This window comes from Herbaspirillum sp. 1173, from assembly GCF_031455335.1.
In the GTDB taxonomy this organism is placed as follows: Bacteria; Pseudomonadota; Gammaproteobacteria; order Burkholderiales; family Burkholderiaceae_D; genus Herbaspirillum; species Herbaspirillum huttiense.
Genome location: NZ_JAVDSP010000006.1, coordinates 57672 through 114627, shown reverse-complemented (window position 1 = coordinate 114627; position 56956 = coordinate 57672). Strand labels below are relative to the sequence as shown.

The window sequence follows — 56956 nt, the reverse complement described above, 5'->3', positions numbered from 1 at the left end:
CCGGCACGCAGGTACCCGGACCACGTAAGCGAACAACAAGACGAAAAGGAACCCCTGAAGCAGATGCGCGCGGACACCGATATTCCACTTCTTGAAGGAGGGATCAATCGCGTCCGGCAGCGACGTTGCCTTGCCAGGCAACATCACTCTTGATGCTTGTAAAGTATACTGACTAGTCCTGACCGCGTCGACAAGAATCGCTGAAAAACCGCTTCCAGCGGGCGTTTGCGGCTGATTGCACAGCACTTGATTGCCGCTCGGAAATAATTTGCGGTTTCAACATGCAAAGATTTTCGTGAAGTGCCAGCGGATGAGAACGTTTGTGCAAAACACGTCACGCGGCGATCACACCATGCTGATTTCCCCAAGGAAAATGCGGCGGACTGACCGGGTCTCTTTATTTGGTATCGAAGGTCGTCACGCCATCCCAATCGGCCGGCGGCGGCGACTGGCGATAGTGCGCAATACGCTCCAGGTAGAGCGCATAAAGTCCCCGCGCGTGCGCGGCCTGCAGCGCTTCGATGGCGGCCTGCGCCTCCTCCCAGCGCAGCGCGCGCACCAGCGCCAGCGCCGCATGCCATTGCTCGACTTCCGCGCGCAACCCGGCATCGAGTTCGCTCTCGACGGCCAGCGGCTCGAAGATCGGCACGGGTTCGTTCTTGCCCTTCACCCGCACCCGGTCCAATTCGCGATAGGCAAACTGCGGCGCGGCCTGGCGCGTGGCATCACCGACCAGCACCCCCACCCCGTAGACCTTGGTGATCGACTCCAGGCGCGAGGACAAATTGACCGCATCGCCCATCACCGTATAGGCCTTGCGGATGCGCGAGCCCATGTCGCCCACGCGCATCTGGCCGCTGTTCAAGCCGATGCCGATCTTCAGCGGCGGCCAGTTGCGGCGCGTGAATTCCTCGTTGAGCAGCAGCGTGGTCTGCTGCATCTTCAATGCCGTGGCCACTGCGCGGGCGGCGTGATCGGGCACATCCAGGGGCGCGCCCCAGAAGGCCATCACGGCGTCGCCGATGTACTTGTCGAGCGTGCCGCGATTGCCACGGATATCTTCGGACATGGCCGTGAGATACATGTTGATGTATTCACGCAGCTCGTTGGGCTGCAAGCTTTCGGAGATGGTAGTAAATCCGCGCACGTCGGAGAACATCACGGTCAGTTCGCGGATCTCGCCTTCCATGTTGTAGCTGGCCGGATTGGCCGCCATTTCGGCCACCAGTTCGGGAGCCACGTATTCGCCGAACAGGTTGACGATGGCCTTGCGGTTGCGATATTCGAACAGGTAGCCCCAGGCCAGATTGCTGATGAACAGCAGCGCCACCAGCAGCAAAGAGGACGCCAGCGGCAGCACCAGGCCGGCGCTGTCATAGAGCCAGTAGTTGAGTCCACCCAAGGCGGCCGCCGTCCCCAGCGACAGCAGCACCGAGGCCAGCGGCCCCAGCGCGGGCAACAGCAGGCCCAGCAGCAGGCCGGCCAGCGCCACCTGCAGGCCGTCATAGCCCGCCGCGAAATCGGGGCGGGTCTTGAAGTCGTCATCGATGATGGACGCGATCAGATTGGCGTGGATCTCCACCCCGGGATAGACCGGACTCACCGGCGTGGCCCGCAGGTCGTTCAGGCCCGGCACGGTGGTCCCGACCAGCATGATGCGGCCATCCAGCTGGTCGTGCGGATAGGTGCCACGGATCACGTCCACTGCCGGTACATAGCGATAGGCACCGCCCTGCGGACCGCCACGCCCGCGATAGGTCACCAGCGTGGTCAGCCCGCGCTCCACCGGAATGATCAGCGGCTGCGGACGCGCTTCCACGGCGATGGCGGCGAGCGCATCGTAGGTCTCCTTCTGGTTCCCCAGCAGTCCATCCGCGCCGGTCAGGAAGACCGGCTTGATGCGCTTGCCATCGACCGCCACCCGGGCCGTCGCCAGGGCCAGCGACTCGTAGAAGTTGTCGCCATGCCGCGCCAGCAGCGAGACCGTGCGAATCAGCCCGTCGTCATCGGGTACCGGATTGAAGAAGCCGCCGGCACGCGCCGCCGCTTGCAGCTGCGGCAGGTTGGCACCATAGGCGCGCCAGCGCACCACCTCCACGTCGCGCCCGCCCAACGCGGCCACGCTGAAGGCGGGCGGCGGCAACTGCCCCTTGATCACGGCCCCGCCCTCATTGGAGAAGGCATAGCCCATCACCACCGGCTGGCCCTGCAGGGCGGCGGCCAGGCGTGCGTCGTAATCCATCTGCGGCTTGAGCAGGCGCAATTGCTGTGCCAGTTGCGGCACGTCCTTCAACGGTCCGCGCGCCAGGTCTTCCAGACGGCCATAGCCGGAGGTGGTGTCGGGCTCGGCGAAGACCACGTCGAAACCGACCGACTGCGCCTGGTAAGCCTGCGTCATCTGCTCCACCAGCTTGGCCACCAGGTCGCGGCTCCAGGGCCAGCGGCCCAGCTCGTTGATGCTGCGTTCGTCAATGTCGACGATGACGATGCGCGGATCCAGCGCCGGCTTGGCCACACGCATGCGCAAGTCATAGAAGAACAGGTCCATGCGCTCGACCACGCGATTGGGCAGCACCCCCACCACCACCGCCTCGGCCAGGCCGATGAGCACCAGCGCCAGCAGCCAGCGCGCCCAGTACTTGGCGAAGACGATACGCAAACGACGCAACATGGACTTTCCCCCGATTCCTTTTTTGATTGGCTGCGATCATGCCACCAGTTGCCGGTGCCCACAATCGGCGCGGCACGCCGGACGTTGCCACGCAGCATGACTGCATGAATAGCTGAAATAAGCCAGACGCGATGAACCGATGCGCAAAATGGGTTCTAATGATTTCCCGCCACCGATGAAGGAGCCCCGCATGCAGCCCATTCCAATGATCACCCTGCGCAATGGCGCGCAAGTCCCGGCACTTGGCCAGGGCACCTGGAACATGGGCGAGTCCGCCGCGGCCGCCAGCGCCGAGGTACGCGCCCTGCAGGCCGGCATCGACCTGGGCATGACGCTGATCGATACCGCCGAGATGTATGCCGATGGCCAGTCCGAACGCGTGGTCGGCAAAGCCATCGCCGGCCGCCGCGAACAGGTCTATCTGGTCAGCAAGGTGTTGCCGCACAACGCCAGCGAGCGCGGCACCATCGCCGCCTGCGAGGCCAGCCTCAAGCGCCTGGGCACCGATCATCTGGATCTCTACCTGCTGCACTGGCGCGGATCGCATCCGCTTTCGGCCACCATCGCGGGCATGGAGACCCTGATGGCGCAGGGAAAAATTCGCGGATGGGGCGTCAGCAATCTCGACACCGACGACATGGACGAGCTGGCCGATGCACCCGGTGGCGAGCAGGTGCTGTGCAATCAGGTGCTGTACAACCTCTCGCGCCGGGGGATCGAATATGACCTGCTGCCGCAGGCCGAACAAAGCGGCGTGGCCGTGATGGCCTATTCGCCCATCGAGCAGGGGCGCATTCTCAAGCAGCCGGCCCTGAAGGCGGTCGCGCAGCGCCACGGCGTGACACCGGCGCAGGTGGCGCTGGCGTGGGTGTTGCGACGTCCCGGGGTGATCGCCATTCCCAAGGCCGCCGATGTCGCGCACGTGGAGGCCAACCGGGCCTGCCTGGCGCTGCATCTGAACGAAAATGACTACAGTGAGCTGGACGCGGCCTTTCCACCGCCACGGCGCAAGCAGCCGCTGGCGATGTTGTGAAGCAATGGGCCTTCAGGCCGCTGCCTCCAACGCTTGCAAGGCCTTGAGCAAGTAGCGCACGGCCGCCGGAATCGGCGCGATCACCGGCACCGAAAACCGCTGCGCCAGTGCCGTCGCCGCCTGCCCCAAAGGACCGCCGCCAATCACCACCGCCTCGGCACCATCGCGCTCCACGCAAGCGCGCACCGCTTGCGCCAGTGCCTCTACCAGTGCCTGCGGATCGGCCGCCAGCGCGCGCGGATCACCGGCGGTCAGACGAATGCCGGTGTAGAGCGCACCGACACCTGCCTGCTGCGCTTTTTCACCAATCACATCAGCCAGCTCCGGCGTGACGGTGGCCACACCGAAGCGGCGTCCACCCTCGGCTGCTTCCAGCATCGACGCTTCACACAGCCCGGCGACGGGCCGGCCATCGAGCGCACGCAGGCGCTCAATGCCAGGATCGCCAAAGGCGCTGATGATGCACCCGACGCTGTGCCGCCCGCCTTCGCGCCAGTTGCGCTCGACCTCCGCCCCCGCTGCCGCCAGTTCCACGGCATTGACGATCATCTCCGGCCCCTGCCGCGCACTCACGCCGCTGAGGGCATATCCCGCTGGCAGCGAAGTGCGGGCAATGGCCACCATCATCTCGGTGGTGGCCTGGGAGGAATTGGGATTGATCAACAGGATATGCGGCATGCCAGACTCATGAAAAAGAAAATCAACTACGTGCAGCGACCGCCGGCACCACTGCCTCCGGCGCGGTCTCCTCCAGCGGTGCATCGGGCGACTTGCCATAGGTCTCGGGCACGGTGCGGATGGCCACGGTGAAGATGCCGTACATGGCGGCGATCATGCCGAACACGCCCGCCAGCCCGAAGGCATCGAACAACCGGCCAGCGACCAGCGGCATCAGAGCACCCGCCGCCGTACCGGTGGCGAGGATGAAGGCGGTGCCGAAGGCGCGCACGCGGGTCGGATACAGCTCGGGCGCGAAGATCCAGATGGTGGTGTTGAGCAGCAGCACGAAGAACTGGAACACCGCACCCGCCGCCAGGATCAGCACGATGCTCTTGGCCAGGAAGCCGATCGCCAGCGCCGCCAGGCAGGCGCAGATCGCACCGGCGGTCAGCACGCGCTTGCGCGGCAGATGGAATCCGAACACCGACGCGGCAATCGCCCCCAGCAGGCTGCCGCTCTGCATGACCATGGTAAACAGCAGGCTCTTGGAGATGGTGTAGCCCAGGCTCACCAGAATGGTCGGCATGAGCGTGAGCACCGAAATCTGCGCGCCATAGGTCATCCAGATGGCGATGCACAGCGGCAGCGTGCGCCGCGCCAGCGCGCCCTGGAAGATTTCCATGGAGCGCACCTTGGCCGGTGCGGCCTGCTGGCGGCTGCCATCGTCGCTGATCCAGTCACGGCCTTGCGGCGCCGGGCCGGAGAGCTTGCCGCTGGCCAATCGCGCCAGCACCTGATTGGCTTCGGCGATCTTGTTGCGGGAGAGCAGGAAACGCGGCGTCTCCGGAATGTAGCGGCGATAGAAGGCCCCCAGCAGTGCCGGCAGCATCAGGCAGAAGAACAGCCAGCGCCAGCTGTTTTCACCGGGAAAGAGCGTAAACACCAGCAGGCCGAACGCCGGTGCCAGGAAATTGCCCATGCCGCCCGCGCCCACATTGACCAGGCCCACGGCAGTGCCGCGGAACTTGCTGGAACAGAACTCGGCCAGCATGGTGACCGCAATGGCGATTTCACCGCCGAGACCGAAACCGACGATGGCACGGCCCACGGCCATCACCGTCAGGTCCGGTGCCAGCGCGCAGATGCCGGCCCCCAGCGTGAACAGCAGCAGGTCCAGGCTCAGCATGACGCGCCGCCCATAGCGGTCGGCCACCAGACCCGAGACGATGCGGCCGATGGCGGCGCTGGCGAAGGTGACCGTATTGAGCAGGCCGATGTCGGTCGCCGTCAGGCCCCACTGCTGCTTGAGCAGCGGGCCGACCAGGCCGATGGCGTTCTGTTCGAAGGCGTCGAACAGGCAGCCGATCAGGATCAGGAAGATGATGGTGTGATGCGAACGGGTCACCCCGATCTTGTCCAGCGCGCCGTCCAGTTCGGCCACGCGTGGCGAGTGCGGCAGGTCGGGCGATGAAAGTGTGGGTCCGGCCATGGTCTGCTCCTCTTGCGTTGGAAGGTCCAATGAGTGCTGCTCGGTATGTGCATCGGGTGATGCGAGGCTGGGAGACCACGGCGACCTGACCTTGCGGCCGTGAAACTACTGTAGTCCAGCATGCCCAGAAATGAAAGCCAGATTTCAATATATATTGTTTATTGAAATTGAGATTTCACTCATGCAGCTGCATTAGCAATCTGCGTGCCAGCCATTTTGGAGGGATGAAATCAGGATTTCAGGAGGAAATGACCGGCCGGGAACGCCCGGCATGCGCCGCAAGAGGGCAGGCAGCACGGTCGCCGCACCGGCGCGGGGCGGCACGCATGAAAATCGGGAGTCAGAAAATTGAGACACCTGAAATCAGGATTTCAATATTGAAGGAGGGCAATTGTCCAGCATTCCGCCCCGGCAACTCACTCGAAGTCGCCCAGTTCCTCATGCTCCTGCTCCACTGCCGCCAGCCGCTTGCGTCCGGCTGCACCACTGGCTTCGATCACCAGGGTGGACAAGAGATCACACAGCGCCATCACGCCGACATGATTGTCCAGCGAGCCGGGACCGCGGCAATGTGCCTGCAGCGACCAGGTGGCCAAAGCATAGTCGGCCGAGGCCTGGTCGCTGATGTAGAGAAGATAAGATCCGGCGCGCGTAGCGGCCTCCAGCAGGCGGTCCATCTGCCCGGTCTGGCGGCGCGTGCCGAAGACGATCACGCAATCGCGCTCGGACAGACCGGCAGTGTATTCCGCGAGGGTCTCGCCCGGCCCCGGCAGGCAGGTCACGCGCGGCAAGACCTGGATGATCTGCCAGCGCAGGTAGAGCGCAAAGGCCTGGCTGCTGCGGCTGCCGAAGATCAGCACCTGGGGTGCGTTGACGATGGCGCGGGCGATCTCGGCCAGGGTGGCGTCGGAGAGGCGCTCGAAGGTGGCCGCCAGGTTCTGCTGGGATTGCTGGAAGTGCGCCGCCACCGAACGCACCTGGCGCGCAGCGCCGGGGCTGCTGGCATGGAACAGCGGGGAGCCGGTCTCCTGTTCCTCGCGCACGTGGCGGCGCGCTTCCTCGTAGCTCTCGTAACCGACGCGGCGGATGAAGCGGCTCACGGTCGACGGCGACACGCCTGCCAGTTGCGCCAGCTCGTTGCCGGCATAGCTGGCCAGCTCGCCCGGGAACTCCAGCAGGAAGTCGGCCAGCTGGCGTTCGGTACTGGACAGTTCGTCGAGTTTGCTGCGCACGCGGCGCACGAAGGATTCGGCAGAAGGTTTCATGTCGGTGCGGGGCAGATCCGCGAGGCAGTTCAATGCGGGCGGTCGCGAAGCCGTGGCGGGCGATTTGCTTCATATCGCCTCAAACCCACGCGATCCGGACCGGGTCGCCGCATTGTATAGCAGCCAGGCCCTGCTGCGGCGTCAGCCGAACTTGCGTGCAGCGTCGATGGCCAGGCCGCTGCCGATGCTGCCGAACAGGTCGCCCTCCACATGCCGCGCCTGCGGTGCCAGCGCACTGATGCGTTCGCGCAGCAGGCGCACGCCGCTGGAACCGCCGGTGAAGAACACGCTGTCGATATCGTCGGCGCGCAGGCCGGCCTGCTGCAACAGCGCCAGCACGGTCTGCTCCACCGATTGCACCAGGTGATCGACGGCACCGTTGAAGTCGCTGCGCAGGAGCGGCAATTGCTCCGGCTGGCGCAGGCGGTCCAGGTCCAGCAGGGTCTGCTCGGCGCTGGAGAGCGCGATCTTGCCCGCCTCCACCTGCAGCGCCAGCCAGTGGCCGCAACGCTGCTCGACCACGTCCAGCAGGCGCGCAAAGCGCTCGCGGTCGGCCACTTCGCGCGCCACGTCCTGCAGTTGCTGCCAGGCCTTGCGGGTGTAGAGCTGGTTGATGGTGTGCCAGGTGGCCAGGTTGAAGTAATAGCTGGAGGGGATCTCGGCATTGCCCTGCAGGCGGCCGCCCAGGCCCAGCAACGGCATCACGCAGGCCAGGCTGAAATACTTGTCGAAGTCGGTGCCGCCGATGTGCACGCCGCCATTGGCCAGGATGTCCTCGCGCCGCTCGCTGCGCGCCGCGCGCTCGGGCGAGAGGCGCACCAGCGAGAAGTCGGAGGTACCGCCGCCGATGTCGACGATGAGTACCAGCTCTTCCTTGTCGATGCGCGACTCGTAATCGAAGGCTGCCGCAATCGGTTCAAACTGGAAGGCGATGTCCTTGAAACCGACATCGCGCGCGATCTCTTCGAGCGTATCCTGGGCCAGCTGGTCGGCGGCCGCATCCTCATCGACGAAGTGCACCGGACGGCCCAGCACCACCTTGGAGAACGAGGTCCCGGCGGCACGTTCGGCGCGTTGCTTGAGTTCACCGATGAACTGCGAAAGCAGGCCACGATAGGGCAGCGCCCGGCCGCCCACTTCCGTCTGGCCATCGATGGCGCCGGAACCGAGCAAGCTCTTCAGCGAGCGCATCAGGCGGCCTTCGTAGCCGGCCAGGTATTCGCCCAGGCCGGCGCGGCCATAGCTGAAGCTGTTCTCGTCGGCATTGAAGAACACCACCGAAGGCAGCGTGGCCTTGCCGTCTTCCAGCGGCAGCAGCAGGGAATCCCCGGCCTGCGGGCGCTGCCAGCCGACCGTGGAATTGGAGGTGCCGAAATCCACACCGCACGCGTTCGCCATCGATCACTCCTTCTTTTTGGGTCGGCAATCATATAGAAAAGGACGGTGCTTGTCTGCACGGCGTCATGGCGGCGTTTGAAGCAAACAACATGCCGCCGTGAAACCATTACCGATTCGGCAATGGCAGGATGGCAATCCAACGAAAAAAGGCACCGCCGGGCAGGGCTGCCCGGCGGTGCCGTCAGATCGAACCGGCTGAAAACGGCTGTGGAAAACTTAGAATTCCTGCGCCACCGGACGCAGCACCACTTCGCTGATATCCACATTGGCCGGCTGCTCGATGGCATAGGCAATGGCGCGCGCCACCGAATCGGCCGGAATCTGGTTGGCCTCATACCAGGCCAGCAGGGCTTCCGAGGTCTCCTTGTCGCTGCTGTGCGTCTTCAGTTCGGAATCCACCGCCCCCGGGGAGATGATGGTAGTGCGCACACCGTCCGGTGCTTCAGCGCGCAGGCCTTCGGTCAGGGCACGCACCGCGAACTTGGTGGCGCTGTAGACCGTGCCCATGCCGGCGAAGACCTTGATGCCCGCCACCGACGACACATTGATGATGTGGCCCGAGCCCTGCGCAGCGAAGCGCGGCAGCGCGGCGGCCACGCCACAGAGCACGCCCTTGACGTTGACGTCGATCATGCGGTCCCACTCTTCGACCTTGAGCTTGGCCATCGGAGCCAGCGGCATGATGCCGGCATTGTTGACCAGCACGTCGATGCGGCCGAAGTGCTGCTCACCCTTGGCGACCAGGGCTTCCACGTCGTCGCGGCGCGCCACGTCAGTGGTCACGGCGATGGCCTGGCCACCGGCGGCGGTGATGTCGGCCACCAGCTTTTCCAGAAGCTCGGTGCGGCGCGCACCCAGTACCAGCCTGGCGCCCAGGGAAGCCAGGTGGCGTGCGGTGGTTTCGCCCAGGCCGCTGCTGGCACCGGTGATGACGACGACTTTGTCCTTGATGTTGTTGCTCATGATGAATCCTTTCCAGTGATGGGGTTGGCTTGCGGTTGCTGCGTGTCGATGGAAGGATTATGGGTGCCGCCACTATGCCAAACAATGGAAATGATAAGATTACAGAATTCCATTTTCAGGAATCATCATGCTCAACCGACTGGAGATGCTGCGCATCTTCTGCGCTGCCGCCGACACTGGCAGCTTCAAGGAAGCCGCGATCCGGCTCGGCATTTCACCGCAAGCCGTCACCCGCGCCATCCAGGAACTGGAGCGCCTGCAGGGCGAGATGCTGTTCCATCGCAATACGCGCCAGGTGCGCATCACCAGTTTCGGCGAAGCGCTCGCCGAACGCGCACGCGAAAGCCTGCGTGATCTGGATGGACTCTTCGAAACGGAGGCCGCCAGCCCGGCCGACGAGATGAGCGGACTGGTGCGCCTGGCCGCACCGTCGGCACTGGGTCGCAGCCGCCTGCTGCCCATCGTGGAGCGATTGGCGCAGGCGCATCCCGGCTTGCGCTTCGACCTGCGCCTGACCGATCAGCGCGCCGACGTGGTAGGAGAAAAGATCGACATCGGCATCCGCGTCGGCACCGTGCCGGACAACCGCTTCGTGGTGCGGCGTCTGGGCAAGGTGCGCTTTTACGTGGTGGCCACGCCGCGCTTCCTGCGCCGCCATGGGGCCCCGGAGGACACCGAAGCCCTGCGCGCCCTGCCCTGCACCGCCATGCTGGACCGGGGCACGGGCCGCCCCTGGCCCTGGCTGTTCGCGCAGGAGAACCAATGGATGGCCGATCATGCCCGCTTCCTCTGCGATGATTCCGAGGGCGAATATTTATTGGTAAGAAGTGGGGTGGCCATCGGCCAGATTGCCGGTTTCCTGTGCGAGGACGATATCGCGGCAGGACGGCTGGTCCCCGTCATGACTGATCACGAACCCGATCCCTGGGACATGTACCTCTACCGTCCGCAACGCGGACCGGTGCCGCCGCGCCTGCGGCTGGTGTTCGATACGCTGGTGCGCGAATTCGCCGAGTGAATGTGCTGGCTTACCAGCGGCAGTCGTGATCCATCAGCACTTCGGCACTGCCCTGTTCCTCGCGGTCGAAGTTGACCGGCATGTTGACCAGGAAGAAGCCGGTGCTGCCATCGGCAAAACGCGCCCCGGTCAGCAGCAGTGACTGCGAGGCCATGTTGTCGGCCGCATAGGCGCTGCGGGCAGCGGCCAGCTTGAAGGGGTCGTGCAGTGCCAGCGCATCGGCGGGCAGGCGCATGACCCAGTAGCGATGGCCTTCGAAATACCACGGCAGCCATTGCTGCAAAGGGTCACCCCGGTGATCGTCGAGGCTGGCCGCCACATCGCGGCGCATGCAATCGATGTGCAGATGCAGGTGCAATTGCGAACGGCCGGCCGCCGAATTGATTTCAATGCCCAGCTGTTCATCGGAGAGCGGACGGCCCAGGGCCTGCGCCACACGCCCGCGCTGCTCCCATGCATAAGCCCAGTAGTTGGGCGCATCCGGTGCCAGCAACTCCGGACTTTCGATGCCGGTCAGGCGACGGGTCGGCATGAGCAGGTATTGCGCGGGACCGACCAGATCCTTGAGCACCACGAAGCCGCGCGCCAGATCGACCATCACGCATGGCTGCGGCTGGCCGGTGGACTGCATGTTGGGCAGGCATTGCTGGCTGGTGATTTCCCACAGCTTGTGGGGATCGGCGGCCCGGGCCGGACTGGCCGACAAGACGCAGGCGGCCAGCAACAGCGAACACAGGAAGGCGGCGCGGGAAGAAAAAAGGGAAAGCAGTCGCATCGAAACCATCCGGGACAATGAGCTGCAAGGCGGCAGGCAGCGCCACAGCGAGGCCGTGAGATTAACGGCCCGGTATGTCCGCAGCATGACAGCCCTATGACGGGGGAGATTACTTGTCGCGCGTGGCCTGCACCAGGCACTTGGAGAGCTTGTCGAAATGCAGCCAGGCAGCCTGGCTCAGCTCGACCTGCTTGCGGCGCGGATCTTCGGTATCGGCCAGCACGATCCAGCCCTTCTCGCGCATGGATTTCAGGCGCGCATGCAGCATCGCGGGCGAGCCGAATTCGCTTTGCGCCATCAGGTCGCGCACCGACAGCCGCTGTTGGTCTTGGCCGGCACGGGCGATGAAAGCCAGGATCCGGTCTTCGAGCGGATCCAGCGTAGCCAGTGACGGCAATCCCCGGAGTGCTTCGGCCAGTTGCAGAAATCTCAGGTAGATATCCGCCGGCCGCTTGTTTTTACCCATATGGCGATGGTGTTGGTTGTTGTCTTGCAAGTCAGGAACGCGTTACGTACGGAGCGCGCGTAACACGCGCGCGCGACATCGTTCCAGAATTGATAGCGAATCATACGCCGGGCCTGCCGGAAAGTGCAATCTTTACCGCCTTGACCGGCAGCAATGCGTCCGGCGGTAACGTTTGCACCCCGATTTGCGAGGCTGGCGCGCCACACTGCTGAAAATTGTTGAGGTGCAGCGCCCCGCCGCATTGGGTAACATACGCGCCGTTCCGCATGTCCCAGCCTCCCCTCGCCATGCACGCCTCGCCCGACCATCGTTCCGTCCTGCGCACCCACCTGGCCGCCATCGCCGGCACGGCGCTGTGCTATTTCCTGTTCTATTCGATCAACGAATGGCTGTTCCGGCGCACCCAGTTCACCGAAGGCATCGCCTGGATCTACCTGCCCGCCGGCGTGCGCCTGATCTGCACCCTGCTCTTTGCCGAGGCCGGCTGCGTGGGCCTGCTGGTGGGCTCCCTGGCCACGGCCGCGACCTATCAACTGTTCCCGCATGACCTCATCGCTGCCGCCGGCTACTGCCTGATCTCGGCCGGCGCCCCCTACCTGGCCTACCGCCTTACGCTCTCCGGCATGGACCTGGGGCGCAACCTGGGCAACCTCAACACCACCCGGCTGATGGCCTGCATCCTGCTCTATGCGCTCTCCAATCCACTGTTCCAGCTGATCTGGTTCGTCATGCGCGGGGTCTATCCGGATTTCTGGAGCGGCCTGATCGTCATGTCCATCGGCGATCTCTCGGGCTCGCTGATCGTGGTCTACCTGTGCAAGCTGCTGCTGTCCATGCTGCCCCGCATGCCCGTGCCACGGCGCTGATGGCAGGCCGCACGCTGTCGCCGGCAGGCGTCAGCCGCTGGCACACCTGCGGACTTGCGGATAACCCCAGGCAACATTTTCTTCACTCGGGTTAACGCAAACCAGCATGGTGTAATACGCACGACACATTTCCTCGCTACGCTGCGCATCGCTATAAAAACTATAGCGCTACAAATCGTATAACGAAGCTTCGAGGAGTGTGGCATGCGCAGTTGGGACGAACCCAAAAAACGGAAGGCCCGCGTCGAGATCATCCCGATGATCGACGTGATGATGTTCCTGCTGGTCTTCTTCGTGCTGATCAGCCTGAACGTGATTCCGGCCCTGGGCCTGAAGACCCAGCTGCCCAGTTCGTCCACCGCCCAGGATCTGAAACCGCAGACCAAGGCCGTCATCACCATCGCCAAGGAAGACGTGATCCAGGTCGATGGCGAGAACACTACCCTGGACGCCCTCACCGCCCGCCTCGACAAGCTGCGCAAGGATGGCGAGAAACTCAATCTCATCATCAACAGCGACCGCGGCGTGGAAGTGCAGCGCCTGGTCGACGTGATGGATACGCTCAAGAAGGGCGGCTTCGATTCCATCTCGATTGCCACCCGCAAGCAGTGATGATGAACGTTCCCATCCTCTTCCGTTTCCGCGAGCCGCTGGCCACGCTGCCCTCGCTGGTGGTGCTGGCCGTGCTGATCCTGGCCGGCGTGCAGAAAGTGACCGAACTCAAGCGCAAGGAAGATCCGCAGCCGGTGCAAATCTCGCTGACGGAAATACCGCCGCCTCCGGCGCCGCAACCCAAGCCGCAAGTGGAACCGCAGCCCAAGCCGGTCGAGCCGCCGAAGAAACAGGAAGCGCCCAAGCCCGTGGCCAAGCCGGCTCCGGTCAAGCAAGCGCCAGCCCCGGTGGACCCGGCACCGCCCTCGGCCACCGCACCGATCCTGCCGGCCACGCCGCCGCAACCCAGCGCTCCGGCCGCACCTCCGGTGCAGTCCGCGCCGGTGGCCCCGCCATCGCCGCCGCCGGCCAACACCGCCAACATCGAGCAGACCTACGTCGGCCAGTTGCGCGCACATCTGAACAGCATCAAGCGCTATCCGACCGGACGCGAAGCCAGCACCCTGCGACCGCAAGGCAAGGTGCGCGTGTGGTTCGTGTTGAAGCGCGATGGCAGCGTGGTCGACAGCGGCATCGAGAGCTCATCGAACTCCATGCTGCTCGATGATGCCGCCCGCAAGACCATCAATCGCGCCGCCTTCGCGCCCTTCCCGGAAGACAGCTACAAGGGCGAGAGCACGCACCGGTTTACCGCCGATCTGGAATTCATTCCCGTCTGACGCGGCCCGCTGCAGAACGCAGGGGGCGCGCACCGGGCGCAACGACTTCGACACGCAGTTCAACAAACCCAGGGGAACACGACATGCAATGCAAACTCACCCGGCTGTCCTTGCTGATATCCGGGCTCTTCATGGCAGGCGCACCGGCCTTCAGCTTCGCCCAGTCCACCACCACTGACGTCGGCACCGTGACCGTGCAGGGCGGCGGCAGCGCCAGTGCCGGCACGGCGGCGGCCACCGGCCTGATCCAGGCGGAAGATTCGCCCAAGGCGCGCAGCTCGGTCAACCGTGACTACATCGAGAAGCAATCGCCCACCGGCACGCCCTACCAGATGATCAACCTGCTGCCCGGCGTGAACACCTACGACAACGACGGCTCGGGCCTGTTCGGCGGCAACATCCGCGTGCGCGGCTTCAACAGCGACCAGCTGGGCTTCACCATCAACGGCGCACCGGTCAACGACTCCGGCAACTTCGCGGTGTATCCGCAGGAGTACACCGAGCCCGACAACCTGTGCAACATCTTCGTGACCCAGGGTTCGACCGATACCGAAGCGCCTCACGTGGGCGCCACCGGCGGCAACATCGGCATGACCTTCTGCGCACCGGAAGACCAGCAGCGCATCCGCGTGACCAATGCCTTCGGCTCCAACAGCCTGTGGAAGCGCTATGTGCGCTTCGACTCGGGCAAGCTGCTGGACAACAAGTTCAAGTTCTTCATCTCGTACTCCAAGACCACTGCCGACAAGTTCAAGGGACCGGGCGGCGCCATCAAGGATCACGTCGACATCGGCACCAACTTCGACCTGGGCCAGGGCAGCTTCATCAACGCCAACCTGCTCTACAACCGCCAGCTCAACAACAACTACCGTTCGCTGACCAAGACCCAGATCGCCCAACTGGGCCGCAATGCCGACTTCGGCAGCACCATTCCGCAGCACCAGCCCGCAGTGGCCGGTACCGCGCAGAACGACACCACCTATGCTCCCAACGTTGCGGCCAACATCGCCAACAACGCTTACTACGCCTACAACCTCAATCCCTTCGAGAACTGGCTGGGCACCATCAATGCGCACTTCCAGCTGAGCCCGACCTCCAGCCTGGATATCGATCCCTACTTCTGGTACGGCTTCGGCACCGGCGGCAACCAGCTGCAGACCGTGCGTGAAGGCGGCGTGACCGGCGCCAGCCAGCTCGGTGGCGGCGCGCGCGACGTCAACGGCGACGGCGATCGTCTCGATACGGTCTACGCCTACGAAGGCAGCCGCACCCGCACCTATCGTCCGGGCGTGACCTTCAAGTTCAACCAGCAGCTGGACAACCACCGCATCCTGGCCGGCTACTGGGTCGAGCGCGCCCGTCACCAGCAGACCGGCCCCTTCAGCCGCGTGGACAACAACGGCAACATCGCCGACCTGTGGCAGGACAATTCGGACCAGTGGCTGCGCAATGCCGATGGCTCCATCTTGCAGTACCGCGACACCATGACCGTCAGCACGGCGCAGTCGATCTTCCTGCAGGACAGCATCAGCATGATGAACGACAAGCTCAACGTGCAAGTCGGCGGCCGCTACTCCTCCATCGACCGCGACTTCACCAACTACCCGAGCACCGGTTCCACCAGCGGCACCAACAGTTATTCCAGCGCCGGCTACTACAAGGTCAAGAAGAACTACGCCGACTTCCTGCCCAGCCTGGGCGTGCGCTTCCAGCTCGATGAGAAGCAGTCGGTGTTCTTCAACGCCGCCAAGAACTTCAAGGCACCGGGCAACTTCTCCTACTTCGGCCTGCTCTCGGGCGGCACCATCGTCAACGGCCAGCTGGTCGGGGCGACCCAGCGCGAAGTGCCGGTGGACAAGGAAACCTCCTGGAACTACGACCTCGGCTACCGCTACAACACGGAGAAGTGGATGGCCTCCGGTTCGCTGTTCTACATCGATTATCACAACCGCATCGCCAGCGCCTACAACCCGGACACCAACAACAAGACCGACTACAACGTCGGCGATGCCAGCTCGCACGGCCTGGAACTGGAAACCGGTTACGCCTTCACCCGCAACCTGTCGATGTATGGCTCGCTGTCCTACATCAAGAGCAAGATGAAGCAGGACCTGCGCAACAGTTCGACCCAGTTCCTGCCGACCTCGGGCAAGGAATTCCCGGATACGCCGAACTGGCTGTCGGGCCTGTCGCTGCAATACCAACAGGATGGCTGGTACGTGTTCGGCCAGGCCAAGTACACCGGCCGCCGCTACACCACCCTGGTCAACGACGATGCACTGGGTGGCTACACCCTGTTCAACGCCGGTGCCGGCATGACCTTCGCGTCCACCACCTGGCTGAAGAAGCCGACGGTGCGCCTGAACGTCTACAACCTGTTCGACAAGCAGTACCTCAACCTCAACGGCGGCAGCGGCAGCCAGTTCACCACCAACGCAGTGGCGGTCAACGGCATCCCTGGCACCGATCCTTCGCTCTACATCGGTGCCCCGCGCACCTTCACCGTCACCCTGACCGCGGATTTCTGATCGCGGCCTGAACCGGGCGGCCCGCACCTGCAACACGGGCCGCCCATCACTGCAAGAGAGGCAAGCATGAACATGCAATTACTCCACGAACTGGCCTTCTACCTGATGTACGCCTGCGCGGCGCTGGCCATTTTCGTCATCGTCGAACGCGGCCTGTTCTTCGGCTACACCATGCGCCAGGCCACGGGCCTGGAGCGCGCCATGACGCACGCGGTCCAGCATCTGCAGGAACTGCCGGCCGAACTGACCACCCGTCCCAGCCTGCCGCTGGCCCTGGTGTCGGACATCCTGGCCGAAAAGCATCACCTGCATACCGAAAAGGACCTGGAAGATTTCAGCGAGTCGGTCTACATTGCCAAGCGCGGCGAAGTGCAGCAGCGCCTGTGGATCCTCGATACCATCGTGACCGCTGCGCCCCTGCTGGGCCTGCTCGGCACCATCCTCGGCATCATCGACACCTTCAAGGCACTGGCGGTACAGGGCGTGTCGGACCCGGGCCAGGTGTCGCAGGGCATCGGTACGGCGCTGTATGCGACGGCTCTGGGTATCGGCATTGCGGTGGTCGGCATGTTCTTCTTCAACCTGTTCCAGGAACGCATCGAGCGCATCAACGATCACCTGAAGGTCCTGATGCTGCGCGCCTGCGTCGGCCGCCTGAACCCGCAGCCGCAACACAGCCCGCAACCGCAGGGCAAGCTGCACATCGCCTGAGCGCCACACTGACTTCTCCCTTGCCGACATCATGACCATCGCGCCACGCCGTCTTCTGCTTCGTCTCGCTGCCGCCTTCGGGCTGGTTCTTTCGCTGGCCACACCGGTCCGGGCCGAATTCGCCATTCCCGGCTTCGAACTGGTCCACACCGTGCCGCGCGAAACCACGCTGGCCACGCCGGACCTGCGCGATGCGGCCGTGGTGTGGAAGGAAATGTTCGACAGCGCGCAGCGCGAGATCGTGTTCGGCCAGTTCTACGTGGCCGGGCAGGATGGCGAGGCGCTCGATGACATCATGGCGCACCTGGAGGCGGCCGGACGGCGCGGCGTGAAGATCCGCTTCCTGATGGAAAAGAAGGGCGAGTTCGCCTCGGTCCCGGCCACCATCGAGAAGCTCAAGCGCATCCCGAATCTGGAATTCCGCCAGATCGATTATTCCCGCATGACCGGCAACGGCATCATCCACGCCAAGTATTTCGTGGTCGATGGCCGCAGCGCCTATGTGGGCAGCCAGAACTTCGACTGGCGCTCGTTCTCGCACATCCATGAAACCGGATTGAAGATCACCGACCCGGCCGTGGCAGCGCAGGTGCAGGCCATCTTCGAAATCGACTGGGCGGCGCAGGCGGCCATCGCCGCCGGACACACCCCGGTCATGACCAACCGCAGCGTGGTCCCGGCCGATGTGGCGCGCGGCAATTACCTCGTGGCCAGCCCGAATGCCTACAACCCGCCCGGCGTGGGCGATTCGCAAAGCGAACTGGTACGCCTGATCGGAGAAGCACAACAGGAGGTTCGGGTGCAGTTGCTGGACTATGCGCCGCTCTCCTATGGTCCCAACCACACCCGGCCCTATTACGCCGTGATCGATGATGCCCTGCGCGCAGCGGCCACGCGCGGCGTGAAGATCAAGCTGATGGTCTCCAACTGGAACACCGAGGCCCCTGCCATCCGCTACCTGCAAAGCCTGGCGGTGCTGCCCAACGTGGAGATCCGCATCGTCACCCTGCCGCAGGCCAGCAGCGGTTTCATCCCCTTCGCCCGGGTGATCCACACCAAGGCCATGAGCATCGATGGCAAGGTAGCCTGGGTCGGTACCAGCAACTGGGCCGGCGGTTATCTGGACAACTCACGCAACCTGGAAGTGGTGCTGCATGACGCGGCCATGGCACAACGCGTGGCAGCCCTGCATGAGCAGACCTGGAGTTCGGCTTATGCCCAGCCCATCGATGTACTGAAGGTTTATCCCAAACCGGCCAAGGGCAAGCCCGCCTCGGAATGATTCGACCAGGAAGCGGTGTTTGAAGACCGCTTCCGCGATTCCCTGCCTGCTGGTCTACACTGACGAAATGTAGCGTTGTTTCGTCATTGTGTAGCATCGACCAGGAGAACCGGGATGACCAGGCTGGACCAACTCGACGACATCGACCGTCAACTCCTTTCCATCCTGCAGCTGAACGCCCGCGAACCGGTGGCCGAGATCGCCCGCCGCCTCGGTGTGGCGCGCACCACCGTGGTGGCCCGCATCGAGCGGCTGGAACAGACCGGCATCATCGGCGGCTACACCCTCAAGCTCGGGCGCGACGTGGTCGACGCCAGCCTGCAGGCCTACGTGGGCGTGACCGTGCAGCCGCGCGCCGGGCGCGACGTCATCCGCCGCTTCGGCCGCATTCCGGAAGTCCACCAGCTCTGCGCGGTCAGCGGCGAATACGATTACGTGGCCTGGCTGCGCGTCAATACGCCCGAGCAACTCGACAAGATCCTGGACCAGATCGGCGAAATGGAAGGCGTGCTCAAGACCACCACCTCGGTGGTGCTGGCCCGCAAGATCGACCGGGGAGATGCCGCCAGGACGCGTTGAAAAGCACCCGGATTTCGCCGGATTGCACTGGCAACGCTACATAATGACGAAAGCGCACTGCAAAGTGACGAAAGCTGCGCTGCTTTCTGACGATCTGGCAATGGTTTCCGTCACGGCGGCTTCCTAGAATGAATCATCGTATTCACTTTGATTCAGGAGCCCATCATGCGTACCGTCCTCCTCGGCTGCGGCCATATCGGCCAGACCATCGCCCGCCTGCTGGCTGAATGCGGCGAAGGCCGCGACTACAACGTCACCATCGCCGACCACGATGCCGCGGCCTTGCAGGCCATCGCGGACGTGCATGCCGAGAAGGCCGTGGTCGACTCCTCCGACCCGCAGGCCCTGGCGGCACTGCTGCAGCGCGCCGACGTGGTCATCAATGCCCTGCCCTATCACATGGCCATCAGCGTGGCCACGGTGGCACGCCAGACCGGCACCCACTACTTTGACCTGACCGAGGATGTGCAGGCAACCCGCGCCATCGCTGCGCTGGCCGAGGGCGCGCCCTGCGCCTTCATGCCGCAATGCGGACTGGCCCCGGGCTTCATCGGGATTGCCGCACACCATCTGGCCGCCGGCTTTGATGAGGTGCACGAGATCAAGATGCGGGTCGGTGCGCTGCCGCAGTATCCGACCAACGAACTGAAATACAACCTGACCTGGAGCGTGGACGGGCTCATCAACGAGTACTGCCATCCCTGCGAAGCCTTGCGTGACGGCGAGCGGGTGATGGTCGATCCCCTGGCCGATCTGGAACACTTTTCGCTGGAGGGCGTGGAGTACGAGGCCTTCAATACCTCGGGCGGGCTGGGCAGCCTGTGCGAGACGCTGGCCGGCAAGGTGCGTCATCTCGACTACAAGTCGGTGCGCTACCCCGGCCACCAGCAGCGCATGAAATTCCTGCTGGGCGATCTCGGGCTGCGGCATGATCCGGCCTTGCTCAAGGACATCCTGCGCAAGAGCGTGCCGGCTACGCTGCAGGATGTGGTGCTGGTATTCGTCACCGTGAGCGGGCTGCGCGCGGGCAAGTTGATGCAGGAAGTCTTTACCCGCAAGATTGTCGCGCAAGAGCGTGCGGGCCGGCGCGAGAGCGCCATCCAGACCAGCACCGCCGCCGGCGTCTGCGCGGCGCTGGACCTGTTCCGTGCAGGCCGCCTGCCCGCCTGCGGCTTCATCCGGCAGGAACAGATCAGCTTGCCGGAGCTGCTCGGCAATCGCTTTGGCGCGGTGTATGCCTGATTGAGGCGGGCTTCACTTGCCTCCGGTGACGTCGAGAAAGGTCCCCGTGCTAAAGGAAGCCTCCTCGCTGGCCAGCCAGAGAATGGCGCGCGCCACTTCCTCGGGCTGGCCACCCCGCCCCATGGGGATGGATTCCCTGACCCGGTTGACCCGGTCCGGTTCGCCGCCGCTGGCATGCATCTCGGTATAGATGTGACCGGGCCGCACGCAGTTGACGCGGATGCCTTCACGCGCCACTTCCTTGGCCAGGCCCGTGGTGAAGGTTTCCAGTGCGCCCTTTGAGGCGGCGTAGTCGACATACTCGTTGGGACTGCCCAGGCGGGCAGAGGCTGACGACACGTTGATCACCACGCCACCCTTGCCCTGATGGCGATAAGCCATGCGCCGGACCGCCTGCTGCGCGCACAGCATGGGCCCGATGGCATTGACCGCGAAGATGCGCTGCATGCGCGCGAAACCCAGATCTTCCATGCGTGACTGGCGCTCCAGCATGGCCGCATTGTTGACCAGCACGTCGATACGGCCGAAGCGCGCATCGATGGCAGCGAAGAGCTGCGCCACCTGCTCCGGGTCGGCACTGTCGGCCTGCAGCGCCAGCACCCGTGTGCCGCGCTGCGCGATATCGGCCGCCACCGAATCGGCCGCGGCCGCATCGCGCAGGTAGCTGAAGGCCACGTCGTAGCCACGTTCAGCGGCCAGCCGCGCGGTGGCGGCGCCCATGCCGCGGCTGCCGCCGGTGATGAGGATGACGGGCTTGGTTGATGCGTGAGTCATGACAGATCTCCATGGAGTGAGCAAAACGGGAGGGGAGCAGGAACGGCCACCGGATCAACCGATCAGTACCGTCCCCGCTGCGATGGCAGCACAGGCCAGCACACGTGGCCAAGTCAGCGTCTCGCCCAGAAACAGACGGCCGATGACGGCGGCGAACAGCACGCTGGTTTCGCGCAGTGCCGAGACCGCCCCCATCGGTGCCAGCGCCATGGCCTGGATGACGATGCCATAGGCCAGCAGCGAGACCAGTCCGCCAGCGAAGGCGGTGGCGAAGGTCGCCGCCTTCGCTGGCGGCTGCCAGAATGCACGGGGCCCGCGCCACACCACGAAGACGGCGGGCATCAGCAAGCCCCAGCCGGCGCACATCCATGCGGTATAGGCCATGGGGCTGCCGGAGAGCCGCACGCCCAAGCCATCCACCACGCTGTAGGCCGCAATGAAGCAGCCGGTCCCCAGGGCATAGCGCAGTCCGGGCAACGCCATCCTGCTGCCCCTGAATGCCAACGCGATGATGCCGCCCGATACCAGTCCTGTTCCCAGCAGCGCCGCCGGCCCCGGCATCTCACCGGCCAGCAGGGCCGCACCCAGCGTCACCAGCAGGGGCGAGGATCCACGCGCGATCGGATAGGTCTGGCCCAGCTCACCACTACGGTAACTGCGGACGAGGAACAGGTTGTAGCCCACGTGCAGCAGGGCCGAGAGCAGTCCGTACGGCCAACTGGCCGGCAAGGGCAACGGCAGCCACGGCGTAACGGCCAGACTGGCCAACGCCACGGCCAGGCACATCACGGCCATCGACCAGAGACGGTCCGCGCCGTTGCGCAGCAGCGCATTCCAGCTGGCGTGCAGGAAGGCGGCAAGGAGGATGAGCAGGACGACAGGCAAAGGCATGCGCCATGGTAAGCAGGAGCGCCGCCGGACAGAAGCGAAGTCTCCTCATCCCGCCATGAGCAAATCCTCATACCTGGTGCCGAGGCGGTGACCTTGCATGTCAGTAGCGTGCACCGGCTGCCTGTGACTGCGCCTGCAGCCAGGCCCGGAAACTGGCCACGTGCGGCTGCGTTTCCACGCCCTTGGGACAGACGAAGTAATACGCCAGCGGAGAGGGCAAGGCCAGTTCGAACAGCCGCACCAGGCTGCCATTGGCCAGTTCCTGTTCGACGTGGCCGCTGCGGGCCAGGGCCACGCCCTGGCCCAGCAGCGCTGCTTCGATGGTCATGTTGGTATCGGCCAGGCGCACGCTTTCGCGCAGGGCCGAGACGCTCACCCCGGCTTGCTGGAACCACAGGTCCCATTTTGGCACCATGTCGGCCCCGGCCCGCGTGAGCAGGGGATAGCGGCGCAGGTCAGCCGGCTTGCGGGGCATGCCCAGGCGCGCCAGCAGGGCCGGGCTGGCCACCGGGAAGATCTGCTCGCGGAACAGGAATTCGGAAAACAGGCTGGGGTAGTGGCCGGGACCGAAGCGGATCGCCACATCCGGTTCGGCCGGCGTAAAGTGGATGGCCGTATCGGTGGTCTCCAGCGTCACCAGCAGCTCGGGATGGGCTTGCGCCAGCGCCGGCAGCCGGGGCAGCAGCCATTTCAGCGCAAAGGAGTAGGTGGTGCTGACCTTCAGCGGCTGCCGCCCTTCCTGCGCGCGCAGCTCGGACAGCGTGGCCTCCAGCCTGACGAAGAACTCGCGCACCACCGGCGCCAGCGCGGCCCCGGCCGGCGTCAGCGTGTTGGACTTGCCGCGCTGGAACAGCGCCATGCCCCACAACGCTTCGAGGTGGCGCAGCTGGTGGCTGACCGCACTCTGGGTGACATGCAGCTCTTCCGAGGCGGAGGTGAAGCTGGCATGCCGGGTCGCAACTTCGAAGGCCCGCAACGTGGCCGTGGGGGGAAGGTCTCTCATGGGTGCGCTCAGGGGTGGACGGCTGGAAAAACCGGTCATGAATGAGAGCTCATGATAGCAACAGCCACCGTCTTGCAGTCCGCAACGGCCCTCGCAAGCGGACGAGAATGCAGCGTAAAATCCAATCTATACACAACGTCTAATTTTAGATAATATGTATTGCATGAGCTCCCGCACCCGCAAAAAGAAACCCGACCGTCCCGACCACGCCCTGCTGCTGTCACAGTTGCAGCAGGTAGCGCAAGGTCTGGGCGAGACCTTTGCACCGTTCTGCGAAGTGGTGCTGCACGACCTGCGCGATGCGGATCACTCCATCGTCGCCCTGCACAACAACCTGTCCGGCCGCGAGGTCGGCGACGCCACCACCGAACTGGGTCTGGCGCGCATCGCCGACGAGAGCTATCCGCAAGTCCTCACCAATTACGCCAACACCTTGCCGGACGGACGACAAGCCAAGAGCACCTCGATCGGCATCAAGGATGCCGATGGCAAATACGTGGCCGCGCTGTGCATGAACATCGACCTGACCCTGTTCGGTGCGCTGCAGGGCATGCTGCGCCAGTTCGGTGGCATCGACCAGGGCGTGCGCGTGGCCGAGACGCTGGAGCCGGCCGGGGCCGAAGGCCTGCGCAGCCGCATCGATGCCTTTGCCGCGCGACTGTCGACCACGCCGCGCAGCCTCAAGGCCGAAGACCGCCGCCAGCTCATGCGTGAACTGCGCCAGTCCGGCTGCCTGGATATCCGGCGCGCGGCCGAGATCGTGGCCGCGCATCTGGGTGTCTCGCGCGCCACCGTCTACAACGACGAGAAGGAGTAAGCGCGGCCGTCACGCGCGCTCTCCGCCCTGTGCATCGTCACTGTCTCTTTCCATCCCACTTGAAGGAAACCTCATGATCCCCGTCTCCAGCGCTACCGAATCCCCCAGCTTCGCCGATGTCCTGCTGGCCGCCGAACGCATCAAGCCGTGGGCGCACAGAACGCCCGTCCTGCGTTCGCGCACGGCCGATGCGGAAGTGGGCGCACAGCTGTTCTTCAAGTGCGAGAACTTCCAGCGCATGGGGGCCTTCAAGTTCCGCGGTGCCATGAATGCGCTCTCGCAGTTCGACAGCGAACAGCGCAAGCATGGCGTCATCACCTTCTCCTCCGGCAACCATGCGCAGGGGACCGCGCTGGCCGCGCAATTGCTGGGCATTCCCGCCGTCATCGTGATGCCCGAGGATGCGCCGGCAGCGAAGGTCGCCGCCACGCGTGGCTATGGTGCCGAAGTGGTGATGTATGACCGCTATACCGAAGACCGCGAGGCCATCGGTGCGCGCCTGGCCGCCGAGCGCAAGATGACGCTGATCCCGCCCTACGATCATCCGCACGTGATGGCCGGGCAAGGCACGGCCACGCTGGAACTGCTGCAGGAAACCGGTCCGCTGGATGCGCTCTTCGTCTGCCTCGGCGGCGGCGGCCTGCTGTCCGGTGCGGCGTTGGCGGCACGGGCACTGTCTCCCGATTGCAAGATCTATGGCGTCGAACCGGAAGCCGGCAACGATGGACAGCAGTCGCTGCGCGCGGGCCAGATCGTGCATATCGATACGCCCAAGACCATCGCCGATGGCGCCCAGACGCAGCATCTGGGCAAGTACACCTTCGACGTCATTCGCCAACTGGTGGACGACATCCACACCGTCAGCGATGCCGAGCTGGTGTCCGGCCTGCGCTTCTTTGCCGAGCGCATGAAGATGGTGGTCGAGCCGACCGGCTGCCTGGGCTTTGCTGCCGCCCGCAAGCTGAAGGAGCAGCTGCAGGGCAAACGCGTGGGCGTCATCATCAGCGGCGGCAACATCGACCTGGGCAAGCTGTCGGGATATTTGTCCTGATTATCGGGCGCATCAGTGAGCCCAATCGCACGCGACTTCGTTTTGGCCTACAGTGTTGAGCCCTCATCATTCACTGCTGATCCCTCCACTCACCCACAAGGACTGGAAACACCATGCCCCATCTCGTACTGGAATACACCGGCAATCTCGCCCTCGATGTGCAACCGACGCTGCTCAAGCTGAACCAGGCGCTGGTGGCCAGCGGACACTTTGAAGAAAACGCCATCAAGGCGCGTGCCGTGCGTCTGGACAACTACCTGGTCGGTACCGCACCGGAGGCCAAACGTGCCTTCGTGGCGGTGCGCCTGGCCATCCTGACCGGCCGCACGCTGGAAGACAAGAAGCAGGTATCCGACCTGCTGGGCGCGGCACTCCAGAAGGACCAGAACTGGCCCAAGGATCTGCAGGTACAGCTCACGGTGGAAGTGGTGGACATGCAGCGCGAGAGCTACTTCAAGCTCGCCCTGCAATAAGCTGCGGGCCCGCCAGCGCCATCACGGCGCGGCCCTCAAAACGAAAAGCCGCACGGTGCAGACCGGGCGGCTTTTTTTGCTGGTGCACGACAGGTGCGCGATATTGTTCTTGTGATGCCGCGCGACCGTGCGTGGTCAGTGCATCCGAGCTTCAGGATGCCAGTGCAGGTTCGCGCAGGAATTCGCGGAACTGCACCACGTTGCCTTCCGGATCAAAGCCATCGCAGGCACGAAAATCCGGACCGCTCCATTCGGCCTCGGCCGCTTTCATGCCACCGCCAAGCTGCTGCGTGGCGAGTCGGGCGTGGGTGAGCGAACGCACGGGAAGGAACAGCTTCACCGGCACGTTCTCGCGCAGCACCGGTGGCGAAGTGATCTCCACCGTGGCTGCACTGGCTTGCGGAATCGCATGAATCACCAGCAGGAAATCCTCGGCTTCGATCACTACTTTCTCCGCCTGGGCCTGCTTGGGAACCACCGCCAGCACCTGCGCATAAAACGCGGCGAGGCGGGCTACATCTTTGGCGAACAGGACTGCGCCTGCTTTGGGCTGGGTCGACATCTCTGCTTTCAAAAACGTTGATCGGATCAAACAAGGAACGGCAGAGTTTATTTACGACCATCGCGCTTGGCAAGCATTAATCGTCTCCCTGTGGCGACAGCGTTATGTCGCCGCATGGCGACGCCCGTTCGTCGCCTTTCCCCCGACATATTGCAGAGCAATATAAGAATCCGCTGACACGCGAAAGTGGTGCTGTCCGATGTTCATTTCAGCGCGAAAAAACTAATGTCGCATATCGCCGGTAAGAGACTAATAAATCGTCAATTGTCAGCATGATCAGCCAAGCTGTTTGTATGTGATCGGAATAGCATCGTTTGCGCTACGAACGCGTATAAATTGTAAGAGGATGTTCCAAATCGGTTTACTTCCGAACTCGATCTGCTACCTTGATGTCGCAGGGCAACATGGTGTGTGGCGAAGAAAAAGAAAAATATTTCCACTTGCACACCGCTATGCCACGCCGTCCTCCCCACTGCAATCCACTGCGCTGACGGCGACCGAACATAACGCAACACAACCCTCACGAGTATCGCGCCATGAACATTCGAGATTTGCACGCTCAGTACACTCCCGAACGCTCCATTTTCAAGCGGACCCAAGCTGCGCATCGCGCCATGACGGACAACGCCTCCCAGCGCATCGAGCTTGCGCACACCGACAGTGACGCCGATGCCTGGCTGGAACCGGCCCTGTCCGACTTCATCTCGCTGGCCTCCAGCGTCTGCGGCACGCCCATGGGCATGTTCAGCCAGCTGCACGCAGACATCGGCCTGCAGCATCCTTACCTGTCGGTCAACAATGGCCGTGGCGATGCCCGCAACCAGTGGTGGCGCTTCCCCGGCCAGACCGGGGTGATGCGCAATGCGGTCGACTTCTCGCTGTGCGAAATGGCGGCCCGTACGCCGGGCCAGATTACGGAAGTGAATGACCTGTCCAGCGATCTGCGCTTTGCCACCAGTGCGCTGGCACGCGGCAATCCAGCCGTGCGTTTTTATGCGGGTGTGCCGCTGGTGTCGGGCAATGGCGACATCCTGGGCACGCTGTGCGTGATGGACCGCGTACCGCGCACCCTGACCCCGGCACAACGTGACGCCTTCCAGAAACTGGCACGCCAGCTGGAAGCGCAGATCGACAGCCATCGCGCCATGCAGAAGCTGGAACAGCAGACCATGACCGACGCCCTGACCGGCATCGGCAACCGCCGCAGTTTCGATTCGCGCCTGCGCGAAGAATGGACACGCCATCTGCGCAATGCCCGTCCGCTGACCATGCTGATGGTGGACGTGGATTACTTCAAGCAATACAACGATACCTATGGCCACCCGGCCGGTGATGCCCTGCTGGTGCAACTGGCGCGCGTGCTGCGCTCGCCGTTGCGGGCCAGCGACTTCCTGGCACGTTACGGTGGCGACGAGTTTTCGCTGATCCTGCCGGATACCGATGAGACCGGTGCCATGCAAGTCTCGGAACGTATCAAGCAATCCGTGGCCCGCGTGAAGTGGCCGCACACCGACATCGAGATCAGCCTGGGCGCGGCGACCGTGACGCCTTCGGAGATGTGCGACTTCAGCGCCTTGCTGCATGCGGCTGACCAGGCCATGTATCAGCGCAAGCATGGGCGTAATCCGCGCAATGCATGAGCTCGCTCCTTGCCGCTGCTGACGCTGGTGCAGGAACGAAAATCGCCGCTGTGAAAACAGCGGCGATTTTTTTATGGTCCGTAGCGAGCTCTTATCGCCCTTGACCAGCAGGCGGTTTGGAAAGCAGAGAGAGCGCCACCAGCATCGACAAGCCTACCACCACGCCCCCCGCGAGATACACGCTCTGTACCCCCGCATGGCTGGCCAGCGCACCGGCCAGCGGGCTGGTGATGCCCAGCGACAGATCCAGGAAGGCCACATACGCCCCCATGGCCAGGCCGCGCGTCTGCGGTGGTGCACGGCGCATCGCTTCCACGCCGAATCCGGGGAACACCAGCGAATAGCCAAAACCGGTCAGTGCCGCACCTGCATAGGCCATCCAGGCGCTATCGGCCTGCCAGATCAGCAACTGCCCGCACACCTCGATGACCACACACACGAGCGCCACTTTTGCGCCACCGACCTGATCCGGCAGATGGGCAAAGAACAGGCGCGCCAAGATGAACGCCACACCAAAGCTGGTGAAGGCCAACGAGGAATCCCCCCACGACCGTGCCGCAAACAACAACGCGATGAATGCCGTGATGACGCCGAAGCCGACGCTGGAAAATGCCAGCCCCAGGCCAGGCTGCCACACGGCACCCAGCACCTGGTAAAAGGGCGTGCGGCGGCTGGCACCGGGCACTACGCCACGCAAGGGGCTGACCGCCAGCAGCGCCCCTATCGGCAAGAGCACGCTCACACCGGCAATCCCCGCAAATCCCCAGGCCTTGCTGACGGCCACACCCAACGGTGCACCGCCGGCCATGGCTGCATAGATGGCGATGCCGAGCCAGGCCATCACCTTGCCGCCATGCTGCGGCCCGACCAGCGCGATGCCCCAGCCCATGGTGCCGGTGATGACCAAGCTCTCGCCCAGCGCCAGCAGGACGCGTCCCGCCAGCAGTACCGCCACCGAGATGGCCGGCTGGTCCAGCCAGAGCAGAGAGGCCAGATAGATCAATCCCGACAGCGCCGCAGCCACGAAGCCGCCGACGACAGCGCGCTTGGGGCCACGCAGATCCGCCACGTTGCCGGCCCAGGCACGCGAGAGCAGCGCCGCTGCAAATTGTGCACCGACCACCACACCCACTACGGTGGCGTTCATGCCCAGTGCCTCCTTCAGGTGCAAGGGCAGCACCGGCAACTGCAGGCCGATGGTGAGAAAGGCGATGAAGACGGCCAGCGTCAGCGGTGCAAGCGCCTGCAGGACTGATGTGCCGGTGCCGGCGGCGGTGGCCGGCGGGATGGAGAGAGGCGGGTCTGCCTGTTTTCCGTTCATGGGAAACCTCGAAGAAAATTGTGAAGGGTGGACTCAGGAATGTTGCGGAAGTCCCGTTGATGGCAGGAACGCTGCGCAGTAGAATGCGACGAAGCCGTCATATTCCGTCGATAGCAGTATGTGACGGATTCGTCATGTTTCCTAGTCGCATTCCATTTACGTCTTCGCTACTTCCCCGCCCTCCCCATGAACAAGCCCCGCCGCCCCGAGATTACCCTCCGCAAGACACCGCAACAGGCGCGCTCCACCGAGCTGGTGGCAGCCATCCTGGAAGCTGCTGTTCAGGTTTTGCTGCGCGAAGGTGCGCCGCGTTTCACAACGGCGCGCGTGGCCGAGCGCGCGGGCGTGAGTGTGGGATCGGTGTATCAGTATTTCCCCAACAAGGCGGCCATCCTGTTTCGCCTGCAGGCCGACGAATGGCAGCAGACCACGGCGATGGTGCGCCAGCTGCTGCAGGAGACGGACAAGCCACCGGCACGCCGCCTGCGCGAACTGGTGCATGCCTTTTTGCGCAGCGAATTCGAAGAAGCCCAGGTACGGATGGCGCTGGCCGATGCCGCGCCGCTCTACCGCGATGCGCGCGAGGCTGAAGAAATGCGCCACGACTGGGACGGCATCATCGCGCAGTTCATGCGCGAAGCCTTGCCGGGGGTTTCCGCGCCACGGCGCAAACGCGCGGGGCAATTGATGATGACCACGCTCACCACGGCGGGCGAACATCTTTCGCGCGGCACGCTGCCTGAGAAGGAAATACGCGCCCATGGCGAGGCCATGGCCGACATGTTCTGCGCCTATCTGGACAGCCTGCAAGCGCGCTGAATCGCGCTCATGCCTCGCGCTTGCGCGGCACCGCCGTGGAAGCCCGCTGCACCAGCTGCGGTGTCGCCGTCACCCGCATCACGGGCGAGGGACTGCGGCCCTCGATCAAGGCCAGCAGCAGGTCGATGGACATGCGCGCCGCTTCTTCCGTCGGCACCGCCACGGTGGTCAGCGCCGGACGCGAGACCCGCGCCCACTGGATGTCGGTGATGCCGATCACCGAGATGTCGCGCGGCACATTCATCCCCAGGTCGGCGATGGCGTTCATCGCACCCAGTGCCGGCAGATCATTGCTGGCGAAGATGGCCGTGAGCTGCGGCTCCTCGCGCAACAGCGCGATGGTGGCCTGATACCCCGCCTCGACCGTATCAGCGATGTAGCGCGTACGCTGCAAGGTGTGCCTGACGCCGGCACCGGCACAGGCCTCGACGAAGCCGCGATAGCGTTCCGCATGAATGCCGCTCTTCTTGCTGCCGACCAGCGCACCGATGTGACGATGGCCGATCCCCAGCAGGTGCTGCGCAGCGGTCGCGCCGGCCGCATAGAAATCCACCGCGATGCAGGGCAGCTCGGGCGGGGCGTCCGGTTTCTCCCACATGCACAGCACCACCGGGGCGCCACGCCGCTCGGTCTTCTTGAGCTCGTCCATGGGCAGGTTGGCATTCATGATGAGCACGCCGTCGGAGAGCGTTCCTGCGATCTGGTCGAGGTAGGCGCGGCCGGTGTCGGGATCGTCGTTGGTATTGCAGACGATCAGGAAGCGGCCGCGCTCGCGCGCCGCACGCTCGGCCGCCAGGGCGAATTCCGGATAGAACGGGTTGGCGATGCTGGAGACCACCAGCGCCAGCGTGGGCGCGCGCCCCTCGGCCAGGGCGCGTGCGGTCAGATGCGGACGATAGCCGAGCTGGGCGACCGCTTCCAGCACGCGCTGGCGCGTCTGCTCGCCGACCTTGCCGCGCTGGCGCAAGACGTTGGACACTGTGGCCGAGGTGACACCGGCCAGACGGGCAACTTCGGATAAGGTGGTCATGGGTGCATGGAGTTGGAAGCCCTCGCATTCAAACCGCTTATGACGGGCTTGTCAACGCGCACAAGCGGGTCGCGCAGCGCAAATTGAAGACGCGCCGCGCAGCCGATCCGTAAATGATTTACGTATTGTTCATCCGCGCCGCACTCCTTCAGAGGAACGCATTCCTGACAAAACGCTGGCAGTTTTTCGTTACAGGATTGTTGTTGCAGAGGCCATCCAAGATGGGTATGATCGACCAAAATATTTGCCAACCCAACACGGCAACACGCTCAGAACAACGACGTGGAGACAACCCCCGATTGCATACAGGAAACTCAGGCGATCTTTTTTTTGGGTCACTTGATTAAGCGCTTAACCTGACGCCGCACCTGCCTCGTGGTGCCCTGCCCTGCAATCCATTTCTGCTAGGAAAACGTGATGGCCAGCATCAGCTTGCGTGCAGCACAAAAAGCCTACGGCGACGCACCGCCGGTAATCCGCAATGTCGATCTCGACATTGGCGAACATGAATTCTGTGTTTTCCTGGGTCCCTCCGGCTGCGGCAAATCCACGCTCCTGCGCAGTATCGCGGGGCTGGAAGATCTCACCAGCGGCGATCTCTTCATCGGCGGCAAGCGCGTCAATGACGTGCCGTCGGCGCAGCGTTCGGTAGCGATGGTGTTCCAGAGCTATGCGCTGTTCCCGCACATGACGGTGTATGAAAACATGAGCTTCGGCCTGACCCTGGCCAAGCTGCCCAAGGCCGAGATCGAACAGAAGGTGCGCGAAGCGGCGCGCATCCTGCAGCTGGAAGAACTGCTGCAGCGCAAGCCCAAGGAACTCTCCGGCGGCCAGCGCCAGCGCGTGGCCATCGGCCGCGCGATCGTGCGCCGTCCTGGCGTGTTCCTGTTCGACGAACCGCTCTCCAACCTCGACGCCACCCTGCGCAGCCAGACCCGCATCGAGATCGCCCGTCTGCATCGCCAGTTCGAACAGGCCAGTGTGGTCTACGTCACGCACGACCAGGTCGAGGCCATGACCCTGGCCGACCGCATCGTGCTGCTGCATGCCGGCGCAGATACCCAGCGCTTCGGCAGCATCGCCCAGGTCGGTGCCCCGATGGAGCTGTATCACCATCCGCGCAATCGTTTCGTGGCCGGTTTCATCGGTTCGCCGCGCATGAACTTCCTGCCCGCGCAGGTGGTGAATGCGCAGGAGAACGGCATCCTGATCCGCCTGCAGCACAGCGAGGAAACCCTGCTGGTGGCGGCCAAGGGGCCGGTGCAGCCGGGCCAGCAGGTCACCTTGGGCGTACGCCCCGAACACATGGAAATCGGCAGCCAGGGCCAGTACGGCATCACCCGCGAAGTGATGCTGGTGGAGCGCCTGGGCGAGCAGACCTATGTGCACCTGGACGAGCCGGCCGGCCAGCCGCTGGTGGCCAAGGCCCCGGGCGATGCCCACATCGCGCGCGGCGAGCGCCTGCGCGTGTCGGTCGCGCCCAGCTGCGCCTACCTGTTCGATGCGGACGGCGTGGCACTGGCGCGCACACAAGTTCATCCGGGCCTGGCTGCCGCCGCCTGATCAGGCAGTGCGCACGCGCCCTCTTCTCTTGACGCTTCACTACCGCTAAGGAACCACGATCATGTCGTTACGATTGGGAGTCTGTTACTACCCCGAACATTGGCCCGAGGCCATGTGGGAAAGCGATGCCCGGCGCATGAAGGCGCTCGGCATCAAGCAGGTGCGCATCGGCGAATTCGCCTGGAGCCGCATCGAGCCCTCGCCCGGCGACCTGCGCTGGGACTGGCTGGACCGCGCCATCGAGGTGCTGGCCAGCCACGGCCTGGAAGTGGTGATGTGCACCCCGACCGCGACCCCGCCCAAGTGGCTCATCGACCGTCACGACGACGTGCTGGCGGTCGACGCCAACGGCCGCGAACGCGCCTTCGGTTCGCGCCGCCATTATGATTTTTCCTCGGACTCGTATTACGAAGAATCGCAGCGCATCGTGCGCCTGCTGGGCGAACGCTACGGCCAGCATCCGGCGGTGACCGCCTGGCAGCTGGACAACGAATACGGCTGCCACCAGACCGTGGTCAGCTATTCGCCCTCGGCCCAGCGCCGCTTCCGCCAGTGGCTGCGCCAGCGCTATGGCAGCATCGATGCGCTCAATACCGCCTGGGGCACCGTGTTCTGGAGCATGGAATACCGCAGCTTCGACGAGATCGATGCGCCCGTCGGCACCGTCACCGAGGCCCATCCCTCGCATCGCCTGGACTATCGCCGCTTTGCCTCGGACGAAGTGGTGCGCTACAACCGCATGCAGGTCGAGATCCTGCGCCCGCTCTCGCCGGGCCGGCTGATGGTGCACAACTTCATGCAGATGTTCCTGGAGTTCGATCACTATCCGGTGGCCGCCGACCTCGATGTGGCGACCTGGGACAGCTATCCGCTGGGCGCGCTGGAAGTGATGTGGTACGACGCCGACACCAAGGCCCGCTGGCTGCGCACCGGCCATCCCGATTTCGCCAGCTTCAACCACGACCTGTATCGCGGCATGTCGGCCCAGCCGTTCTGGGTGATGGAACAGCAGCCCGGCCCGGTGAACTGGGCCCACTGGAATCCCGCCCCGCTGCCGGGCATGGTGCGCCTGTGGAGCTGGGAAGCCTTCTCTCATGGTGCCGGCTGCGTCTCCTACTTCCGCTGGCGCCAGTGCCCGTTCGCGCAGGAGCAACTGCACGCCGGGCTGAACCGTCCTGACAATCGTCTCGACGTGGGCGGCACCGAAGCCGAACGCGTGGCCCAGGAAATCATCGCGGTGGAAAACGCCAACGGTGCCTTGGCCCAGCCGCGCGGCAAAGTGGCGCTGCTGTTCGACTACGATGCCAAGTGGCTCTTCGAGATCCATTTCCAGGGCATCGATTTCGAATATGCGCATTTCGCCTTCGACTATTACTCGACCCTGCGTTCGCTCGGTCTGGATGTGGACATCGTCCCGCTCAACGCCGATCTGCAAGGCTACGCCATGATCGTGGTGCCGCCGCTGCCCATCGTGCCGGACGACCTGCCGGGCCGCATCGCAGACAGTGGCGCGCAGGTGGTGTTCGGTCCGCGCAGCGGCTCCAAGACCAAATCGCTGCAGATTCCGTCGACCCTGCCACCGGGCCCGCTGCAGCAGCTGCTGCCGATGCGCGTATGGCGCGTGGAATCGATGCGCCCCAACGTCAGCGAAACAGTACGGTTCGGTACGGAAGAAGGCCAGGCCCGCTACTGGCGCGACCTGATCGAAGCCGATGGCGACGGCCTGCAGACCATTGCCACCTTCGCTGACGGCCATCCCGCCATCGTGCAGAAGGAGCGTGCGCACTACCTGGCTGGCATCTTCGATGCCGGGCTGACCACGCGCTACTTCGAGCAGGTGGCGCGCGCCGCCGGCTTGGCACCGCAACGTCTGCCGGAAGGCCTGCGCCTGCAGCAGCGCGGCGGCCTGCAGTTCGCCTTCAACTACAGCGACGCACCGATCACGCTGCCGCATGCCGACGGCGCGCAGTTCCTGGTCGGACAGGCGGCGCTGGAACCGCAGGGCGTGGCGATTTACCGTCCGCACCCGCAAGGATAAGCAACACGCCGGCCGCACTCTGGAAGACAGCACGGCGGCTGCGGCAGCCGTGCACGAGCAGGCGACAGAACCTGCAGGATCCTGGAAAAATCTGGAAGATCCACGACACAGCCGTATCAACTTTTTAGAACTTCAAGACTTTTTAAACTTTATAAACTTTATAAACTGTTTAGCGGTTTGAATGGCTTCAACTGTCTGAACCAAACATTCGGAGACAACAATGAAGAAAATGATGCGCATGACCGTGATCGCCGGCTGCCTGGCCGCCTCCGCCGCCTGGAGCGCCGCCGCCCTGGCCGGCACGCTGGCCGTCAACATCGCCTACAAGGGCGCCGTGCAGCGCACCGTGTGGCAATCCACGGTCGATGAATTCAAGAAGGCCAACCCGGACGTCGACGTCAAGGTCTCCTTCATCGAGGAAGAAGCCTACAAGGTGCAACTGCCGGGCTGGCTCTCGACCCAGGCCCCGGACATCATCAACTGGCACAACGGCGAACGCATGGCCTTCTATGCCAGCCGCGGCCTGCTGGAAGACCTGAGCGAAGACTGGAAGAAGAACGGCTGGGACAGCACCTACGCCTCCACCAAGGAAGCCTCGTCCTGGCAGGGCAAGCAATACTCGGCACCGACCGTGTATTACTCGTGGGGCATGTTCTATCGCAAGGACCTGTTCAAGAAGGTCGGCATCGCTGCCGAACCCAAGAGCTGGGATGAATTCCTGGAGGCCTGCAAGAAGTTGAAGGCTGCCGGCATCGCCCCCATCGCCGTCGGTGGCCGTGACGCCTGGACCCTGGCCGGCTGGTTCGATTACCTCGACCTGCGCATCAACGGCAACGCCTTCCACCAGCAGTTGATGGCCGGCGACATCGCCTACACCGACCCGCGCGTCAAGAAGGTCTACACCGCCTGGAAGAGCCTGATCGACAACAAGTATTTCATCGACAATGCGCTGTCCTATGACCTGGATGGCGCCCAGCCCTTCCTGTTCCAGGGCAAGGCCGCCATGATGCTGATGGGCACCTTCATCGCCAAGGGCTTCCCGGCCAAGCTGGCACCGGAGATGGGTTACTTCCAGTTCCCCATCATCGATGCCAATGTGCCGACCGCCGAGGAAGGTCCGACCGAATCCATCCACATCCCGGCCAAGGCCCGCAACAAGACCGATGCACGCCGCTTCATCGCCTTCGTCGGCACGCCGGCCATCAGCGCCAAGCTGGCCGATGGCCTGGGTTCGCTGCCGGCCAACAGCAAGTCGCCGGCCCCGGCCGATCCGATCTCGCGCATCGGCTTCGAGATCCTCTCCAACGCCAAGGGCGGCATCTCGCAGTTCTATGATCGCGACATGACCAAGGAAATGGCCGATGAAGGCATGAAGGGCATGCAGAAGTTCGTCAGCGATCCGACCAAAATCGATGACGTGCTCAACGAACTGGAACAAAGCCGCAAGCGTATCTACAAGAAGTCCTGATCGTCGTTGTTGATGCCTGGCTGGTCCAGGCAGTCCATCCGGGCCATTCCGCCTGCCCCGTGCAGCAGCGGAATGGCCCGCAGAAAAAGAAGGAGACTCCGCCATGCTAGCGCCCACATCCGCCGCGCAGCCGCCTGCGACCCAACCTGCTGCCACGCCGGTCTCCGGCCCGCAGCGCAGTGCCGCCCGCCGCAATCGCGCCGCCTTCTGGTTCCTGGCGCCGGCCTGCGTGATGACGCTGGTCTACGTGCTGTACCCGATTCTCTATACGATCTATCTCAGCTTCTTCAGCTGGGATGGCATGACCGCTCCCAAGTATGTGGGCCTGGCCAACTACATCGAACTGTTCCATGCGCCGACCTTCTACACGGCCTTGAAGAACAACGTGCTGTGGCTGCTCATGTTCCTGCTGGCCCCGCCCATGGGCCTGGCCATCGCGCTCTACCTGAACCAGAAGGTAGCCGGGATGCGCGTGGTGAAGTCGCTGTTCTTCGCGCCCTTCGTGCTCTCGGGCGTGGTGGTCGGACTGATCTACAGCTGGTTCTATGACCCCAGCTTCGGCCTGCTCTCGCTGATTCTGGGCCAGGGCGTGCCGGTGCTGGGCGATGCGCGCTATGCCACCTTCGGCATCATCTTCGCCGCCCTGTGGCCGCAGACCGCGTATTGCATGATCCTGTTCCTCACCGGCCTGACCGCCCTGAACCATGACCAGGTGGAAGCCGCCCGCATGGAAGGGGCCAAGGGCTGGAGCATGCTGCGCTACGTGATCCTGCCGCAGTTGCGTTCAACCACCTTCATGGCCTTCGTGGTCAGCATCATCGGCGCGCTGCGCAGCTTCGACCTGATCTCGGTGATGACCAGCGGCGGCCCTTACGAAAGCTCCACCGTGCTGGCGTATTACGCCTATGACCAGGCCATCAAGTATTACCGCCAGGGATATTCGGCGGCCGTGGCGGTGACGCTGTTTGCCATCATGCTGGTCTACATCATCTATCAACTGCGCCGCATGCTGCGCGACGAACGCTGATCATCCGTCGCCGCACGTCCATCGCCCAACGTTCAAGAGAAAAGAGAGATCGCCATGTTCCCCATGCCGATAGAAAAATGGAAGCCGATCAACCGCGCGCTCTACCGGGCTTCGCTGCCGGTGGCGCTGCTGATCTGGCTGCTGCCGATGCTGACCGCGCTGGTCACCTCGATCCGCTCCAACGATGAACTGATGGCCGGCAACTACTGGGGCTGGCCGCAGGACTTCGCCATGCTGGAGAATTACCGCGAGGCGCTGACCGCCTCGCCCATGCTGCATTACTTCTGGAACAGCTGCCTCATCACCATTCCCTCTGTGATCGGCGCGATTTCGCTGGCGGCCATGGCCGGCTTTGCGCTGTCCACTTACCAGTTTCGTGGCAACACGGTGCTGTTCGCCACCTTCGTGGCCTGCAACTTCGTGCCGCAGCAGATCCTGATGATTCCGGTGCGTGACCTGTCGCTGTCGCTGGGCCTGTTCAACACCATCACCGGGATGATGCTGTTCCATATCGCCATGCAGACCGGATTCTGCACCTTGTTCCTGCGCAATTTCATCAAGCAGCTGCCCTTCGAGATGATCGAGGCGGCGCGCATCGAAGGGGCCAGCGAATGGACCGTGTTCTATCGCATCGTGCTGCCGCTGATTCGCCCGGCGCTGGCCGCGCTGGCCGTGCTGGTATTCACCTTCGTGTGGAATGATTACTTCTGGGCGCTGGTGCTGACCCAGGGCGATGACGTGGCGCCCATCACCGTGGGCGTGGCGGCGCTGCGCGGACAATGGACCACGGCCTGGAACCTGGTCTCGGCCGGTTCCATCCTGGCAGCGCTGCCTTCGGTGATCCTGTTCTTCGTGATGCAGAAGCAGTTCGTGGCCGGGCTGACCTTCGGGGCCAGCAAGGGCTGAAGGATCGCGGCCGGCGCTTACTGCAGGGTCGCGACGCCCGCCTCGGGCGTTTGCGCTGGTACCGGGGGCGGCACATCGGTGTGGATCATGAGTACCGTGCAAAGGCGTGCAGTCGTGCCATTCTTGGCCAGCTGCGCGCCTTTGCCGTTGTAGATCTTGCCGTTGCCCATGAAGACGCCATCGATCTTGAAGGTCCACGAATTGGCCGGGTTCTCCAGCCGGTAACCCATCCCGGCCAGGCTCAGGGACTCGCCGGAGATGGTGCCCGACATGACTTCCTCGGCGATCTTGTTGCGCCGTCGGATGACCACACGGTTGCCGTCCACCTGGGCGTTGAAGCTGGCCTGGAAGGGCTGCGAATCCTTGTTGAAGCGGTTGGCATCGCAGGACATGACGGCGCGCCAGCGACCGTCCGGCGGACTTGGGTCGATGCTGACCGTGCCCGCGTTGCTGCCATTGGGAGGTGCCACCCCGGCCACGCCAGAGGAGGACATCATGCCCAGCTTGCCGCCCAGGATCACCGTGACCGTCTCGGGATAATCAAAGCCGGCACCGCTGTTGCGGTCGATGGCATAGCCGATCAGCCCGCCTGCGAAGACGTTGCCCCAGACATTGTTGTTGGCCCGGGAGACGGCTTTGACTTGTCCGGTCACGCCATCCTTGGCGCATTCCACAAAGAGGTCGGCGGTGCTCTTCCTGACAGTGACACTGCCCGGCGTCTTCACGAACCATTGACCCGCGTCATTGGTGAGGGTGCACGTGGCGCCCGAGATGATCTGGTTGCCCTGCGTGGCCTGAACCGAAACGGGTTGCGTCTGCGTGCCGGTGATGGAGGCACAACCGCTCAGCAGCAAGGCTGCCATGCATACCAGCATTCTCAACATGAAATCCCCGATGTTCCTTGCGCGCCCGCGCGTGTTGTCGTTATCGTTGCCGCATCCCTCGATGGCGGGCCTCAGGCCTGCCATCCAGCGAGAATATAGCCGAGCTGCGCGTCGCGTGACTGACGAATCACTGACAGGAAAAAGAAAATATTTCAGCTGAAATACGCGCGTGGTTTTTTGACATACGGCCGTGATGGCAGCGGCGCACGATGTCTCCATCGACACCGCAACCCAAGGAGAACATCATGCATACCACCACCCTGCGCCTGGCCGTATTCATCGGCATGTTGAGCATGACTGTCGAGGCCCACGCCGGACGCGGCGGGGCGATGCTGTTCAAGGACCTGACGCGGCTGTTCAGCCACCTGTTCCACCAGTACACCGGTGGCTGAACTGCGCGATCCTCAGGGCTGGGCCGCCTGCTGCCGGGACGCGTCCAGCCCTACGCCCATGGCCTGATACAGCGTGGCCGTATCGTTCATGCGGCTGGCAGTTGCGCGAATTTCGCCCAGCTTCGCATTGAGATACTGGCGTTCGCCGGCCCGCGCTGCACTGGCCGGATAAGCGCCCAGTTGCGCGCGCCGCTGCGCATTGCGCCAGCCCTGCTCGGTGGCCGCGCGTGCCGCCGCCGAGGCCTGCAAGGCGTCGGCATCCTGCGTCAAGGCCACCAGACTATCGGCCACGTTCTGGAAAGCATTCAACACGGTCTGGCGATAATGCGCCTCGGCTGCGAGGTAGGCTTCCTTGCTGGCATCGCGCTTGGCGCGCAGGGCACCGCCATGGAACAGCGGCTGCGTCAGCGATGCGCCCAGACCCCACACGGCTCCCGCACCGCTGGTGGCCTTGGCCCAGGAGAAACCGGACTGGCCGAACGATGCGCTGATGGACAGGCTGGGGAACATCTCCGCTGTCGCCAGCGCCTGCTGTGCGGCCGCCACCTTCAATGCGGCATCGGCCGCGAGAATGTCGGGGCGCTGTTTCAGCAATTCCGAAGGCACCGTCATCGGCACCTGTTCGGGCAGCTTCAGGCGCGTGATGTCGAGATCGGCCGGTGCGGCATCCGGCGTGCGGCCCATCAGTACCGCCAGCGCGTGACGTGCGCCCTGCCATTGCGCTTTCAGGGCGGGCAGGCTGGCGCGCAGCGATTGCGCATTGGCGCGCGCGGACAGGACATCGTCATTGGAGACGGCACCGAGCGCAAGACGCCGCTGCAATTCGTCCACGTCGGCATCGGCCAGCGCCACCAGGCGCTCGGTGTCGGCCACCTGCGCGCGCAGGGAGGCGGCATTGATGGCCGTGATGACCACGTTGGCCGCTACCGCGCGGCGTGCCGCATCGAACTGGTAGGACTGGGCATCGACCTGGGCGGCCAGCGCCGAGTTGGCGAAGCGCTCCACGCCGAACAGGTCGAAGGTATAGCTGGCGCGGATCTGGCCGGCGAAGACGTTGTACAGGTTGGTGGTCGGGCCAAGATTGGGCAGACCCAGGGCGCGCTGGCGCTGGGCCTGGCCGACTGCGTCGATGGTCGGCCACAGCGATTCATCGATCTGCGCACGCAATTGCAGGCGCGCACTGGCCAGGTTGCGGTCCGCTTCGGCCAGCGAATGATTGCTGCGCAGCGCCTCCTCGACCCAGGCGGACAAATCCGCCGAACCAAAGGCGCGCCACCATTGCGGCACGCTGCGCTGGCCCAGTACGAAGGTCTGGCGCGCCTCCTGCGGACCCAGCGTGGCCGGGGTGGCCTCGGCGGCGTAGTGGACCGGTTGCGGCACGGCCGGTGCTTCGCCGGTCGGGCCCAGCGCGCAACCCGACAGCAGCAGTGCCGCGGCCAGCGCCAGAGGGCGCACCTGCGGGGCAAACATCAAACGAACGGCGCTCATCAGTGGCTCCCTTGCGCGGCGTGGTCGCGGTGATGGGTTTCATCCGGCTTGACCCGGTAGCACAGCGCATACAGCGCCGGCAGGTAGAACAGGGTCAGGATGGTGGCGATGGTGATACCGCCCATCAGGGCAGTGGCCATCGGACCGAAGAAGTTGCTGCGCAACAGCGGAATCAGCGCCAGCACGGCCGCCGCCGCCGTCAGCGTGATCGGACGGAAGCGGCGCACGGTGGCACCGACGATGGCATCGAAGCGGCCACGTCCTGCGGCAATGTCCTGCTCGATCTGGTCCACCAGGATCACCGAGTTGCGCATGATGATGCCCAGCATGGCGATGGTACCCAGCATGGCGACGAAGCCGAAGGGCTGGCCGAACAGCAGCAGTGCGCCCACCACGCCGATCAATCCGAGCGGTGCGGTCATGACCACCATCAGGGTGCGGCCGAAACTCTGCAACTGCACCATCAGCAACAGCAGCACGGCAATGATCATCAGCGGCATCTGCGCCGAGATCGAGGATTGCGCCTTGGCGTTCTCTTCCACGGGTCCGCCGACGTCGATGCGATAGCCCACCGGCAGCTCGCCACGCAGCGCATCAAGCTTGCGGTTGACGTCATTGGTGACGTCGATGCCCTGCACGCCGGCGCGCACGTCAGCCAATACGGTAATCGTCGGTTGGCGATCACGCTCCCAGATCACGCCGTATTCCAGCGTATTGTGGAACTGGCCGAGCGCGGCCAGCGGCACCGGGCCGTTGGCGGTCGGCATGGACAAGGTAGCCAGGCGCGACGGATCAACCCGCTCGCTGCGCGGGGCCCGCAGGTCGACGCCAATGAGTTTGTCGCGTTCGCGGTATTGCGTCACCGTGAAGCCCGACAATTGCATCGCCAGGAAATTGGCAATCTGCTGGCTGCTCAACCCCAGTTCGCCGGCACGCTTCTGGTCGATCTCGAAGGACACCGAACGCTGGGCCGGTTCATCCCAGTCGAACTGGATATTGGTGGCGCGGCTCTCCTTGCGCAATTCAGCCGCCACCTGTTCGGCGATGGCACGCACCTTGGGAATCTGTTCGCCACTGATGCGGAACTGCACCGGGAAGCCCACCGGCGGGCCGTTCTCCAGTCGGGTCATGCGCGTGCGTGCGCCGCTGAACTGCTTGCGCAGCGGCTCTTCCAGCGCGCGGGCCAAGGCCTCGCGATCTTCCACCGACTTGGCGGTAACCACGAATTGCGCGAAGTTGGGGCTGGCCAGTTGCTGATCCAGCGGCAGGTAAAAGCGCGGCGCACCGACCCCGACGAAACTGACCACGTGGTCGATCTGCGGGCGATCCTTGAGCAGCGCTTCCATGCGCACTGCCTCGCGCTGGGTGGCTTCAAAGGAGGCGCGCTCCGGCAGGTGCAGGTCGATCAGCAATTCAGGGCGGTCGGAGCTTGGGAAGAATTGCTGCGGCACCAGCGCAAAGGCCGCCAGGGAAGCGATGAAGAGCACCGTGGTGGCGATCACCACGCGGCCGCGGAAGGCCACGCACCAGGCCACCGAACGGCGCAGCCAGGTGTAGATGCGGGTCTGGTAGATGGGGTGATCGTGGTCTTCCTCATCATGGCCGGCATGCGGATTGGCGGCGATCTGTTCATCGGTGAGCGCGCCCGGCTTTTCCTTGAGCATGTGATAGCCCAGCAGCGGAATGAGCACCACCGCCGCCAGCCAGGACAACAGCAGCGCAATGGCCGAGACCTCGAAGATGGATCGCGTGTATTCGCCGGTCCCCGACTTGGCCAGCGCAATCGGCAGGAAGCCGGCCACCGTCACCAGAGTGCCGGTCAGCATCGGGAAGGCCGTGCTGGTGTAGGCGAAGGCCGCGGCGCGGCGGCGGTTCCAGCCCTGTTCCAGTTTCACCGCCATCATCTCGACGGCGATGATGGCGTCATCCACCAGCAAACCCAGCGCCAGCACCAGCGTGCCCAAGGAAACCTTGTGCAGGCCGATGTCGAACAGGTACATGAACAGCGACGTCACCGCCAGCACGATGGGAATCGAGATCACCACCACCATGCCGGTGCGGATGCCCAGCGATACCAGGCTCACCACCAGCACGATGGCGACCGCTTCGGCCACGGCTTCCAAAAAGTCATCTACCGATTTTTCCACCGCATGCGGCATGCTCGACACTGCCGTCAGCGTGAGCCCGGCAGGCAGGCGCTTGCGCAATTGTTCAGTTCGCTCGTCCAGCGCCTTGCCCAGGCGGATCACGTCGCCGCCCGGCTGCATGGTCACGCCGATGCCCAGCACCGGCTGGCCGTTGGCGCGCATCTCCTGTTCCTGCGGTTCGTCGTAGCCACGCGTGATGGTGGCGATGTCGCCCAGGCGGAAGTTGCGGTTGTTGACGTGGATGATCTTGTCTTCCAGCGCGCGCAGGTTGTCGAACTGGCCGGTGGGACGCACGTAGACGCGGTCACTGCCGGTGGTGATGAGGCCACCCGGCACCACCGCATTCTGCCCGCCGATGGCGTCGGCCAGTTGCTGCGGGCTGATGCCCAGGCGCGTCATGCGGGTGTTGCCGATGTCGATGTAGATGCGTTCCTGGCGCTCGCCGAAGTAATCGATCTTGGCCACGCCCGGCACATGCAGCAGTTCGCCGCGCAGCTGGTCGGCATAGTCGCGCAGCTGCGCAGGCGTGAAGCCATCGCCGGCCAGGGCGTAGATGTTGGTGTAGACGTCCCCGAACTCGTCATTGAAGTAAGGGCCCCTGACGCCCTGTGGCAAGGTCGCCGCAACGTCGCCGACTTTCTTGCGCACCTGGTACCAGGTCTGCGGCACCTGCGAGGCCGGGGCCGTGTCCTTGATGGTGAAGAAGAGCTGCGACTGCCCTGCGCGCGAATAGCTGCGCAGGAAATCCACATCGGGCGTCTCCTGCAGCTTGCGGGCGATGCGGTCGGTAATCTGCTCCTGCACCTGGCGCGCGGTGGCACCGGGCCAGTCGGTCTGGATCACCATCACCTTGAAGGTGAAGGGCGGGTCTTCCGATTGGGACAGGCGCGAGTAGGAACCGATGCCCAGCAGCGTCACCAGCGCCAGGATGAAGGTCACCAGCGCCTGGTGCTGCAGGGTCCAGGCGGAAAGATTGAAACGGCCAGGCGCGCTCATAGGGCGAAGTCCTCGGCGTGCAGCGGGGCGACCGGCTTGACCTTCTCACCCGCGGTAAGGGTATGCACGCCCTGCACCACCACCTTGTCCTGTGTGGCCACGCCTTGCGAGAGCGAGATGCTGCGCTCGCCGTAGGCCGCGACGGTGACCGGACGCAGTTCCAGCTTGCCATCATTGGTCACGATCCACACCGCAGGCTTGGCACCTTGATGGAACAGGGCAGTCGCCGGGAGCAGCAGCACCTGGCCCTGCGCCGTGTCGGCCGGTGTGATCTTCACTTCACCGGTCATGCCGAGGCGCACGCTGGCGTCCGGCTGTTCCAGCGTGACCTTGATGCGGAAGGTGCGGCTTTGCGGATCGGCCGCCGGGCTGACCTCGCGCACGCGGCCCTTGTAGCTCTTGCCGGGCAGGGCCGCCAGCGTGACCTCGGCGGCGGCACCGGGCTGCAGGCCGGCCAACTGGCGGTCCGCCACGTCGGTGACCACGTCCACTGCGCCCGACCAGGCGAGCGAATAAACCGGCTGGCCAGCACTCAAGACGTCACCGGTATTGGCCTGCTCGGCGCTGATGACCCCATCATGCTGGGCTACCAGGGTGGTGTAGTCGCGCTGGTTGCCGGCCACCGAGGCACGGGCCTGCGCGGCCTTGAATTGCGACAGCGCGGCGGCATGCGCATCCTGGCTCTGCTCCAGTTGCTGGGCGCTGATGAGCTGTTCGGCGGCTTGTGCGGTGTCACGCTGCAACTGTTTCTCCGCTGCATCCAGATGCTGGCGGGCGGAGGCCAGTTCGGCGCGCGCCGAGGCAGCATTCTGATCGGCGTCCGAGGGATCGAGACGCGCCAGCACCTGGCCCTTGCGCACGGCGTCACCCAGATGCACGCGGCGTTCCACCAACTGGCCCGCCACGCGGAAGGAGAGCGAGGTTACATAGCGCGACTGCACTTCGGCCGGCAGGTGCAGCGGCCGGGTGCTGCCGCGTTCCTGCGCCTGCAGCACCACCACTTCACGCGGGGCGTCGGCGACGGGGGCCGGCTTGCTGCAGGCCGAGAGCAACACCGCGAAGGGAATCGCCAGCAGCGCCATGCGCGTCAGCGGGACGCGGCGAGGGGCCGAAAGAGACGTGGAAAGACGGCCGGAACACGGACGGGAGACTGGCTTCACAGCATTCCTTTCGGGAAAGGGTAGTGTCAGGTGTCGGACCGCGGCGCGTTCCGCATCTTTACAAAAGTTCAGCGATTCTAATGCACATATGAATTCAAATGCAATCCTGTATCCGAATACAACAGTGTTAGAATCCAGCCCCATGACACGCCAACGACTCAGCCGCGAGCAAAGCCGTGAGCAGACCCGGGAACGTCTGCTGGAGGCGGCGCACGCGGTGTTCATGCAGAAGGGATACGCGCAGGCCAGCGTGGAGGATATCAGCACCGCCGCCGGATACTCGCGCGGGGCCTTCTACTCCAACTTCGATGACAAGGAGCAGCTGTTCTTCGAGCTGCTGCGCCGTGAAGGCGAGAGCATCGACCGTGGTTTCGAGCGCATCCTCGGTGGCGAACTGACCGACCCCGATGCCCTGCGCGACGCGCTGGCGGTGCAGTACTCGGCGCTGTACCGCGATGACAAGTGCAGCCTGCTGTGGATGGAAGCGCGCATCATTGCCTTGCGCGACGAAAAATTCCGCGCCCAGCTCGATACCTTCCTGGAGCAGCGCTACGGCCAGATCACCCGCTTCGTCGAAGCCTACTGCCGCCTGACCGGCACCGCCCCGGCCGCGCCGCCGCGCGAGATCGCCATCGGGCTGATGGCCTTGTGCGAGGGCGTGAGTTTTTCCTATCGCTGCGTACCGCACATCGTCGATGGCAAGACCGCCGAATCGGTGCTGGCGTGGTTCCTCAAGGCGTCCATTGCGATTGCCGCACCCGGTGCCGCAGTGCTTGCAAGTCCTGCTGCCTGAGAAATCGCCGCAACAACTGGTATGACCTCCCCTGCTCGTGTTGTTGGCAGGCTGCATCCTGCGGCCTGGAAGCTGCGCGCACTGGCGCTTGCTGCTATATTCCGTTTCGAAAAAAAGGCGGCCTGCTCGCCCTTTCCTGCAGATAGCCACGTGAGGCAGTTCCCGGAACAGAAATGGACGGGCCACGCATCTGGTCTGTGACGTTCCGGAGTCCAAAATTCAAATCCTGAAGCGCGATGTGCAAAGGGGCTGGGTGATCATGGTCTTGATGGCCATCCTGCTCGGCGGCGGTGCCATCTACCAGAGCCACCAGCAGGCGAAAGAAACGGCCATCGGCCATGCGGCCAACATCACGCTGGTGATGCAGCGCGGCCTGCAGCGGCACGCAGAGTTCTTCTGTTCGGTCCTCGATTCCATCGGCGAACGCTATCGCCAGGTGCTGCATTTCCCGGTGTCGGGCAGCGAGCTGGGGTCGTTTCTCTTCACGGGCGGACAAGTCAATCGCTACATCGTCGAAACCGCCGTGCTCGACAAGAACGGCCTCCTGGTCTCCAGTTCACGCAGTTCGCCGGTGCTGCTGACCAATGATTTCAGCGATGCGCCTTTCTTCCAGGCCCAGCAGAACGCCGACAGCCCCGCCGGCAAGCTGTTTCTCTCCAAACCCATCCAGCTGGCCAAGGATTACTTCGTCGTCGTGCTGTCCCGGCGCATCACCGACGTGCAGGGCAACTTCGCTGGCGTGGCCATGATGGTGCTGGACCTGGCCTATTTCCGCTCCATGCTGGAAGGGGTGGATGTGGGCAACAACGGCGTCCTGTCGATCTACTCGCGCGATGCCACGGTGTATGTGCGCATTCCCTATGACCCGGCCATGGTCGGCCGCAATCTGAGTTCGGCACCGATGCTCGACAGTTTCCTGAAGCAGGACTCCGGTCACTTCTTCTGGAAGTCGGTCAATGACGGCGTCGAGCGCCTGTACGCCTTTCACGCGGTGCCGGGCACCAACCTGATGGTCTTCGTCGGCTATGCCAAGAGCAACATCTACAACTACTGGCAGAAGACGCTGGCCATCCTCATCATCGGTTCCATCCTGCTGATCTTCAGCGCCCTCTCCTTCTTCCGCTCGATGCAAAGTGAATTCCTGCGCCGCCATGCGTCGGAAAAGACCCTGACCACACTGGCCACCATCGATGGCCTGACCGGACTGATCAACCGCCGCTCGATGGACGAGCTGATGGCGCGCCACTGGCAGCACCTGCGCGAGGGAACGCTGCGGCAGCTCAGCGTGATCTTCATCGATGTCGATTTCTTCAAGCTCTACAACGATGGTTACGGCCACCAGTCCGGCGACCTGGTTCTGGCCCAGGTAGCCGCCGCCTTGCGGACCAGCCTGGCGCGCCATGAGGACGGCGCGGCGCGCTATGGCGGCGAAGAATTCGTGGTGATCCTGCCGGGCAGCGATGCGGCTGGCGCGAGCAAGGTGGCCGAGCGCATTCGGGCAGCCATCGAGCACCTCGCCCTGCCGCATGCGCACAGCCGTTTCGGCAAGGTCACCATCAGCCTCGGCGTGGCACAGGCCAACTTGCAGCGTCACGCGCAAGCCGAACAACTCCTGGCCGAAGCCGATCAGGCCTTGTATGCCGCCAAGTCAGCGGGCCGCAATCGGGTGGAGATCAGTTCCGCGATCTGAGGTCGGCCTTCATGCAGCGAGCCACTGCGCGATCTGAGGCCAGGCCTCAGCCAGGGTGCGCCCGCCCATGAACAGGCCGATATGCCCGCCCGGCACCACGCGCTGCGTGATGTGCGCAGCAGGGGTGCCCACCAATTGCGCTGCGTTGAGCACCTGCTCGGGTGTGGTGATGTCATCGCGTTCTCCGGCCAGCAGGTAGAGCGGGCAGGTGATATCGCGCAGGTCCAGCATCTTTCCCAGCGCCACGTACTGGCCGCGTGCCAGCAGATTGTCCTTGAAGATCTGGCGGATGGCCTGGAGATACCAGCGTCCCGGCAGGTCGATCGGCGTTTCGTACCAGGCCGCGAAGATCTCGCGCTTGGCCAGATACACCGGGTCGTCGATGTGCTGGAACAGGTCCACATGTTCGCTGAAGTAATGCTCGTCGGGATGCATGTTCTTCCAGCCCTGCAGCATGAAACTGCCGCGCATGAGGCCGCCGCCGGTACGCACCAGATCTTCGTAGAAGCGAATCGGCGTGCGCTCCACCATCTGCTTGAGCGGGCCTTCTCCCGCCCCGGCATCGATGGGCGAGCCGGCCAGTACCAGCCGCTGTACCTTGTGCGGGAAGCGCGCCGCGATCATGGCCGAAATCCAGCCACCCTGGCACAGGCCCACCAGGTTGGCGCGTCCGCCAAGTTCATCGATGACCACGCAGAGATCAGCCAGGTAGTTGTCGATCTCCAGGTCCTTCATGTCCTCGCTGGCGCTGTGCCAGTCAGTCAGGAACACGTGCGGCACGCCATGTTCCATCAGCGTTTCGACCAGGCTCTGACCGCGGTAGTAGTCGGCGATCACCGAGGTGTGTCCCGCATAGGGAGCCACCACCAGCGTCGGGACCGCATGCGCGGCAGCGGGCTTGCCGTATTCGCGCAAGCTCAGCGTACGCAGCGTCAGGCGCACCTGGTTGGCGGTGGCCATCTGCGGGTGATGCAGGGAATGCAGCTTGGTCTCTTCTTCCAGAAAGCGCAGATGCTTGTCCACCACTTCCTGTCCCTGGCGAAACACTTCGGTGGCCAGCATCATGGGCCAGAACAGCGGTACGCAACCGGGCCCGCAGGCCGCAGGCTCTGGTGCGGGATGGCGGGCGTGGCTGGCAGATGAGGTCGTCATGCGGGGCTCCCATGGATGAGTCTTGCCGCATCGTCGGCAATGACCTGTTCTTCATTGGTCGGAATCACCAGCACGCGCACGCGGCTGGCCTGATGGCTGATGCATTCGAGATGCTGGGCGTTGGCGCTTTCGTCGAGCTGCACGCCCAGCCAGTCGAGGCGGGCGCAGATGGCCGCACGCATGCGCGCGTCGTGTTCGCCGATGCCGGCCGTGAAGACCAGCGCATCCATGCCGCCCAGCGTGGTCGCCAGGCGTGCGGCTTCACCGGCACAGCGCAACGCGAACAACTCCAGCGCCTCGCGCGCGGAGGGTTCCGTACTCTGCTGCAGGGTGCGCACATCGGCACTCACCCCGGACACACCCAGCAGGCCAGACTGGTGGTACAGCAAGTCTTCCAGCGCCGCCGGCGTCATCCCTTGCTGCAGCAGATACAGCAGCACGCCCGCATCGAGAGCACCACAGCGCGTGCCCATGGGCACGCCTTCCAGCGTGGAGAATCCGGTACTGGCATCGACACTGCGCCCGTTCTGGATGCCGCACAGGCTGGCACCATTGCCCAGATGCGCCACCACCACGTTGCCATGCGCCTCGGGCAACTGGCGGCGGCGCAATTCACTGGCGATGTAGCGGTAGGAAATGCCATGGAAACCATAGCGCAGCACGCCCTCGTCATGCAGCTTGCGCGGCAGCGCGAAGCGGCGCGCCAGTGCATCCTGCGTCGCATGGAATGCGGTATCGAAGGAGGCCGTTTGCGGCAGGCCCGGACGCAGGCGCGCGATGGCGCGGATCAGACGCAGGTTCTGCGGCTGGTGCAGGGGTGCCAGCGGGGCCAGGGATTCCAGTTCCTGTTCGATGCGCTCATCCAGCAGTACCGAATGGGCCAGATGCAAGCCGCCATGCACCACGCGATGGCCCACTGCACACAGCGCGCCCTGCTCGTGACCCACCTCCAGCTGGTGCAGCACCTGCTCCAGTACCTTGTCCATGGAGGCAGCAGGATCGGCGTCGATGGCCATGGCCGACGCCACGCCTTCGATCTCCAGGCGCAGCCGCAAGGGAGACAGATGCAGGTCGAGCTGTCCGTGGCCGATCTTGCTGGCACGCTCGCCATCGAGCCGGAAGATGCCCAGCTTGATCGAGGACGATCCCGCATTGAAGGTCAGCAGCCAGCGATTCATGCAGCCTCCTTGCCGACCGCCTGCACCTTGCTGCGCGAGGCGAACAGACGGGCCAGTGCCGAGGAGGCCAGACGTACGCGCAAGCTGTCGGCGCGGCTGGTGAGGATGACCGGCACGCGTGCCCCCAGCACCAGCCCGGCGGCCTCGGCCTGTGACAGGTAGATCAATTGCTTGGCCAGCATGTTGCCGGCTTCGAGGTCGGGGACCAGCAGGATGTCGGCACTGCCGGCCACCGGCGAAGTAATCTGCTTGATGCTAGCCGATTGCAGACTGATGGCATTGTCGAAAGCCAGCGGACCGTCGACCAGCGCACCGGTGATCTGATGGCGCGTGGCCATCACGGTCAGGGCTGCGGCATCGAGCGTGGAGGGCATGGCCGGATTGACCGTCTCCACTGCCGCCAGCACCGCCACATGCGGACGCGGCACGCCCATCACGTGCAGCAGGTCGATGGCGTTCTGGCAGATGTCGCGCTTGTGCGCCAGGGTGGGCGCAATGTTGATGGCGGCATCGGTGATGATGAGCGGCTTGGCATAGGTGGGAATGGCCATGGCATACACATGGCTGATGCGGCGCTCGGTACGCAGTCCCGAGCCGGAGGCCACGACCGCCCCCAGCAGTTCATCACTGTGCAGGCTGCCCTTCATGAGCGCGGATACCTGCCCTCGTACCGCCAGCTCGACGGCGCGCGCAGCGGCGGCGTGGCTGTGTTCGGTGGACTCGATCTGCAGACCCGCCAGCGACAGGCCGGCTTCTTCGGCGACGCGCCGTATCCGGGCTTCAGGCCCGACCAGCAGCGGCTCCAGCAGGCCCTCTTCGCGCGCCTCCAGCGCGCCCTGCAAGGCCTCGGCAGAACAGGGATGGACTACGGCAACCCGCATCGCCTGCGCGCCCAGGGCATCGCGGATGAGTTGACCGTAGCGCTCGGCAGGCGTGGCCTGCGTCGGTGGAAACATGGTGTCCTCCTGAGGGAATGGCATGAGGCCGGACGCACTCATGCTGGCTTGCTGTGTCGCAGCATAGCCGCAGGCGGAGGTGAGTTCAATTGCAGGATTGCCCGCAAACCGGACAGAGAAGACAAAGCTTGATCTGCTTCAACTTTGTCCGGGTGCATCCGCCGTCGCGGGCGGGACTGCGGACGGTCAGGCCGGAGTCAGTGCCAGCACGTGCTGGCGCGCGCGTTCGGCGGGCATCGGTTCGGCAAAATAATGCCCCTGCATGGCGTGACAATGCATGGATTGCAGGACCTGCAGGTCTTCCTCGCTCTCAACACCCTCGGCCACCACCTGGAAGCCGAAGGAGGCCGCCAGTTGCAGCACCGCCGACACCAGCGCCTGGTTCTCGGTCTGGTCGGCCAGGCCGGTGACGAAGCTGCGGTCGATCTTCACGCGCGAGACGTGCAGCTGGCGCAGGAAGCCCAGCGAGGAATAGCCCACGCCGAAATCGTCGATGGCGATGCTCACGCCCTGCAGCGCCAGCGCGGTCAGCGTCTGGGTGGCGGCCTGCAGGTCGAGCGCGGTCTCTTCGGTGATCTCGATCTCCAGCATCTGCGCCGGCAGGTTCTGGCGCTTGAGGGTGCCCACCACCAGATCCTCGATGATGATGCGCTCCATTTCGCGCGGCGAGATGTTCATCGACACGCGCAGGTCGCTGCGGCCGTTGTCCCGCATGAACTGGATCATGTGCGCCACCTCGCCCATGATGAAACGCAGCAGCTCTTCCGACAGTCCTGCCAGCGCTGCAATCTCGATCAGATCGGGCGGCGCAATCGGACCATGGCGGCGATGCGTCCAGCGCACCAGCGCTTCGAAGCCATCAAGCGCGCGCCCGTCCTCGCAGACGATGGGCTGGAACCACACCTGCAGTTCGCCATCGGCCAGCGCCTGCGCCAGATCACGTTCGACATCGCGCTTCATCTGCAGATGCGCATCCAGCGCCGCATTGAAGACCTGGTACTGATTGCGGCCACGGCGCTTGGCCTCGTACATGGCGGCATCCGAGCAGACCAGCATCTCGTTGATATCGTCGCCACGCGACAGGTAGATGCCCAGGCTCAGACCGATGTGACGATGGGCCAGGCGCGCGAAGGGCTGGCGCATCGCTGCGATCAGGCGCTGCGCCACGTGCTCCGGCGGCTCCGCGTGGGCGGTGAGCGGATAGAGGATCACGAATTCATCGCCGCCCAGGCGCGCCAGCGTAGCGCCCTCGGGCAAGGCCGCCTGCAGGCGGCGTGCCACTTCGATGAGTACCTGATCGCCCGCTTCGTGCCCGTAGGCATCGTTGATGACCTTGAAGCCATCCAGGTCAAGGAACATCAGGCATTGGCGTTCCCGCTGCTGCACCAGGACCTGCGCGGCCACCTGCATGAAACCGGCACGGTCCAGCAGGCCGGTCAGCAGATCGTGCTCGGCCTGGTATTGCATGCGCGCGGCGAACTGGCGCAGGTCTTCGTGGGCCACGGCCAGGGCCTGGCTGGCGGTAGTGGCTTCGTTCTTCAGGGCGCAGGCGCGCGCGAACATGCGCTCGCCCACGCGGGCACCGCGAATCAGGCCGGCCAGGTAGATCACGGCCGTCGCTGCCAGCGCCAGGCGGGTCGGCGTGCGATTGAAGGCAAACAGGCAGAAGATCACCGACAGCAGCGGCGGCGTGATGAAGCTGATCGGGATGCGAGCGAAGGCGAAACCGTGGGTGACCGCACCGGCCGTGATGCCGCACACGCAGGTCAGATAGAACAGGGTCTCGGGTGTGGTATAGCCTTCGCTCAGCCAGGGCATGCCGGCCCAGGCGAAGCCCGAGATCAGGGCGAGGATCCAGTGCAGGCGCAGGTTCAGTTCCACCACGTCGCTGGCGTCGCGCACCTGACCGCGCGGGGCCATCCACGGCACCAGTTGCGCCACGCGTTGCGGTGAGAGGCGGCACAGCGGGATCCGCACCAGGTTGACCAGCGTGGCGCAGGCCAGCCAGATCAGTGCAACCCAGAATTTGCCGGAATGCCAGGCCACGAAAGTGGAGATGCCGCTCAGCACGAAGGCCACCGGGATCGACAGCATGACGGTATGGCGGGCCGCCGTGAGCTGGTCCGCGCGAATCAGTTGTCGCAATGCAAGCCGGGACGCGTGGTCGCCGGCACCGGTTTCTGTCTTGAGTTCGTTCACATCCCCATCCCGTGGTGCCCAGTTGCGCTGCCCGCCGAGCGGCGAGGCAGAAGCGGCGGCCACCTGCCCAAGGTAGCGCTACCGATGGCGGGTATTATCCAATGAATAAGAAGAATTCCCATCAAAACATGAGCCCCATTGAGATGTATCAACGAGTTGTTGGCGCGGAAGAGACAAGCTCCGGGCTTGCTGAACCCCTTTCATGACCTGGAGAACCCTCATGTCCCAAGACAACGGCAACTGGTTATCGGCCGAACAGGCCGTCATGCCCGATGGCAGCGAACGTCAGAACTTGCCCCTGATCAACAGAAAACTGCCGCATCTCTCGCCGCAACAAGCTGCCGGCAGCACGACGGCGGCAGACGCTGAAGAAGCATCAACGGCACCTGCCGGGCCAGCGGCGGCAGACTGAGTTCTCCCGCAGCAACACCTCCTGCGGAGGGATTTCCGGAGGCATCGTGCCGGAAGGCTAAAATGGAGCCGTATTTACTGCGCGGCAAACTGGCGCTGCTTCTGTCATGGCTCTCGATCCCTCCACTCTTCTCATCCTCACCATCGCGCTGGCGGCGGCCGCTTCGCTCTACCTGGCCATCGAATGGACCAGCGTCAGGGAACGCTCGCTGCTGCTGTGGAGCAGCGGCTTCGCCATCATCACGGTCGGCTCCTTCCTTGCGCTGCTGCGCTCGCGCGGCTATCTGCTGGTCGGCATCTGGTTCGCCAACGGCTTGCTGATCGCGGCGCATGCCTGCTTCCTGGCGGGCGTGGCCTGGTTCACGCGCACCCGAATCTCGCGCGCCTGGTGGCTGATTGCCTTGCTGTGGCTGCTGATGCTGTTGCTGCCCGTGCACGCCTGGTGGTCGCGCGTGATGCTGGGACTGCAATCGCTGATGATCGCCGCCCTCACCTTGCAGGCCAGCGCCCTGCTGCGTCCGCATGGTGCGTCGTTGAGCGTGGGCGCGGTGCAGCTGCGCTTCGTACTGCTGATCCATGGACTGTTCTATGTGGCCAAGGCGGTCTCGGCGCTGGCGCTGGGGGCGTTCGTGGACCTGGCGGCCTTTGGCGGCGTGTTGATCCAGGTGTCGCTGGTGGAGGGATCGATGGCAGTGATGCTGATCGCCTTGTCGATGACCGGCACCGAGCGCCATCGCCGCGAAGAACGCATCGGGCAACTGGCCGCACGTGATCCCCTGACCGGACTGCTGAACCGGCGCGCCCTGCAGGCGCGCGCACCGGCGCTGCTGGCACGGGCCAGCGAGGCCCATCCGGGCGCGCTGTTGCTGATCGACATCGACAACTTCAAGCAGGTCAACGACCTGCACGGCCATGCCGCCGGTGACAAGTTGCTGGAAGCCCTGAGCACGCTGCTGCGTGAAGTCTTGCCCGCCGATGCGCTGGCCGCGCGGCTGGGCGGGGATGAGTTCGTGATCCTGTTGCAGGATGTGCGTGAAGAACAGGTCGCCCATCTCGGCGAACAGTTGCGGATGGCCTTCTCCCACGTGGCGCGCAAGGGGGTGGTCACTCCCGAGGCGGTGAGCCTGAGCGTGGGCGTCAGTCTCTACACCAAGCCGGCACTGGCGCTGGAAAGCCTGATGGCGCTGGCCGATGCGGCCCTGTATGACGCCAAGCGCGCCGGACGCGACCGGCTCATCGTGAGCCCGGCACACCTCACTGCAGCCAATCCTTGAGCCGGTACCAGGCCCCGACCAGGGGCAGGAACCAGGGCTTGCCCAGATGACCGGGAATGGCCGGCCAGTCGAAATCTTTCCATGGATTGAGATCGGTCCTGCCGTCCATGACCTCGGCCATCAGCGTCCCCATGAGGCTGGCCATGTGGGTGCCGTGGCCGCTGTAACCCATGGAATAGAACACGCCATCGCGCTGTCCGGCACGCGGCAGGCGGTCCACCGTCATGTCGACCATGCCGCCCCAGCAATAGTCGATGCGGACCTTGGCCAGTTGCGGGAAGACCTCCAGCATCTGGCTGCGCAGGATCTCGCCGCTCCGGGCATCGGACTTCGGATTGGACACCGCGAAACGCGCGCGTCCGCCGAAGAGCAGGCGATTGTCCGGCGTAGCGCGGAAATAATTTACAAAATTCTTGGTGTCGGTGTACATGCGCCGCGTCGGCAGCAACTGTGCCAGCAGCTCCGCCGGCAAGGGTTCGGTGACGATCAGGAAAGCGCCGACCGGCACGATGCGGCGGCGTATCCAGCCAAAGGGACCGACCTGGGAAATGCCGCTGCTCAGCAGCACCTGGCCGGCGCGCAGGTTGCCGGCAGGCGTCTGCACCTGATAGCCGCCTCCTTGCGCCTTCAGGCCCAGCACGGGAGTGTGTTCGAGGTAGATCGCACCGCGCCGCTGGGCCGCGTGGGCCAGGCCGCGCACATAGCGGCCGACATGCATGCCGGCACTCTTTTCCATCAGCAGTCCACCGTAGTAACGGTCGCTGCCCAGTTCGTCACGCAGCTCGGCGCGGGTGATCAGGCGCGTGTCAGTGTCCACGTTGGCGGCCAGCAGGGCCTGGCTGCGCGCCAGCTTGTCGACGTGCTCGGGCTTGGCTGCCAGCTTGAGCTTGCCGTAGCGTGCAAAACTGCAGTCGATGGATTCATCGCGCACCAGCCGTTCCACCGTATCGACGCCGGCATCGAAGGCGCGATAGAGCCGGTTGGCCCATTCCGTTCCCAGGCGTTGTGACAGGGCAGCGTAGTCCTGCGCGAAGCCGTTGTTGCACATGCCGCCGTTGCGGCCGGAGGCGGCACCGCCGACGATATCCGCTTCGCACACCACCACCCTGGCCCCCTTGCGCGCCAGCGCCAGGGCGGCCGCTGAACCGGTGATGCCGCCACCGACGACCAGTACGTCGCATCCATCGCCCGGCAAGGCGGTGTGGGTGCTGACGAAGGGGGATGAGGTGTCCAGCCAGTACGACTTCAATTGCATCAGGAGCTCCATCGACAGTCGGCAGCCGGATCATGAACGCAGGGGACGAGGCCGCAACAGGGTAGGGACTGATTATGGTGCGCGCTCCCGGTACGGTGATTAATGCTCATTGAACGCAGCATTAAGCCCAGGTTAATGCTCGTGCAGCGCCCGTCCTTGCTGGCTGCCAGCAGGACGAGCAGCGCAGCGTAACGAAAAATGCCGGAAAGCCGACTTTTAAAAGTAGAAGCTGCTCCGATCCCGGCGCAATAAAAATTATTAGTTGGAGGCCGGCGGCCATACTTCTTCCATCCCCAACGAAGGAGTTTGAGCAAATGACTTTCAAGCCGAAGTACATCAGTTTTGACTGCTATGGCACCCTGATCAATTTTGAAATGGGCCCGACCGCCCGCAGGCTCTTCGCCGACCGTGTCGACGAAAAGCGCATGCCGGCCTTCCTGGACAGCTTCCGTTTCTATCGTCTCGACGAAGTGCTGGGCGCCTGGAAACCGTTCCTGGAGGTGGTGGACAACGCCATCCGCCGCACCTGCCACGCCCATGGCGTGGAATGCCGGCACAGCGATGGCCAGGCCCTCTATGCGGCCGTGCCGACCTGGCAGCCACATCCGCATGTGGTGGAAACGCTGGAGAAGATCGCGCCCCACATCCCGCTGGTGATCCTCTCGAACTCGATGATCGACCTGATCCCGCACAGCGTGGCGCACCTCAAAGCGCCCTTCCATGCGGTCTACACCGCCGAGGAAGCGCAAGCCTACAAGCCGCGCGGGCAGGCCTTTGAATACATGTTCGACCAGCTGGGCTGCGGCCCGGAAGAGATGGTGCATTGCTCGTCGAGCTTCCGCTATGACCTGATGACGGCCAAGGATCTCGGCTTCATGGGCAAGGCTTACATCGACCGCAATCACGAGCCCTACTGCGATGGCTATGGCGTGAGCCGGCTGACGGACTTCCGCCAGCTGGCCACGCTGGTAGGCCTTTGATGGCTGCCGTCGCGCCTACGAGAGACGGGACGCATCATGCTTGAGACCGCATTGCAAGAACCCGCCGCATTGAATACGGCGGCACCTGATCTTGCGCCGGCAGCGCTGGAACAACTGGCCGCCGCCCGCTATGGCATCGCGGGCAAGTCCAGCGCCCTGGGAGGTGAGCGCGACCAGAACGCCTGCATCGAGAGCGCCGATGGCACGCGCTACGTACTGAAGATCAGCAATCCTTCCGAACAGGCGGCGGTGGTGGATTTCCAGATCGCCGCGCTGGATCACATCGCGCGGGCAGCACCGGACCTTCCGATTCCGCGCGTACTGCGCTCCTTGAGCGGGCA

Annotated in this window: 50 protein-coding genes (1 of these 50 running past the window's edge); 27 read left to right on the top strand and 23 right to left on the bottom strand. The window is 64.2% G+C overall.

The window, feature by feature from the left end; translation table 11 throughout:
- Nucleotides 1-397: 397 nt before the first annotated feature.
- Nucleotides 398-2671, bottom strand: coding sequence for a CHASE2 domain-containing protein (locus J2X56_RS19005; protein WP_204726202.1), 2274 nt, complete (start codon nucleotides 2669-2671; stop codon nucleotides 398-400).
- Nucleotides 2672-2861: 190 nt separating this feature from the next.
- Between J2X56_RS19005 and J2X56_RS19000 the strand changes: the two genes are divergently transcribed.
- Nucleotides 2862-3704, top strand: a complete 843-nt coding sequence (locus tag J2X56_RS19000) for an aldo/keto reductase (RefSeq protein ID WP_121042481.1) — start codon at nucleotides 2862-2864, stop codon at nucleotides 3702-3704.
- A 12-nt stretch (nucleotides 3705-3716) separates the two neighbouring features.
- On the opposite strand, the gene J2X56_RS18995 is transcribed toward J2X56_RS19000, so the two are convergent.
- From J2X56_RS18995 to J2X56_RS18975, 5 genes are all read right to left on the bottom strand, one after another.
- Nucleotides 3717-4382 (bottom strand): aspartate/glutamate racemase family protein, encoded by a 666-nt coding sequence (locus J2X56_RS18995; RefSeq protein ID WP_121042479.1) that lies wholly within the window; start codon nucleotides 4380-4382, stop codon nucleotides 3717-3719.
- A gap of 22 nt (nucleotides 4383-4404) precedes the next feature.
- Nucleotides 4405-5853 carry an MFS transporter gene (locus J2X56_RS18990; RefSeq protein WP_034330466.1) on the bottom strand — a complete coding sequence of 483 codons (1449 nt, stop codon included), beginning with the start codon at nucleotides 5851-5853 and terminating at the stop codon, nucleotides 4405-4407.
- Between the two features lie 416 nt (nucleotides 5854-6269).
- Complete coding sequence (locus J2X56_RS18985) at nucleotides 6270-7118, bottom strand: MurR/RpiR family transcriptional regulator (protein ID WP_134135714.1); 849 nt, start codon at nucleotides 7116-7118, stop codon at nucleotides 6270-6272.
- A 141-nt stretch (nucleotides 7119-7259) separates the two neighbouring features.
- Entirely contained in the window at nucleotides 7260-8516 is a 1257-nt protein-coding gene (locus J2X56_RS18980) for an Hsp70 family protein (RefSeq protein ID WP_121042475.1), read from the bottom strand.
- A 216-nt stretch (nucleotides 8517-8732) separates the two neighbouring features.
- Nucleotides 8733-9479: an SDR family oxidoreductase gene (locus tag J2X56_RS18975; protein WP_310161715.1), complete on the bottom strand. Its 747-nt coding sequence runs from the start codon at nucleotides 9477-9479 to the stop codon at nucleotides 8733-8735.
- 127 nt (nucleotides 9480-9606) lie between these two features.
- Here J2X56_RS18975 and J2X56_RS18970 point away from each other — a divergent pair, with 127 nt between their 5' ends.
- Nucleotides 9607-10497: a LysR family transcriptional regulator gene (locus tag J2X56_RS18970; RefSeq protein ID WP_209533754.1), complete on the top strand. Its 891-nt coding sequence runs from the start codon at nucleotides 9607-9609 to the stop codon at nucleotides 10495-10497.
- Between the two features lie 10 nt (nucleotides 10498-10507).
- On the opposite strand, the gene J2X56_RS18965 is transcribed toward J2X56_RS18970, so the two are convergent.
- The gene (locus tag J2X56_RS18965) at nucleotides 10508-11272 is read right to left on the bottom strand and encodes a CDP-diacylglycerol diphosphatase (protein ID WP_310161712.1); all 765 of its coding nucleotides are present in this window, start codon (nucleotides 11270-11272) and stop codon (nucleotides 10508-10510) included.
- Nucleotides 11273-11381: 109 nt separating this feature from the next.
- Nucleotides 11382-11738: a helix-turn-helix domain-containing protein gene (locus tag J2X56_RS18960; RefSeq protein WP_034330473.1), complete on the bottom strand. Its 357-nt coding sequence runs from the start codon at nucleotides 11736-11738 to the stop codon at nucleotides 11382-11384.
- A gap of 266 nt (nucleotides 11739-12004) precedes the next feature.
- On the opposite strand from J2X56_RS18960, the gene J2X56_RS18955 reads away from it, so the two are divergent.
- From J2X56_RS18955 to J2X56_RS18920, 8 genes are all read left to right on the top strand, one after another.
- The gene (locus tag J2X56_RS18955) at nucleotides 12005-12604 is read left to right on the top strand and encodes a hypothetical protein (protein WP_227022656.1); all 600 of its coding nucleotides are present in this window, start codon (nucleotides 12005-12007) and stop codon (nucleotides 12602-12604) included.
- A gap of 204 nt (nucleotides 12605-12808) precedes the next feature.
- Complete coding sequence (locus J2X56_RS18950; protein ID WP_034330477.1) at nucleotides 12809-13216, top strand: biopolymer transporter ExbD; 408 nt, start codon at nucleotides 12809-12811, stop codon at nucleotides 13214-13216.
- The gene (locus tag J2X56_RS18945) at nucleotides 13216-13935 is read left to right on the top strand and encodes an energy transducer TonB (protein WP_121042465.1); all 720 of its coding nucleotides are present in this window, start codon (nucleotides 13216-13218) and stop codon (nucleotides 13933-13935) included. Before J2X56_RS18950 ends, J2X56_RS18945 begins: the two co-directional genes overlap by 1 nt.
- Nucleotides 13936-14018: 83 nt before the next feature.
- Entirely contained in the window at nucleotides 14019-16463 is a 2445-nt protein-coding gene (locus J2X56_RS18940) for a TonB-dependent receptor (protein WP_134135720.1), read from the top strand.
- Nucleotides 16464-16529: 66 nt separating this feature from the next.
- Nucleotides 16530-17174 (top strand): MotA/TolQ/ExbB proton channel family protein, encoded by a 645-nt coding sequence (locus J2X56_RS18935; protein WP_039787660.1) that lies wholly within the window; start codon nucleotides 16530-16532, stop codon nucleotides 17172-17174.
- Between the two features lie 31 nt (nucleotides 17175-17205).
- Nucleotides 17206-18456, top strand: a complete 1251-nt coding sequence (locus J2X56_RS18930) for a phospholipase D-like domain-containing protein (protein WP_121042461.1) — start codon at nucleotides 17206-17208, stop codon at nucleotides 18454-18456.
- Between the two features lie 114 nt (nucleotides 18457-18570).
- Nucleotides 18571-19035, top strand: coding sequence for an Lrp/AsnC family transcriptional regulator (locus J2X56_RS18925; RefSeq protein ID WP_088755819.1), 465 nt, complete (start codon nucleotides 18571-18573; stop codon nucleotides 19033-19035).
- A 165-nt stretch (nucleotides 19036-19200) separates the two neighbouring features.
- Entirely contained in the window at nucleotides 19201-20277 is a 1077-nt protein-coding gene (locus tag J2X56_RS18920) for a saccharopine dehydrogenase NADP-binding domain-containing protein (RefSeq protein WP_310161698.1), read from the top strand.
- 12 nt (nucleotides 20278-20289) lie between these two features.
- On the opposite strand, the gene J2X56_RS18915 is transcribed toward J2X56_RS18920, so the two are convergent.
- The 3 genes from J2X56_RS18915 to gcvA all read right to left on the bottom strand — a co-directional run bounded on the left by J2X56_RS18915 (nucleotide 20290) and on the right by gcvA (nucleotide 22945).
- Nucleotides 20290-21051 (bottom strand): SDR family oxidoreductase, encoded by a 762-nt coding sequence (locus J2X56_RS18915; RefSeq protein ID WP_134135723.1) that lies wholly within the window; start codon nucleotides 21049-21051, stop codon nucleotides 20290-20292.
- 54 nt (nucleotides 21052-21105) lie between these two features.
- Nucleotides 21106-21942 carry a DMT family transporter gene (locus J2X56_RS18910; protein WP_121042455.1) on the bottom strand — a complete coding sequence of 279 codons (837 nt, stop codon included), beginning with the start codon at nucleotides 21940-21942 and terminating at the stop codon, nucleotides 21106-21108.
- A 100-nt stretch (nucleotides 21943-22042) separates the two neighbouring features.
- Nucleotides 22043-22945 (bottom strand): transcriptional regulator GcvA, encoded by a 903-nt coding sequence (gcvA, locus tag J2X56_RS18905; protein WP_310161694.1) that lies wholly within the window; start codon nucleotides 22943-22945, stop codon nucleotides 22043-22045.
- A gap of 154 nt (nucleotides 22946-23099) precedes the next feature.
- Between gcvA and J2X56_RS18900 the strand changes: the two genes are divergently transcribed.
- From J2X56_RS18900 to J2X56_RS18890, 3 genes are all read left to right on the top strand, one after another.
- On the top strand, nucleotides 23100-23762 hold the full coding sequence (locus J2X56_RS18900) for a transcriptional regulator (RefSeq protein ID WP_121042451.1): 663 nt from the start codon (nucleotides 23100-23102) through the stop codon (nucleotides 23760-23762).
- Nucleotides 23763-23835: 73 nt separating this feature from the next.
- Entirely contained in the window at nucleotides 23836-24813 is a 978-nt protein-coding gene (locus J2X56_RS18895) for a threo-3-hydroxy-L-aspartate ammonia-lyase (protein WP_121042449.1), read from the top strand.
- Nucleotides 24814-24926: 113 nt separating this feature from the next.
- The gene (locus J2X56_RS18890) at nucleotides 24927-25286 is read left to right on the top strand and encodes a 5-carboxymethyl-2-hydroxymuconate Delta-isomerase (RefSeq protein ID WP_034331145.1); all 360 of its coding nucleotides are present in this window, start codon (nucleotides 24927-24929) and stop codon (nucleotides 25284-25286) included.
- Nucleotides 25287-25437: 151 nt separating this feature from the next.
- Here the strand turns inward: J2X56_RS18890 and J2X56_RS18885 are convergent, their stop codons facing one another.
- Complete coding sequence (locus tag J2X56_RS18885; protein ID WP_034331147.1) at nucleotides 25438-25848, bottom strand: hypothetical protein; 411 nt, start codon at nucleotides 25846-25848, stop codon at nucleotides 25438-25440.
- A gap of 551 nt (nucleotides 25849-26399) precedes the next feature.
- Here J2X56_RS18885 and J2X56_RS18880 point away from each other — a divergent pair.
- Nucleotides 26400-27488 (top strand): sensor domain-containing diguanylate cyclase, encoded by a 1089-nt coding sequence (locus tag J2X56_RS18880; RefSeq protein WP_121042444.1) that lies wholly within the window; start codon nucleotides 26400-26402, stop codon nucleotides 27486-27488.
- A 91-nt stretch (nucleotides 27489-27579) separates the two neighbouring features.
- Here J2X56_RS18880 and J2X56_RS18875 read toward each other — a convergent pair whose 3' ends face one another.
- Complete coding sequence (locus tag J2X56_RS18875; protein ID WP_204726211.1) at nucleotides 27580-28809, bottom strand: arabinose transporter; 1230 nt, start codon at nucleotides 28807-28809, stop codon at nucleotides 27580-27582.
- A gap of 186 nt (nucleotides 28810-28995) precedes the next feature.
- Between J2X56_RS18875 and J2X56_RS18870 the strand changes: the two genes are divergently transcribed.
- The gene (locus J2X56_RS18870) at nucleotides 28996-29628 is read left to right on the top strand and encodes a TetR family transcriptional regulator (RefSeq protein ID WP_121042440.1); all 633 of its coding nucleotides are present in this window, start codon (nucleotides 28996-28998) and stop codon (nucleotides 29626-29628) included.
- 7 nt (nucleotides 29629-29635) lie between these two features.
- Here the strand turns inward: J2X56_RS18870 and J2X56_RS18865 are convergent, their stop codons facing one another.
- A complete protein-coding gene (locus J2X56_RS18865) occupies nucleotides 29636-30658 on the bottom strand; it encodes a LacI family DNA-binding transcriptional regulator (protein ID WP_204726212.1) in 1023 nt (340 codons plus the stop codon).
- Between the two features lie 417 nt (nucleotides 30659-31075).
- Here J2X56_RS18865 and J2X56_RS18860 point away from each other — a divergent pair, with 417 nt between their 5' ends.
- The 5 genes from J2X56_RS18860 to J2X56_RS18840 all read left to right on the top strand — a co-directional run bounded on the left by J2X56_RS18860 (nucleotide 31076) and on the right by J2X56_RS18840 (nucleotide 37660).
- Nucleotides 31076-32221 carry an ABC transporter ATP-binding protein gene (locus tag J2X56_RS18860; protein ID WP_121042436.1) on the top strand — a complete coding sequence of 382 codons (1146 nt, stop codon included), beginning with the start codon at nucleotides 31076-31078 and terminating at the stop codon, nucleotides 32219-32221.
- Between the two features lie 61 nt (nucleotides 32222-32282).
- A complete protein-coding gene (locus J2X56_RS18855) occupies nucleotides 32283-34259 on the top strand; it encodes a beta-galactosidase (protein ID WP_204726213.1) in 1977 nt (658 codons plus the stop codon).
- 220 nt (nucleotides 34260-34479) lie between these two features.
- The gene (locus J2X56_RS18850; protein WP_310161680.1) at nucleotides 34480-35727 is read left to right on the top strand and encodes an extracellular solute-binding protein; all 1248 of its coding nucleotides are present in this window, start codon (nucleotides 34480-34482) and stop codon (nucleotides 35725-35727) included.
- A 103-nt stretch (nucleotides 35728-35830) separates the two neighbouring features.
- Entirely contained in the window at nucleotides 35831-36754 is a 924-nt protein-coding gene (locus J2X56_RS18845; RefSeq protein WP_034331164.1) for a carbohydrate ABC transporter permease, read from the top strand.
- Nucleotides 36755-36808: 54 nt separating this feature from the next.
- Nucleotides 36809-37660 (top strand): carbohydrate ABC transporter permease, encoded by an 852-nt coding sequence (locus J2X56_RS18840; RefSeq protein ID WP_039789561.1) that lies wholly within the window; start codon nucleotides 36809-36811, stop codon nucleotides 37658-37660.
- A 17-nt stretch (nucleotides 37661-37677) separates the two neighbouring features.
- Here J2X56_RS18840 and J2X56_RS18835 read toward each other — a convergent pair whose 3' ends face one another.
- A complete protein-coding gene (locus J2X56_RS18835) occupies nucleotides 37678-38544 on the bottom strand; it encodes a hypothetical protein (protein ID WP_310161675.1) in 867 nt (288 codons plus the stop codon).
- 245 nt (nucleotides 38545-38789) lie between these two features.
- Here J2X56_RS18835 and J2X56_RS18830 point away from each other — a divergent pair, with 245 nt between their 5' ends.
- On the top strand, nucleotides 38790-38936 hold the full coding sequence (locus tag J2X56_RS18830) for a hypothetical protein (RefSeq protein WP_158601263.1): 147 nt from the start codon (nucleotides 38790-38792) through the stop codon (nucleotides 38934-38936).
- A 12-nt stretch (nucleotides 38937-38948) separates the two neighbouring features.
- Here J2X56_RS18830 and J2X56_RS18825 read toward each other — a convergent pair whose 3' ends face one another.
- From J2X56_RS18825 to J2X56_RS18815, 3 genes are read right to left on the bottom strand one after another with little or no spacing between them, the layout of a single operon-like run.
- A complete protein-coding gene (locus J2X56_RS18825) occupies nucleotides 38949-40424 on the bottom strand; it encodes an efflux transporter outer membrane subunit (protein WP_134135735.1) in 1476 nt (491 codons plus the stop codon).
- Nucleotides 40424-43567 (bottom strand): efflux RND transporter permease subunit, encoded by a 3144-nt coding sequence (locus J2X56_RS18820; RefSeq protein WP_121042428.1) that lies wholly within the window; start codon nucleotides 43565-43567, stop codon nucleotides 40424-40426. The genes J2X56_RS18825 and J2X56_RS18820 overlap by 1 nt, the downstream gene beginning before the upstream one ends.
- Entirely contained in the window at nucleotides 43564-44649 is a 1086-nt protein-coding gene (locus J2X56_RS18815; RefSeq protein ID WP_310162086.1) for an efflux RND transporter periplasmic adaptor subunit, read from the bottom strand. Before J2X56_RS18815 ends, J2X56_RS18820 begins: the two co-directional genes overlap by 4 nt.
- 220 nt (nucleotides 44650-44869) lie before the next feature.
- On the opposite strand from J2X56_RS18815, the gene J2X56_RS18810 reads away from it, so the two are divergent.
- Both J2X56_RS18810 and J2X56_RS18805 read left to right on the top strand, forming a co-directional pair.
- Complete coding sequence (locus tag J2X56_RS18810) at nucleotides 44870-45520, top strand: TetR/AcrR family transcriptional regulator (protein WP_121042426.1); 651 nt, start codon at nucleotides 44870-44872, stop codon at nucleotides 45518-45520.
- A gap of 259 nt (nucleotides 45521-45779) precedes the next feature.
- Entirely contained in the window at nucleotides 45780-47210 is a 1431-nt protein-coding gene (locus J2X56_RS18805) for a GGDEF domain-containing protein (protein ID WP_245202107.1), read from the top strand.
- Nucleotides 47211-47219: 9 nt separating this feature from the next.
- Here J2X56_RS18805 and J2X56_RS18800 read toward each other — a convergent pair whose 3' ends face one another.
- The 4 genes from J2X56_RS18800 to J2X56_RS18785 form a co-directional block, all read right to left on the bottom strand.
- A complete protein-coding gene (locus J2X56_RS18800) occupies nucleotides 47220-48362 on the bottom strand; it encodes an alpha/beta fold hydrolase (RefSeq protein WP_121042423.1) in 1143 nt (380 codons plus the stop codon).
- A complete protein-coding gene (locus tag J2X56_RS18795) occupies nucleotides 48359-49540 on the bottom strand; it encodes an acetate/propionate family kinase (RefSeq protein ID WP_121042421.1) in 1182 nt (393 codons plus the stop codon). The genes J2X56_RS18800 and J2X56_RS18795 overlap by 4 nt, the downstream gene beginning before the upstream one ends.
- Nucleotides 49537-50496: a bifunctional enoyl-CoA hydratase/phosphate acetyltransferase gene (locus tag J2X56_RS18790; RefSeq protein WP_121042419.1), complete on the bottom strand. Its 960-nt coding sequence runs from the start codon at nucleotides 50494-50496 to the stop codon at nucleotides 49537-49539. Before J2X56_RS18790 ends, J2X56_RS18795 begins: the two co-directional genes overlap by 4 nt.
- A 186-nt stretch (nucleotides 50497-50682) precedes the next feature.
- Complete coding sequence (locus J2X56_RS18785) at nucleotides 50683-52695, bottom strand: EAL domain-containing protein (protein ID WP_121043064.1); 2013 nt, start codon at nucleotides 52693-52695, stop codon at nucleotides 50683-50685.
- A gap of 220 nt (nucleotides 52696-52915) precedes the next feature.
- Here J2X56_RS18785 and J2X56_RS18780 point away from each other — a divergent pair, with 220 nt between their 5' ends.
- Nucleotides 52916-53107, top strand: coding sequence for a hypothetical protein (locus tag J2X56_RS18780; RefSeq protein ID WP_121042417.1), 192 nt, complete (start codon nucleotides 52916-52918; stop codon nucleotides 53105-53107).
- A gap of 106 nt (nucleotides 53108-53213) precedes the next feature.
- The gene (locus tag J2X56_RS18775; protein WP_134135741.1) at nucleotides 53214-54380 is read left to right on the top strand and encodes a GGDEF domain-containing protein; all 1167 of its coding nucleotides are present in this window, start codon (nucleotides 53214-53216) and stop codon (nucleotides 54378-54380) included.
- On the opposite strand, the gene J2X56_RS18770 is transcribed toward J2X56_RS18775, so the two are convergent.
- Complete coding sequence (locus J2X56_RS18770; protein ID WP_310161663.1) at nucleotides 54361-55635, bottom strand: FAD-binding oxidoreductase; 1275 nt, start codon at nucleotides 55633-55635, stop codon at nucleotides 54361-54363. The two genes, J2X56_RS18775 and J2X56_RS18770, sit on opposite strands and share 20 nt — an antisense overlap.
- Nucleotides 55636-55949: 314 nt before the next feature.
- Between J2X56_RS18770 and J2X56_RS18765 the strand changes: the two genes are divergently transcribed.
- Both J2X56_RS18765 and J2X56_RS18760 read left to right on the top strand, forming a co-directional pair.
- Nucleotides 55950-56615: a haloacid dehalogenase type II gene (locus J2X56_RS18765; RefSeq protein WP_310161662.1), complete on the top strand. Its 666-nt coding sequence runs from the start codon at nucleotides 55950-55952 to the stop codon at nucleotides 56613-56615.
- A 36-nt stretch (nucleotides 56616-56651) separates the two neighbouring features.
- Nucleotides 56652-56956, top strand: partial view of a phosphotransferase gene (locus J2X56_RS18760; RefSeq protein ID WP_310161660.1) — the beginning only. Its footprint extends 742 nt past the window's final position; the window shows 305 of its 1047 coding nt (coding positions 1-305); its start codon is at nucleotides 56652-56654; its stop codon lies off the right edge, out of view.

Excerpts from the sequence above, each read along its gene's own strand:
- J2X56_RS18865 (WP_204726212.1), bottom strand. The coding sequence starts at position 30,658 with ATGACCACCTTATCCGAAGTTGCCCGTCTGGCCGGTGTCACCTCGGCC.
- J2X56_RS18875 (WP_204726211.1), bottom strand. The coding sequence starts at position 28,809 with ATGAACGGAAAACAGGCAGACCCGCCTCTCTCCATCCCGCCGGCCACC.
- J2X56_RS18800 (WP_121042423.1), bottom strand. The coding sequence starts at position 48,362 with ATGACGACCTCATCTGCCAGCCACGCCCGCCATCCCGCACCAGAGCCT.
- J2X56_RS18945 (WP_121042465.1), top strand. The coding sequence starts at position 13,216 with ATGATGAACGTTCCCATCCTCTTCCGTTTCCGCGAGCCGCTGGCCACG.
- J2X56_RS18940 (WP_134135720.1), top strand. The coding sequence starts at position 14,019 with ATGCAATGCAAACTCACCCGGCTGTCCTTGCTGATATCCGGGCTCTTC.
- J2X56_RS18925 (WP_088755819.1), top strand. The coding sequence starts at position 18,571 with ATGACCAGGCTGGACCAACTCGACGACATCGACCGTCAACTCCTTTCC.
- J2X56_RS18935 (WP_039787660.1), top strand. The coding sequence starts at position 16,530 with ATGAACATGCAATTACTCCACGAACTGGCCTTCTACCTGATGTACGCC.
- gcvA (WP_310161694.1), bottom strand. The coding sequence starts at position 22,945 with ATGAGAGACCTTCCCCCCACGGCCACGTTGCGGGCCTTCGAAGTTGCG.
- J2X56_RS18980 (WP_121042475.1), bottom strand. The coding sequence starts at position 8,516 with ATGGCGAACGCGTGCGGTGTGGATTTCGGCACCTCCAATTCCACGGTC.
- J2X56_RS18790 (WP_121042419.1), bottom strand. The coding sequence starts at position 50,496 with ATGTTTCCACCGACGCAGGCCACGCCTGCCGAGCGCTACGGTCAACTC.
- J2X56_RS18850 (WP_310161680.1), top strand. The coding sequence starts at position 34,480 with ATGAAGAAAATGATGCGCATGACCGTGATCGCCGGCTGCCTGGCCGCC.
- J2X56_RS18845 (WP_034331164.1), top strand. The coding sequence starts at position 35,831 with ATGCTAGCGCCCACATCCGCCGCGCAGCCGCCTGCGACCCAACCTGCT.
- J2X56_RS18890 (WP_034331145.1), top strand. The coding sequence starts at position 24,927 with ATGCCCCATCTCGTACTGGAATACACCGGCAATCTCGCCCTCGATGTG.
- J2X56_RS18910 (WP_121042455.1), bottom strand. The coding sequence starts at position 21,942 with ATGCCTTTGCCTGTCGTCCTGCTCATCCTCCTTGCCGCCTTCCTGCAC.
- J2X56_RS18885 (WP_034331147.1), bottom strand. The coding sequence starts at position 25,848 with ATGTCGACCCAGCCCAAAGCAGGCGCAGTCCTGTTCGCCAAAGATGTA.
- J2X56_RS18985 (WP_134135714.1), bottom strand. The coding sequence starts at position 7,118 with ATGAAACCTTCTGCCGAATCCTTCGTGCGCCGCGTGCGCAGCAAACTC.
- J2X56_RS18855 (WP_204726213.1), top strand. The coding sequence starts at position 32,283 with ATGTCGTTACGATTGGGAGTCTGTTACTACCCCGAACATTGGCCCGAG.
- J2X56_RS18815 (WP_310162086.1), bottom strand. The coding sequence starts at position 44,649 with ATGGCGCTGCTGGCGATTCCCTTCGCGGTGTTGCTCTCGGCCTGCAGC.
- J2X56_RS18990 (WP_034330466.1), bottom strand. The coding sequence starts at position 5,853 with ATGGCCGGACCCACACTTTCATCGCCCGACCTGCCGCACTCGCCACGC.
- J2X56_RS18830 (WP_158601263.1), top strand. The coding sequence starts at position 38,790 with ATGCATACCACCACCCTGCGCCTGGCCGTATTCATCGGCATGTTGAGC.
- J2X56_RS18900 (WP_121042451.1), top strand. The coding sequence starts at position 23,100 with ATGTATTGCATGAGCTCCCGCACCCGCAAAAAGAAACCCGACCGTCCC.
- J2X56_RS18805 (WP_245202107.1), top strand. The coding sequence starts at position 45,780 with ATGGTCTTGATGGCCATCCTGCTCGGCGGCGGTGCCATCTACCAGAGC.
- J2X56_RS18825 (WP_134135735.1), bottom strand. The coding sequence starts at position 40,424 with ATGAGCGCCGTTCGTTTGATGTTTGCCCCGCAGGTGCGCCCTCTGGCG.
- J2X56_RS18775 (WP_134135741.1), top strand. The coding sequence starts at position 53,214 with ATGGCTCTCGATCCCTCCACTCTTCTCATCCTCACCATCGCGCTGGCG.
- J2X56_RS18840 (WP_039789561.1), top strand. The coding sequence starts at position 36,809 with ATGTTCCCCATGCCGATAGAAAAATGGAAGCCGATCAACCGCGCGCTC.
- J2X56_RS18995 (WP_121042479.1), bottom strand. The coding sequence starts at position 4,382 with ATGCCGCATATCCTGTTGATCAATCCCAATTCCTCCCAGGCCACCACC.
- J2X56_RS19005 (WP_204726202.1), bottom strand. The coding sequence starts at position 2,671 with ATGTTGCGTCGTTTGCGTATCGTCTTCGCCAAGTACTGGGCGCGCTGG.
- J2X56_RS18860 (WP_121042436.1), top strand. The coding sequence starts at position 31,076 with ATGGCCAGCATCAGCTTGCGTGCAGCACAAAAAGCCTACGGCGACGCA.
- J2X56_RS18770 (WP_310161663.1), bottom strand. The coding sequence starts at position 55,635 with ATGCAATTGAAGTCGTACTGGCTGGACACCTCATCCCCCTTCGTCAGC.
- J2X56_RS18955 (WP_227022656.1), top strand. The coding sequence starts at position 12,005 with ATGTCCCAGCCTCCCCTCGCCATGCACGCCTCGCCCGACCATCGTTCC.
- J2X56_RS18820 (WP_121042428.1), bottom strand. The coding sequence starts at position 43,567 with ATGAGCGCGCCTGGCCGTTTCAATCTTTCCGCCTGGACCCTGCAGCAC.
- J2X56_RS18780 (WP_121042417.1), top strand. The coding sequence starts at position 52,916 with ATGTCCCAAGACAACGGCAACTGGTTATCGGCCGAACAGGCCGTCATG.
- J2X56_RS18915 (WP_134135723.1), bottom strand. The coding sequence starts at position 21,051 with ATGACTCACGCATCAACCAAGCCCGTCATCCTCATCACCGGCGGCAGC.
- J2X56_RS18950 (WP_034330477.1), top strand. The coding sequence starts at position 12,809 with ATGCGCAGTTGGGACGAACCCAAAAAACGGAAGGCCCGCGTCGAGATC.
- J2X56_RS18795 (WP_121042421.1), bottom strand. The coding sequence starts at position 49,540 with ATGAATCGCTGGCTGCTGACCTTCAATGCGGGATCGTCCTCGATCAAG.
- J2X56_RS18975 (WP_310161715.1), bottom strand. The coding sequence starts at position 9,479 with ATGAGCAACAACATCAAGGACAAAGTCGTCGTCATCACCGGTGCCAGC.
- J2X56_RS18930 (WP_121042461.1), top strand. The coding sequence starts at position 17,206 with ATGACCATCGCGCCACGCCGTCTTCTGCTTCGTCTCGCTGCCGCCTTC.
- J2X56_RS18870 (WP_121042440.1), top strand. The coding sequence starts at position 28,996 with ATGAACAAGCCCCGCCGCCCCGAGATTACCCTCCGCAAGACACCGCAA.
- J2X56_RS18970 (WP_209533754.1), top strand. The coding sequence starts at position 9,607 with ATGCTCAACCGACTGGAGATGCTGCGCATCTTCTGCGCTGCCGCCGAC.
- J2X56_RS18835 (WP_310161675.1), bottom strand. The coding sequence starts at position 38,544 with ATGTTGAGAATGCTGGTATGCATGGCAGCCTTGCTGCTGAGCGGTTGT.
- J2X56_RS18920 (WP_310161698.1), top strand. The coding sequence starts at position 19,201 with ATGCGTACCGTCCTCCTCGGCTGCGGCCATATCGGCCAGACCATCGCC.
- J2X56_RS19000 (WP_121042481.1), top strand. The coding sequence starts at position 2,862 with ATGCAGCCCATTCCAATGATCACCCTGCGCAATGGCGCGCAAGTCCCG.
- J2X56_RS18965 (WP_310161712.1), bottom strand. The coding sequence starts at position 11,272 with ATGCGACTGCTTTCCCTTTTTTCTTCCCGCGCCGCCTTCCTGTGTTCG.
- J2X56_RS18895 (WP_121042449.1), top strand. The coding sequence starts at position 23,836 with ATGATCCCCGTCTCCAGCGCTACCGAATCCCCCAGCTTCGCCGATGTC.
- J2X56_RS18765 (WP_310161662.1), top strand. The coding sequence starts at position 55,950 with ATGACTTTCAAGCCGAAGTACATCAGTTTTGACTGCTATGGCACCCTG.
- J2X56_RS18810 (WP_121042426.1), top strand. The coding sequence starts at position 44,870 with ATGACACGCCAACGACTCAGCCGCGAGCAAAGCCGTGAGCAGACCCGG.
- J2X56_RS18960 (WP_034330473.1), bottom strand. The coding sequence starts at position 11,738 with ATGGGTAAAAACAAGCGGCCGGCGGATATCTACCTGAGATTTCTGCAA.